Source organism: Lysinibacillus sp. GW821-FHT14F06, from assembly GCF_058803665.1.
Genome location: NZ_JBXAPF010000030.1, coordinates 1 through 57,671, shown reverse-complemented (window position 1 = coordinate 57,671; position 57,671 = coordinate 1). Strand labels below are relative to the sequence as shown.

61 protein-coding genes (1 of these 61 running past the window's edge) are annotated in these 57,671 nt (G+C 34.9%); 42 read left to right on the top strand and 19 right to left on the bottom strand.

Annotated features, from left to right (window positions below; genetic code table 11):
* The 11 genes from AC1RNS_RS20780 to AC1RNS_RS20730 form a co-directional block, all read left to right on the top strand.
* Positions 1-109: the final stretch of an S-layer homology domain-containing protein gene (locus AC1RNS_RS20780; RefSeq protein ID WP_492995445.1), read on the top strand. The gene continues 806 nt to the left of window position 1, outside the view; 109 of the gene's 915 nt are visible here — the last part of the coding sequence; its start codon lies beyond the left edge, outside the window; it ends in the stop codon at positions 107-109.
* Between the two features lie 288 nt (positions 110-397).
* Positions 398-1,216, top strand: a complete 819-nt coding sequence (locus AC1RNS_RS20775; RefSeq protein ID WP_492995443.1) for a histidine racemase CntK family protein — start codon at positions 398-400, stop codon at positions 1,214-1,216.
* A 24-nt stretch (positions 1,217-1,240) separates the two neighbouring features.
* Complete coding sequence (locus AC1RNS_RS20770; protein WP_492995442.1) at positions 1,241-2,041, top strand: SAM-dependent methyltransferase; 801 nt, start codon at positions 1,241-1,243, stop codon at positions 2,039-2,041.
* A gap of 17 nt (positions 2,042-2,058) precedes the next feature.
* Positions 2,059-3,348 carry an opine metallophore biosynthesis dehydrogenase gene (locus AC1RNS_RS20765; RefSeq protein ID WP_492995440.1) on the top strand — a complete coding sequence of 430 codons (1,290 nt, stop codon included), beginning with the start codon at positions 2,059-2,061 and terminating at the stop codon, positions 3,346-3,348.
* Positions 3,349-3,395: 47 nt separating this feature from the next.
* Complete coding sequence (gene cntA / locus AC1RNS_RS20760; protein ID WP_492995438.1) at positions 3,396-4,985, top strand: staphylopine-dependent metal ABC transporter substrate-binding lipoprotein; 1,590 nt, start codon at positions 3,396-3,398, stop codon at positions 4,983-4,985.
* 48 nt (positions 4,986-5,033) lie between these two features.
* Positions 5,034-5,972, top strand: coding sequence for a nickel/cobalt ABC transporter permease (gene opp1B, locus AC1RNS_RS20755; protein ID WP_492995437.1), 939 nt, complete (start codon positions 5,034-5,036; stop codon positions 5,970-5,972).
* Positions 5,969-6,856, top strand: coding sequence for a staphylopine uptake ABC transporter permease subunit CntC (gene cntC, locus AC1RNS_RS20750; protein WP_492995436.1), 888 nt, complete (start codon positions 5,969-5,971; stop codon positions 6,854-6,856). Before opp1B ends, cntC begins: the two co-directional genes overlap by 4 nt.
* A gap of 3 nt (positions 6,857-6,859) precedes the next feature.
* Positions 6,860-7,681 (top strand): staphylopine uptake ABC transporter ATP-binding protein CntD, encoded by an 822-nt coding sequence (gene cntD / locus AC1RNS_RS20745; protein ID WP_492995435.1) that lies wholly within the window; start codon positions 6,860-6,862, stop codon positions 7,679-7,681.
* Positions 7,665-8,414: an ABC transporter ATP-binding protein gene (locus AC1RNS_RS20740; RefSeq protein WP_492995434.1), complete on the top strand. Its 750-nt coding sequence runs from the start codon at positions 7,665-7,667 to the stop codon at positions 8,412-8,414. The genes cntD and AC1RNS_RS20740 overlap by 17 nt, the downstream gene beginning before the upstream one ends.
* Positions 8,415-8,446: 32 nt before the next feature.
* Positions 8,447-9,616: a staphylopine family metallophore export MFS transporter CntE gene (gene cntE, locus AC1RNS_RS20735; RefSeq protein WP_492995453.1), complete on the top strand. Its 1,170-nt coding sequence runs from the start codon at positions 8,447-8,449 to the stop codon at positions 9,614-9,616.
* 240 nt (positions 9,617-9,856) lie between these two features.
* Positions 9,857-10,492: a 50S ribosomal protein L25/general stress protein Ctc gene (locus AC1RNS_RS20730; protein ID WP_492995432.1), complete on the top strand. Its 636-nt coding sequence runs from the start codon at positions 9,857-9,859 to the stop codon at positions 10,490-10,492.
* Between the two features lie 46 nt (positions 10,493-10,538).
* On the opposite strand, the gene AC1RNS_RS20725 is transcribed toward AC1RNS_RS20730, so the two are convergent.
* From AC1RNS_RS20725 to AC1RNS_RS20715, 3 genes are all read right to left on the bottom strand, one after another.
* Positions 10,539-11,135 (bottom strand): DUF2812 domain-containing protein, encoded by a 597-nt coding sequence (locus AC1RNS_RS20725; protein ID WP_492995430.1) that lies wholly within the window; start codon positions 11,133-11,135, stop codon positions 10,539-10,541.
* A gap of 8 nt (positions 11,136-11,143) precedes the next feature.
* Positions 11,144-11,431 carry a PadR family transcriptional regulator gene (locus AC1RNS_RS20720; RefSeq protein ID WP_492995452.1) on the bottom strand — a complete coding sequence of 96 codons (288 nt, stop codon included), beginning with the start codon at positions 11,429-11,431 and terminating at the stop codon, positions 11,144-11,146.
* A gap of 145 nt (positions 11,432-11,576) precedes the next feature.
* Positions 11,577-12,203 carry a YczE/YyaS/YitT family protein gene (locus AC1RNS_RS20715; RefSeq protein WP_492995428.1) on the bottom strand — a complete coding sequence of 209 codons (627 nt, stop codon included), beginning with the start codon at positions 12,201-12,203 and terminating at the stop codon, positions 11,577-11,579.
* Between the two features lie 164 nt (positions 12,204-12,367).
* On the opposite strand from AC1RNS_RS20715, the gene AC1RNS_RS20710 reads away from it, so the two are divergent.
* Complete coding sequence (locus tag AC1RNS_RS20710) at positions 12,368-12,793, top strand: pyridoxamine 5'-phosphate oxidase family protein (protein ID WP_492995427.1); 426 nt, start codon at positions 12,368-12,370, stop codon at positions 12,791-12,793.
* A gap of 234 nt (positions 12,794-13,027) precedes the next feature.
* Positions 13,028-14,491, top strand: coding sequence for an alpha/beta hydrolase family protein (locus AC1RNS_RS20705; protein WP_492995425.1), 1,464 nt, complete (start codon positions 13,028-13,030; stop codon positions 14,489-14,491).
* Positions 14,492-14,703: 212 nt separating this feature from the next.
* Here AC1RNS_RS20705 and AC1RNS_RS20700 read toward each other — a convergent pair whose 3' ends face one another.
* The gene (locus tag AC1RNS_RS20700) at positions 14,704-15,255 is read right to left on the bottom strand and encodes a flavodoxin family protein (protein WP_492995424.1); all 552 of its coding nucleotides are present in this window, start codon (positions 15,253-15,255) and stop codon (positions 14,704-14,706) included.
* A 116-nt stretch (positions 15,256-15,371) separates the two neighbouring features.
* Between AC1RNS_RS20700 and AC1RNS_RS20695 the strand changes: the two genes are divergently transcribed.
* Positions 15,372-16,256 carry a LysR family transcriptional regulator gene (locus AC1RNS_RS20695; protein WP_492995423.1) on the top strand — a complete coding sequence of 295 codons (885 nt, stop codon included), beginning with the start codon at positions 15,372-15,374 and terminating at the stop codon, positions 16,254-16,256.
* Between the two features lie 89 nt (positions 16,257-16,345).
* On the opposite strand, the gene AC1RNS_RS20690 is transcribed toward AC1RNS_RS20695, so the two are convergent.
* Positions 16,346-17,371, bottom strand: coding sequence for an S-layer homology domain-containing protein (locus tag AC1RNS_RS20690; RefSeq protein WP_492995422.1), 1,026 nt, complete (start codon positions 17,369-17,371; stop codon positions 16,346-16,348).
* A gap of 141 nt (positions 17,372-17,512) precedes the next feature.
* Between AC1RNS_RS20690 and AC1RNS_RS20685 the strand changes: the two genes are divergently transcribed.
* Complete coding sequence (locus AC1RNS_RS20685) at positions 17,513-18,460, top strand: bile acid:sodium symporter family protein (RefSeq protein ID WP_492995420.1); 948 nt, start codon at positions 17,513-17,515, stop codon at positions 18,458-18,460.
* Positions 18,461-18,512: 52 nt separating this feature from the next.
* On the opposite strand, the gene AC1RNS_RS20680 is transcribed toward AC1RNS_RS20685, so the two are convergent.
* Complete coding sequence (locus AC1RNS_RS20680) at positions 18,513-19,250, bottom strand: SDR family NAD(P)-dependent oxidoreductase (protein WP_492995418.1); 738 nt, start codon at positions 19,248-19,250, stop codon at positions 18,513-18,515.
* Between the two features lie 158 nt (positions 19,251-19,408).
* On the opposite strand from AC1RNS_RS20680, the gene AC1RNS_RS20675 reads away from it, so the two are divergent.
* From AC1RNS_RS20675 to AC1RNS_RS20650, 6 genes are all read left to right on the top strand, one after another.
* The gene (locus AC1RNS_RS20675) at positions 19,409-20,011 is read left to right on the top strand and encodes a TetR family transcriptional regulator (protein ID WP_492995417.1); all 603 of its coding nucleotides are present in this window, start codon (positions 19,409-19,411) and stop codon (positions 20,009-20,011) included.
* 919 nt (positions 20,012-20,930) lie between these two features.
* Positions 20,931-21,848, top strand: coding sequence for a metal ABC transporter solute-binding protein, Zn/Mn family (locus tag AC1RNS_RS20670; protein WP_492995416.1), 918 nt, complete (start codon positions 20,931-20,933; stop codon positions 21,846-21,848).
* 9 nt (positions 21,849-21,857) lie between these two features.
* Positions 21,858-22,586 carry a metal ABC transporter ATP-binding protein gene (locus AC1RNS_RS20665; protein ID WP_492995414.1) on the top strand — a complete coding sequence of 243 codons (729 nt, stop codon included), beginning with the start codon at positions 21,858-21,860 and terminating at the stop codon, positions 22,584-22,586.
* Positions 22,587-22,598: 12 nt separating this feature from the next.
* The gene (locus tag AC1RNS_RS20660; protein WP_492995413.1) at positions 22,599-23,471 is read left to right on the top strand and encodes a metal ABC transporter permease; all 873 of its coding nucleotides are present in this window, start codon (positions 22,599-22,601) and stop codon (positions 23,469-23,471) included.
* On the top strand, positions 23,468-24,334 hold the full coding sequence (locus AC1RNS_RS20655; protein ID WP_492995411.1) for a metal ABC transporter permease: 867 nt from the start codon (positions 23,468-23,470) through the stop codon (positions 24,332-24,334). Before AC1RNS_RS20660 ends, AC1RNS_RS20655 begins: the two co-directional genes overlap by 4 nt.
* A gap of 280 nt (positions 24,335-24,614) precedes the next feature.
* A complete protein-coding gene (locus tag AC1RNS_RS20650; protein ID WP_492995409.1) occupies positions 24,615-25,802 on the top strand; it encodes an MFS transporter in 1,188 nt (395 codons plus the stop codon).
* Positions 25,803-25,880: 78 nt separating this feature from the next.
* Here the strand turns inward: AC1RNS_RS20650 and AC1RNS_RS20645 are convergent, their stop codons facing one another.
* On the bottom strand, positions 25,881-26,648 hold the full coding sequence (locus tag AC1RNS_RS20645) for a GNAT family N-acetyltransferase (protein WP_492995407.1): 768 nt from the start codon (positions 26,646-26,648) through the stop codon (positions 25,881-25,883).
* Positions 26,649-26,900: 252 nt separating this feature from the next.
* On the opposite strand from AC1RNS_RS20645, the gene AC1RNS_RS20640 reads away from it, so the two are divergent.
* Entirely contained in the window at positions 26,901-27,548 is a 648-nt protein-coding gene (locus AC1RNS_RS20640) for an ArsR/SmtB family transcription factor (protein WP_492995451.1), read from the top strand.
* A 363-nt stretch (positions 27,549-27,911) separates the two neighbouring features.
* On the top strand, positions 27,912-29,096 hold the full coding sequence (locus AC1RNS_RS20635) for an MFS transporter (protein WP_492995449.1): 1,185 nt from the start codon (positions 27,912-27,914) through the stop codon (positions 29,094-29,096).
* 204 nt (positions 29,097-29,300) lie between these two features.
* On the opposite strand, the gene AC1RNS_RS20630 is transcribed toward AC1RNS_RS20635, so the two are convergent.
* The 3 genes from AC1RNS_RS20630 to AC1RNS_RS20620 all read right to left on the bottom strand — a co-directional run bounded on the left by AC1RNS_RS20630 (position 29,301) and on the right by AC1RNS_RS20620 (position 31,667).
* Positions 29,301-30,605 carry an alpha/beta hydrolase family protein gene (locus AC1RNS_RS20630; RefSeq protein ID WP_492995406.1) on the bottom strand — a complete coding sequence of 435 codons (1,305 nt, stop codon included), beginning with the start codon at positions 30,603-30,605 and terminating at the stop codon, positions 29,301-29,303.
* A gap of 177 nt (positions 30,606-30,782) precedes the next feature.
* On the bottom strand, positions 30,783-31,217 hold the full coding sequence (locus AC1RNS_RS20625) for a DUF3021 family protein (RefSeq protein ID WP_492995405.1): 435 nt from the start codon (positions 31,215-31,217) through the stop codon (positions 30,783-30,785).
* A gap of 12 nt (positions 31,218-31,229) precedes the next feature.
* Positions 31,230-31,667, bottom strand: coding sequence for a LytTR family DNA-binding domain-containing protein (locus AC1RNS_RS20620; RefSeq protein WP_492995404.1), 438 nt, complete (start codon positions 31,665-31,667; stop codon positions 31,230-31,232).
* Between the two features lie 424 nt (positions 31,668-32,091).
* Between AC1RNS_RS20620 and AC1RNS_RS20615 the strand changes: the two genes are divergently transcribed.
* Together AC1RNS_RS20615 and AC1RNS_RS20610 are read left to right on the top strand one after the other, a co-directional pair.
* Complete coding sequence (locus AC1RNS_RS20615) at positions 32,092-32,907, top strand: hypothetical protein (protein WP_492995402.1); 816 nt, start codon at positions 32,092-32,094, stop codon at positions 32,905-32,907.
* Positions 32,908-33,462: 555 nt separating this feature from the next.
* Positions 33,463-34,941: an Lsa family ABC-F type ribosomal protection protein gene (locus tag AC1RNS_RS20610; RefSeq protein ID WP_492995400.1), complete on the top strand. Its 1,479-nt coding sequence runs from the start codon at positions 33,463-33,465 to the stop codon at positions 34,939-34,941.
* A gap of 207 nt (positions 34,942-35,148) precedes the next feature.
* Here AC1RNS_RS20610 and AC1RNS_RS20605 read toward each other — a convergent pair whose 3' ends face one another.
* Both AC1RNS_RS20605 and AC1RNS_RS20600 read right to left on the bottom strand, forming a co-directional pair.
* On the bottom strand, positions 35,149-36,825 hold the full coding sequence (locus tag AC1RNS_RS20605; protein WP_492995398.1) for a methyl-accepting chemotaxis protein: 1,677 nt from the start codon (positions 36,823-36,825) through the stop codon (positions 35,149-35,151).
* Between the two features lie 14 nt (positions 36,826-36,839).
* Positions 36,840-37,817 carry a BMP family lipoprotein gene (locus AC1RNS_RS20600; RefSeq protein ID WP_492995396.1) on the bottom strand — a complete coding sequence of 326 codons (978 nt, stop codon included), beginning with the start codon at positions 37,815-37,817 and terminating at the stop codon, positions 36,840-36,842.
* A 665-nt stretch (positions 37,818-38,482) separates the two neighbouring features.
* On the opposite strand from AC1RNS_RS20600, the gene AC1RNS_RS20595 reads away from it, so the two are divergent.
* The 3 genes from AC1RNS_RS20595 (at position 38,483) to AC1RNS_RS20585 (ending at position 41,067) form a co-directional block, all read left to right on the top strand.
* Positions 38,483-39,367, top strand: a complete 885-nt coding sequence (locus AC1RNS_RS20595; RefSeq protein ID WP_492995394.1) for a GNAT family N-acetyltransferase — start codon at positions 38,483-38,485, stop codon at positions 39,365-39,367.
* Positions 39,368-39,398: 31 nt separating this feature from the next.
* Positions 39,399-39,701 (top strand): hypothetical protein, encoded by a 303-nt coding sequence (locus tag AC1RNS_RS20590; RefSeq protein ID WP_492995392.1) that lies wholly within the window; start codon positions 39,399-39,401, stop codon positions 39,699-39,701.
* A gap of 271 nt (positions 39,702-39,972) precedes the next feature.
* Complete coding sequence (locus tag AC1RNS_RS20585) at positions 39,973-41,067, top strand: DUF418 domain-containing protein (protein ID WP_492995391.1); 1,095 nt, start codon at positions 39,973-39,975, stop codon at positions 41,065-41,067.
* 144 nt (positions 41,068-41,211) lie between these two features.
* Here AC1RNS_RS20585 and AC1RNS_RS20580 read toward each other — a convergent pair whose 3' ends face one another.
* Complete coding sequence (locus tag AC1RNS_RS20580) at positions 41,212-42,222, bottom strand: alpha/beta fold hydrolase (protein WP_492995390.1); 1,011 nt, start codon at positions 42,220-42,222, stop codon at positions 41,212-41,214.
* A gap of 131 nt (positions 42,223-42,353) precedes the next feature.
* On the opposite strand from AC1RNS_RS20580, the gene AC1RNS_RS20575 reads away from it, so the two are divergent.
* The 6 genes from AC1RNS_RS20575 (at position 42,354) to AC1RNS_RS20550 (ending at position 48,037) form a co-directional block, all read left to right on the top strand.
* Positions 42,354-43,238, top strand: coding sequence for a LysR family transcriptional regulator (locus AC1RNS_RS20575; RefSeq protein ID WP_492995388.1), 885 nt, complete (start codon positions 42,354-42,356; stop codon positions 43,236-43,238).
* Positions 43,239-43,811: 573 nt separating this feature from the next.
* Positions 43,812-44,198 carry an Rrf2 family transcriptional regulator gene (locus tag AC1RNS_RS20570; protein WP_427543530.1) on the top strand — a complete coding sequence of 129 codons (387 nt, stop codon included), beginning with the start codon at positions 43,812-43,814 and terminating at the stop codon, positions 44,196-44,198.
* Positions 44,199-44,458: 260 nt separating this feature from the next.
* Complete coding sequence (locus tag AC1RNS_RS20565) at positions 44,459-45,355, top strand: NAD(P)/FAD-dependent oxidoreductase (protein ID WP_492995448.1); 897 nt, start codon at positions 44,459-44,461, stop codon at positions 45,353-45,355.
* A gap of 131 nt (positions 45,356-45,486) precedes the next feature.
* The gene (locus AC1RNS_RS20560) at positions 45,487-45,801 is read left to right on the top strand and encodes a thioredoxin family protein (RefSeq protein WP_492995386.1); all 315 of its coding nucleotides are present in this window, start codon (positions 45,487-45,489) and stop codon (positions 45,799-45,801) included.
* A 27-nt stretch (positions 45,802-45,828) separates the two neighbouring features.
* Positions 45,829-46,725: an NAD(P)/FAD-dependent oxidoreductase gene (locus AC1RNS_RS20555; protein WP_492995385.1), complete on the top strand. Its 897-nt coding sequence runs from the start codon at positions 45,829-45,831 to the stop codon at positions 46,723-46,725.
* A 280-nt stretch (positions 46,726-47,005) separates the two neighbouring features.
* Positions 47,006-48,037 carry a hypothetical protein gene (locus AC1RNS_RS20550; protein WP_492995383.1) on the top strand — a complete coding sequence of 344 codons (1,032 nt, stop codon included), beginning with the start codon at positions 47,006-47,008 and terminating at the stop codon, positions 48,035-48,037.
* Positions 48,038-48,469: 432 nt separating this feature from the next.
* Here AC1RNS_RS20550 and AC1RNS_RS20545 read toward each other — a convergent pair whose 3' ends face one another.
* Entirely contained in the window at positions 48,470-48,610 is a 141-nt protein-coding gene (locus tag AC1RNS_RS20545) for a YjcZ family sporulation protein (protein WP_492995381.1), read from the bottom strand.
* A gap of 506 nt (positions 48,611-49,116) precedes the next feature.
* Entirely contained in the window at positions 49,117-50,034 is a 918-nt protein-coding gene (locus AC1RNS_RS20540) for a cation diffusion facilitator family transporter (RefSeq protein WP_492995379.1), read from the bottom strand.
* A gap of 561 nt (positions 50,035-50,595) precedes the next feature.
* Between AC1RNS_RS20540 and AC1RNS_RS20535 the strand changes: the two genes are divergently transcribed.
* Positions 50,596-51,177: a TetR/AcrR family transcriptional regulator gene (locus tag AC1RNS_RS20535; protein WP_492995377.1), complete on the top strand. Its 582-nt coding sequence runs from the start codon at positions 50,596-50,598 to the stop codon at positions 51,175-51,177.
* Positions 51,178-51,231: 54 nt separating this feature from the next.
* Positions 51,232-52,353 (top strand): DHA2 family efflux MFS transporter permease subunit, encoded by a 1,122-nt coding sequence (locus AC1RNS_RS20530; protein ID WP_492995375.1) that lies wholly within the window; start codon positions 51,232-51,234, stop codon positions 52,351-52,353.
* 94 nt (positions 52,354-52,447) lie between these two features.
* On the opposite strand, the gene AC1RNS_RS20525 is transcribed toward AC1RNS_RS20530, so the two are convergent.
* Genes AC1RNS_RS20525 through AC1RNS_RS20515 form a run of 3 tightly spaced genes read right to left on the bottom strand, consistent with a single transcriptional unit; the run spans position 52,448 to position 54,569 of the window.
* Entirely contained in the window at positions 52,448-53,635 is a 1,188-nt protein-coding gene (locus tag AC1RNS_RS20525; RefSeq protein ID WP_492995373.1) for a site-specific integrase, read from the bottom strand.
* Positions 53,636-53,678: 43 nt separating this feature from the next.
* On the bottom strand, positions 53,679-54,119 hold the full coding sequence (locus tag AC1RNS_RS20520; RefSeq protein ID WP_492995371.1) for an ImmA/IrrE family metallo-endopeptidase: 441 nt from the start codon (positions 54,117-54,119) through the stop codon (positions 53,679-53,681).
* A 21-nt stretch (positions 54,120-54,140) separates the two neighbouring features.
* Positions 54,141-54,569 (bottom strand): helix-turn-helix domain-containing protein, encoded by a 429-nt coding sequence (locus AC1RNS_RS20515; protein WP_492995369.1) that lies wholly within the window; start codon positions 54,567-54,569, stop codon positions 54,141-54,143.
* Positions 54,570-54,741: 172 nt separating this feature from the next.
* Between AC1RNS_RS20515 and AC1RNS_RS20510 the strand changes: the two genes are divergently transcribed.
* The gene (locus AC1RNS_RS20510; RefSeq protein WP_492995368.1) at positions 54,742-54,981 is read left to right on the top strand and encodes a helix-turn-helix domain-containing protein; all 240 of its coding nucleotides are present in this window, start codon (positions 54,742-54,744) and stop codon (positions 54,979-54,981) included.
* Between the two features lie 51 nt (positions 54,982-55,032).
* Here the strand turns inward: AC1RNS_RS20510 and AC1RNS_RS20505 are convergent, their stop codons facing one another.
* Positions 55,033-55,335 (bottom strand): helix-turn-helix domain-containing protein, encoded by a 303-nt coding sequence (locus AC1RNS_RS20505; RefSeq protein ID WP_492995367.1) that lies wholly within the window; start codon positions 55,333-55,335, stop codon positions 55,033-55,035.
* Between the two features lie 153 nt (positions 55,336-55,488).
* On the opposite strand from AC1RNS_RS20505, the gene AC1RNS_RS20500 reads away from it, so the two are divergent.
* The 5 genes from AC1RNS_RS20500 (at position 55,489) to AC1RNS_RS20480 (ending at position 57,574) form a co-directional block, all read left to right on the top strand.
* Entirely contained in the window at positions 55,489-55,725 is a 237-nt protein-coding gene (locus AC1RNS_RS20500; protein WP_492995365.1) for a helix-turn-helix domain-containing protein, read from the top strand.
* A gap of 42 nt (positions 55,726-55,767) precedes the next feature.
* Positions 55,768-56,565: a Rha family transcriptional regulator gene (locus AC1RNS_RS20495; protein ID WP_492995364.1), complete on the top strand. Its 798-nt coding sequence runs from the start codon at positions 55,768-55,770 to the stop codon at positions 56,563-56,565.
* A gap of 2 nt (positions 56,566-56,567) precedes the next feature.
* Positions 56,568-56,864 (top strand): hypothetical protein, encoded by a 297-nt coding sequence (locus AC1RNS_RS20490; protein WP_492995362.1) that lies wholly within the window; start codon positions 56,568-56,570, stop codon positions 56,862-56,864.
* A gap of 189 nt (positions 56,865-57,053) precedes the next feature.
* Complete coding sequence (locus tag AC1RNS_RS20485) at positions 57,054-57,350, top strand: helix-turn-helix domain-containing protein (RefSeq protein ID WP_492995360.1); 297 nt, start codon at positions 57,054-57,056, stop codon at positions 57,348-57,350.
* On the top strand, positions 57,338-57,574 hold the full coding sequence (locus AC1RNS_RS20480) for a hypothetical protein (protein ID WP_492995358.1): 237 nt from the start codon (positions 57,338-57,340) through the stop codon (positions 57,572-57,574). Before AC1RNS_RS20485 ends, AC1RNS_RS20480 begins: the two co-directional genes overlap by 13 nt.
* The last annotated feature ends 97 nt before the right edge of the window (positions 57,575-57,671 follow it).

The following is a 57,671-nucleotide window of genomic DNA, read 5'->3' as shown; positions in this document are numbered from 1 at the left end:
AATTGGAGCGTTAAACGACCATATGAATTTATTACCAAATCAAACGATTACACGAGGAGAATTTGCTAAAATGCTAGCGGTATCATTAGAAGCTGCTGGAAGAATGTAATAGTAACAGTAAGTCGAGGACATTATGTCTCTCGACTTTTTTTATTTGCTTTTATCAATAAATGTGATTAATTGCTCTGCAAAAAGCACAGAATCAATTTGAATTTGCTCCTATGCGGTTGAAGTATATGCTGATTGCTTTTCAAAGATAAGTTTTTCAAAATTTGTTATTTCATCTATTGACAACCATAAAAAATATGGTAAATTAAAAAACATGAATGATAATAGTAATCATTACGATTAATGTTGTTTTTCTAAATATGGGTGAAATATTGAGAAGGAGTTTATTATGTTACAGGAAGTTGAATTTATAAAAATGAACCCTACAGAAAATATGACTGTATTAATAAAAACACCTCATGCTATTGCAGATTACACAAAAATTGCGACCAAAATAATGTCTTATAGCAATGTCCATGCTGAACAGGTTGGCTTTATATGTGAATCAGCACATGATGATGTACATGCAAGGCTCTGCATGTCAGGTGGGGAGTTTTGTGGAAATGCTTGTATGGCACTAGCTTGTTTACTCGCATCAGAGCAGCCAAGTATAAAAAATGTTGTACTGGAGTCCTCCGGGATGGAGGATTTAGTTATTTGTACTGTTGAAAAAAATGCTCAGCAATTTGAATGCCAAGTAACTATGCCTGTGCCTGATAAAATTTGGAGCAGAAAGCTTCCTTTTGGAGAAATCAATCTGGAAACAATTTTTATTAAATATAACTGCTTTCTTCACATTATTGTCAAAGTAATTGCCTTTGATAATGCTGTAAAGGAAAATGCAGAGAGTCTAGCTAAATTATTGGGCAGCGCAATGGATGAACAACTAATCGGTATATTATTGTACAAAGAAGAAACTGCCGAATTAAAGCCTCTCATTTTTGTACCAGCTTTAGATAGCATGGTTTGGGAAAGTGGATGTGGCTCAGGAACAGCATCTATCGGTTATTTTTTAGCATGGAAAAACAGGGCTAAGATTATGACCAATGTGAAGCAGCCAGGAGGCATTATTCAAGTTTTTGCTAATTACACAGAGACATCAAAGTATGCACATATTAAGGGTGTTGTTGAAATAGTAGCAAAGGGAACAGCATATATTGAACTTTAATTCCAAAGCATAGGAGTGAAGTATGTGAAGGTTGCACAATCTTTTTTAGGAAAACTACATGACTTTGATAATAAATTTCAGCTCTTGATTAATCAAAGCAATCAGCATCAAGCGGAGAATAATATAGAGCTACGAGAAATAATCGATGACTATTCTTCGTTTATTACGAATCCTGATCATGAAAAATATTGGCTTCATTTAGATTCATCAACTGAAATAGTAACGTTAATCGAGAAACTAAGAGCAAACTCCTCTGTTTGTGTGAAACTTATGGAAAAATATCGTGCTTTAAAATTATTGCATGAAAATGAGGAAATCGCTGACTATTTTCGTAATATTGAAGACAGTATTGAAAAGGAATTTGGCGGCTTTCAAATTACCAATCAATCCAAAGTGTTATTAGTGGGGTCTGGCGCTTTTCCTATGACCTTATTATTGATTGCAGAACGAACAGGTGCCGAAGTCTTTGGCATTGATATTGATGATGAAGCCATTCAATTGGGTAGACAGGTAGTACATAAATTAGGAAAGCATTTACCGATTCAAATTGACAATAAGCCTGTAGAGGACCTCGCAGCTATTCAACAAATTAGCCATATTATATTTAGCTCAACCGTTAGCTGCAAATATGACATATTAGAACAATTATATGATGTCACAAAACAGGATGTAATCGTTGCTATGCGATATGGAGATGGATTAAAGTCTCTTTTTAATTATCCAATGAGAACGGTAGACGCAACAAAATGGCAATTAGTAGAGCAAATTATGCACCCTCAAAGTGTATTCGATATTGCTTTGTATCAAAAAGCTCAATCAATTTGATAGATAGGGAGAAGGGTATGACTTATTTTAAAAGGGTTTTACTGTTAGGAACAGGGCCGACAGCTATTCAATTAGCTGTCAATCTTAAGAATTATTTAAATAGTAAAGTAGCTATAGCTGGCCGAGAGTCTTTACGCTCCAATATGTTCTATGAGGCTGTAATCCAACAGCAGCTTGCAATTAAAGTACATATACAAAATCCACAGCATCAATCTGTCGCGGGAGAATGTATGCTCGATGATCTTTTTAAGGGATATCATACAATTTCAGGGGATTGGGATACGGTTGTCCTAAGTGTCACTACTGATGCTTATATGGACGTATTATCACAAATTGATAGCCAAGTATTGAAGAAGGTCAAATGCTTTCTTTTAATTTCACCAACATTTGGCTCTAATCATTTAATTAGGAATTATTTAAAGCAAATTTCTTCTTGTGCTGAGGTGATTAGCTTTTCAACCTATTATGGGGATACAAGATGGCTACAGGATGTACCTTCAAATGAGGTGATAACAACAGGGGTAAAGAAAACCATTTACATTGGCTCCGATGGGGCGAAAATGGATCGCTTGGCAAAGCTAAGTGAACTATTTTATCAGCTAGGTATTGAATTAAAAGTTTTAGCAACACCGTTAGAGGCAGAAACAAGAAATATCTCTTTATATGTACATCCTGCCTTGTTTATGAATGATTTTTCATTAAAGGCTATATTTGACGAACAAACAATAACGAAGTATGTTTATAAGCTTTATCCTGAGGGGCCTATTACATATACAATGATTCGCCATTTATTAAATTATTGGAAAGAAATGATGGAGATTGTGAAGCAGGTCAATATTCAACCTCTGAATCTATTAAAGTTCATGGTAGACGATAACTATCCATTACAATCTGCTAGTATTGCTCGACAAGATATAGAAAATTTCAGCAAGCTTGAGTCTATTCATCAAGAGTATCTGCTCTATATTCGATATGCTTCTTTATTAATAGATCCATTTTCTAAACCCACTCAAGAGGGAAAATATTTTGATTTTTCAGCAGTTCCTCTTAGAAGGATTTTTATGAATCATCAGGGTGAATGGGATATTCCTAGAATGCCCAAAGAAGATTACTACCGTGTGAAAATTATTCAGGGAATTGCTAAGGCACTAAGGCTGGAAAGTCCAACAATTGATTTATTCATACAGACTTATGAAGAAAAACTGCAACAAATGGTCGCTTCATCTCAGAACAGATCATACTCAGAGGCCTTTCAAGTAAAATCTTTTTCACAAGATATCGAGATGATATGCAAGGAATTAACATAAAAAGTTAATAAAATACAAATTGAATGCACTATAAGGAGCGAACGGCATTGGTTAAAAGAATACAAACAATTATAGCAATGATTTTTACACTATTCATACTAGTGGCATGTTCAACAACTACAGAAAAAAGTGAGTTGAAAAAAGATGAGCTTGTGTATGCCACTGTAAAGGACATTAATGACATGAACCCTCATTTATACCCTGGCTCCATGTCAGCCCAGGGCATGGTTTATGAATCGTTAGTAGAAAATACGGAGGACGGCATTAAACCATTGCTTGCTGAATCCTGGGATATTTCGAAGGATGGGACAATCTATATCTTCCATTTAAGAAAAGATGTTGTCTTTCATGATGGAGAGCCGTTTAATGCGGATGCTGTCAAACAAAATATTGAGGCCGTTCAGCGAAATAAGGAAAAGCATGCATGGATTAAATTATCAACAAAAATTTTGAATGTAGAGGCTGTTGATGAATGGACTGTACGTTTAACGCTTTCTGAGGCATATTATCCAACATTAGTGGAATTATCCATGACACGTCCATATGTGTTCCTCTCGCCAAAAGATTTTAAAAATGGGGAAACAAAAGATGGTGTACAAGGTTTTCATGGCACAGGACCTTATCAGCTAATGGAGCATAAGGTAGATCAATATGCTGTGTTTGAGGCAAATGAAAAATATTGGGCGGGATCACCGAAGTTAAAAAAAATTACAGCGAAAGTTTTGCCTGCGGGAGAAACAACACTACTAGCCCTGCAAAAAGGGGAAGTGAATTTTGCCTTTACGGATGATCGAGGTGCGGACAGTATTCATATTGAAGGCATGAACAAGCTAGTACAGACAGGTGATTATCAACTTGTTAGAAGTAAACAAATGAATACAAAAATGATTGTGGCTAACAGCAGTAAAATGGATAATCCCGTTAGTGATAAGAGTGTTCGGGAGGCTATTTGGTACGCCATTGATCGCGAAACAATTAGCCGTGATATTTTCGAAGAGGCAGAAACACCAGCAAATTCACTTTTTTCCACAAATATTAATTATGCAGGTATTCCATTACAACAACGAAATTATGATGCTGTAAAAGCGAATGATTTATTAGAAAAAGCCGGATGGACAAGGAGTACTGAGGGAGCAGTACGAGAGAAAAATGGCAAGAAATTAATGATACAACTTTTTTACGATAGTAATTCATCGTCTCAAAAGGCACAGGGAGAGTATATGCAACACGCATTGAAAGGCATTGGCATCGATTTAGAATTAATTGGGGAGGAATCCACTTCCATCGCCAATCGAAGAACAACAGGAGAGTATGATTTATTATTCAATCAAACATGGGGCTTAGCCTATGATCCGCAAAGTACTGTGGCTGCTTTTACGGCTTCTTATAAACATGCAACACAGGGAATTGCAAATGCCAATCAATTCTATCAAAAAATTGAGGATGTTTTAGTTTCAAGAGAGGAAGACCAGCGCAGGGCATTATACAAGGATATTTTGACAACTGTACATGAGGAAGCAATCTTCATTCCTCTTACGAATGGCAATGTAACGGTAGTTGCTCCTAAGCAATTACAGGGTATTTCGTTTAAGCAGACGCAATACGAATTACCATTTGAACAAATGTATTTTCAATAGTTTAGCAAATGAAATTAGACCATTTGCTAAATTTACAGGAGGTTTTTGATGGGAGCTTATATTTTTAAGAGGATGCTTATCACGATTCCCATGCTTATTGCTGTATCATTTATAACCTTTCTATTAGTTAGTTTTTCTCCCATAGAGCCTGCTGAGATTGTGTTACAGGCTCAAGAGGTTCCTGTCATCACGGAGGAATTACTGCATCAAACGAATGAAGAGCTTGGATTTAATAAGCCATTTCTTACGCAATACTTAAATTGGCTGAAGGAAAGTCTGCGTTTTGATTTTGGTGATTCCTATGTGAAAAATGAATCAGTTATGAACCTTATCCAGCCCGCTTTTAGTAATACATTAAAATTGACGATTGCCTCCTCAATTTTTATTGTGATTTTTTCTATAGTATTCGGCGTAATTTGCGCCCTCCATGAAAGACAGGTTGTTGATCGAACATTAAGTGCGATTTTGATGTTATTGACGGCTATACCATCCTATGGGTTAGGTGCTTTATTTATTATACTGTTTTCCGTCAAACTCAATCTTCTACCAACTAGTGGAATGGAGGATGGACTCAAAAGCTATGTTTTACCTGTTATCGTATTAGCTTTAGGCTATATTGGCATTTATTTCAGAACAATTCGTAGTGCGATGCTTAATCAAATACAGGAGGATTATGTACTTTATGATCGCGCATGTGGTCTTTCAGAGGGAAAAATTACTTGGCATATTTTACGTAATTCACTACAGGTAGCGGTATCGATATTTTGTATGGCGATTCCGTTAATTTTAGGAGGAACAGTAGTGATTGAAAATATTTTTGCCTGGCCTGGATTGGGGAGCTTAAGTTTAAATGCCATTCTAAGCAGAGATTATCCAGTAATCCAAGCATACGTTTTGATTGTAACTGCTACATTTGTTGTTTTTAACATGCTTGCAGATATGATAAATGTCACGTTGAATCCTCGTCTAAGGAGTGGTGATAAGTGATAACTATAAAAAGTTTAAGCAAAGATAAAGTCGGTTTATGTTCCTTGTTTTTTATAGTGCTTGTCATGCTAGTCGGTTTGTTAGCACCAATGTTAGCACCACATGATCCATTGGCTGTTAGGATGGAGCTTCGTTATGCACCACCTTCCTGGGAGTACTTATTTGGAAACGATCATTTAGGTAGAGATATTTTTTCAAGAATTCTATATGGAATACGACCAAGTGTATTGTGGGTATTTGTTGCTTTAATTATTTCTACTTCATTAGGGGCATTGCTTGGCTTTTTATCGGGTTATTTTAGAGGGAATGTAGATGCATTGGTGATGAGGATCTGTGATGTGATGCTGTCCTTTCCTACATATGTTATTACCATAGCTATTGTAGCTATTTTAGGTGTGGGTTTAGAAAATATTCTGATTGCTTTTATCATCATTAAATGGGCATGGTTTACTCGTATTATCAGAACGTCTGTATTGCAGTATGTGGAGATGGATTATGTAAAATATGCCCGTACTATTGGCATGTCCCCATTCTATATCATCTATAAACATATTCTACCATTAAGTTTTTCAGATATAGCAGTTGTAGCAAGCAGCTCAATGAGTTCAATGATGCTGCAAATATCCGGCCTATCTTTTTTAGGATTAGGTATGAAGGCCCCACATGCAGAGTGGGGGATGATGTTAAGTGAAGCAAGGGAGGTTATGTTTACCCGTCCAGAATTAATGATTGCTCCTGGTGTTGCCATAGTAAGTGTAGTGTTAGCCTTTAATTTTTTAGCAGATTCTTTACAGGTTGCACTTAATCCAAAACTTCGACAACCTGAAAAACGAAAAAGAAATAAATTACAAATTATGCTACTTAAAAGAGAGGTGGCGAAATAGGCAATGGTTGTATTAGAGGTAAAGCAGTTAAGAGTATGGGATGAATACACAGGGCATGTCATTGTTCATAACACCTCTTTTAAGCTAGAAAGTGGGAAATGCCTTGCCATTGTTGGCGAGAGTGGAAGTGGCAAATCCCTTACTTGTCGAGCTATTATGCGACTTACTAAAAAATCATTCCGACAATCAGGTGAAATATATTTAACTGATGTTGCATTACATGAGTTATCTGAGCAAAACATGCGGAAAAAAAGAGGAAAACATTTATATATGATCCTTCAAAATGGGATGACAGCATTTGATCCTTCTAGCAAGATAAAGGTACAGTTAATGGAAATATTAAAAACTCATTTTGATTGGAATGAGCAGGTAATGGAGCAAAAGTTGACGCAAGCTATGGAGAGTGTCAATTTGAAAAATGCCAAAAAAAGTTTAAATTGTTACCCACATCAGCTATCAGGTGGAATGCTTCAGCGAATAATGATTGCCTTAGCATTAGTGCTAGAGCCAGATGTCATCATTGCAGATGAACCTACTACTGCATTAGATACAATTTCACAGTTTGAGGTAATAAATCAACTATTACAGCTTCGCCAATCAATGAAAAGTGCTATTATTTTTGTTTCCCATGATCTAGGAATCGTTCGCAAAATTGCTGATGAGGTGATTGTGATGAAGGACGGAGAGGTTGTCGAACAGGGGAGTGTAGAGAGGATTTTTACGAATCCATCCCATGACTACACGAAATTCTTGATGTCCACTCGGGAGGTCTTAAGTACCAAATTTAAAGAAATCATGGAGAAGAGCGATGCAGTTAAACGTTGAAGATGTCTACAAGTCATACGGGGCAAAGGGTTTTTTCAAAGGTAGCCGCCAACAAACCATACTTGAAAATATTAATCTAACATGTAGGCAGGGAGAATGCCTAGGGATTATTGGGGAGAGTGGGAGTGGCAAATCAACACTTGGGCGATTATTAACGGGTATTGAAAAGCCTGATAGCGGTACTATTACAATCGCTGGAAAAGATATTTTTAATAGGCAACAGCGTTTTGGCAATATTAGTGTTGTTTTTCAGGATTACCGTTCCTCCATCAATCCATTTTTTTCTGTAGAAGCAGCTATTTTAGAGCCTTTAAAAGCAACTGAAAAGAAAGGAAATCTGGATATCTTTATAGATGAATTACTTGTAAAGGTTGGACTGTCGCCACAATACAGAAGTAAATACCCTCATGAATTATCAGGTGGTGAGGTTCAACGAGTATGTATAGCAAGAGCAATTTCTACTGAACCCAGTTATATTTTATTAGACGAAGCTGTTAGTTCATTGGATGTCACAATACAACTACAAATTCTAGATTTACTAATAGCGTTAAAAGATAATTATGGTATGGGCTATATCTTTATTACACATGATCTCCAAGTGGCAGCCTATATTTGTGATCGAATGATGATTTTTAAGGATGGGCAAATACAAGAAACACTCGATACAGAAGACTTATCTCAGGTAAAATCCATTTATGCTAAAAAGCTATTACAACATCATATATCCTTTTAAGGAAATTCTAATAATAAGGGGGGAGGAGGATGTTGAAGGGTGCTATGTCATGGCCTTTTATACGACTGTATGTACTCGTAGTACTTTATTTTAGTGCTAACTCTATTTTAAATGTATTTATTCCATTACAGGGTGAGGCACTTGGCGCTAGCAATACGACAATAGGTGTTGTGATGGGTGCCTATTTATTTACAACAATGCTTTTTCGACCCTGGGCAGGGCAATTAATTGATCAATATGGTCCAATAAAGGTTTTACATATTATTTTACTAGTCAATGGCTTAGCTTTAATTCTGTATACAGTGACAGGTTTAGGCGGATATCTGATAGCTCGCATTTTGCAGGGGATATCAACAGCCTTCTTTTCAATGGCTTTACAAATTGGTATTATTGATGCTTTACCTGAGAAAGATCGATCCCAGGGAATTTCATTATATTCATTATTTTCATATATTCCGGGTATCATCGGGCCTCTGTTAGCGTTGGGAATTTGGCAACAAGGAATGAATACATTTACGATCGTTATGGTGACAATTGCTATTGTCACAGGAATCGTTGGTTTTAGCTCTAAAATAGAAGGAAAAGAAGTACTCACATCAAAAGAAAATATAAGAAAGATAAGTGTTTTTCATTCATTTAAAGAATTAGTGAATAATCGAATTTTCTTGAAATGTAGCATCATTATGCTTGTGTCTTCCATTGTCTTTGGGGCAGTTACGACATTTATTCCTTTATATGCACAGCAAATTAACAATGGTAGTGCGGGAATTTATTTGATGCTGCAGGCAACAGTAGTGGTACTGGCACGCTTAACCTTGAAAAAATATATTCCTTCAGATGGAAAATGGCATAATTCTTTTATGATACTTGCTATGATTATTTTAGCTTGTGCTGCAGGGGCTGTAAGTTTTGCTATAGAGGGCGGGGTTCTTTTCTTTTATGTAGGCTCAATTTTAATGGGTCTAGCACAGGCCATTGTCTATCCAACACTGACTACCTATTTAAGCTTTGTTTTAGACAAAGATAATCGGAATATGCTATTAGGTTTATTTATTGCCATGGCAGATTTAGGTGTTTCGCTCGGTAGTGTGATGATGGGACCAATTGCAGATGCTTTATCGTTTTCCTATATGTATGGTATATGTGCATGTTTAGGTTTACTCATGATATTGATTTCATTTGAAAAGAGAGCAACTTATTGAAAATAGTAATGAGCACTATTTTCATAGATTGTTTTTTCCTATTTGGCGGGCGTTTGTACGCTTCAAAATAAAACCCCAGAGGCTGTCTATGGATTTTTGGAGAGCGGAGCTTTTCGAGCGAGCTCAAAAAAATCTGGACGTAATACGCTGAGGCATAATTGATATGTCTAAAGGTATAAAAATCATAACAACAGGTAAACCTTTTATGAGACTAGTTTCCATGAAAGGGGAAATTGACGTATGACTACAGTTTTAACAGCAATTAAACGTGAAAAAGGGCATCGCTCATCATTAACGCAGCTTAGACAGAACGGTGCTATTCCAGGTGTTGTCTATGGCTATCAGATGGAGTCAACAGCCATCTCAGTGGATGCTAGAGCATTTGCCAAAATACTAGCTACGTTCGGAAATAAAAGTGTCTTTCAATTAGATATGGATGGCAGGCAGATCAATGCAGTATTAACAGAAGTGCAACGTTGTGCGCTTAAGGGCAATGTAAAGCATGTGGATTTTAAATCCATCAATATGTCTGAGGAGCTAGAGGTAGATATTCCAGTGACAGTGGTTGGTCATGCAGTAGGAGTTGCAGATGGAGGATTCCTTTTACAGTCTAATCGTGAGGTACGTATAAAGGTGAAGCCGACAGAAATTCCTGAATCAATAGAGGTAGATGTCACTAGTTTAGCTATTGGGACTTCCCTCTATGTCGGAGATATCCGTCAGCAGTTTTCCTTTGATATCTTACAGGAGGATGATTATACATTAGTGACAATCACACCACCTGCTGCTGAAAATGTACAGGAAGATGATACAGTGGACGACACACCTGAAGTGATAGAAGCAACTGGCCAAAATACTGCTGAGCCAAAAGAATAGAGCAAGAGAGGAGCCATCTTACATGTAGTAAGTGGCTCCTTGCTGTTTATTGTATAAACTGCTGTATAGATTTACGATAACCGAAATACATGACTAGGTACATAGCGAAAGCTGCTAAAAATAGCCATGGTGGGATAAAACGCATGAGGGCAAAGGGTGTTTCAAATAAAAAAGCAAAAAGGAAAGCAGAACCTTCTTTATCCCATAAACCTGGGGTAAAATAAGCATCTTTTATATGGAGAAACTTGGAGAAATTGTCGTTATTATAAAAAATCATAAACCATATAAAAGAGAGGATCGCCCAATTGCTGGAATGCTTCATTAATCGTTTATATTTAGCAATTTGGGAATCATTATCAGAAAATAATTGGTCATTGCCATCTTTTCTTTTTAACCAGTAATAAGTACCATCGTATGATTTTTCTTTTAATGCTTGCCAGCCAAAATCCTCATATAACTGCTTATAGTTAGTTTGGTCTTCTTTCCGAAGATCCTGTTGACAATCAATGCGGATAACTTGTTCAAGATCAGCTGTACTTTTAAATGTATAAAAACCAACAGAATTGATTTTTGTACAAACCCATCCTTTGGACAGCATATGATTTAACCATTGCTCTTCCTTATCGATATCAAAAAAGATCAAAAAAGATTTTAAACTTTTTCAAATCCATCAGCTCCCTCATATAAAGATAAAATTCGCTGCAATCTTTGTTGCTCGGCTGCTAATATTTTTAGTCCCTCAGCCGTTGTTTGGTAAACCTTGCGTCTTGTGTCCTGAGTCTCAACGGGCGAAATCCAATGATATTTCAATAAATTTTCAATTGCTCCGTACATAGTGCCAGCAGCAATTCTTACACTACCAGCACTCATTTCCTCGATTTTTTGCATCATTGCATAGCCATGTAACGGTTCCCGTAAGGCGAGTAGAATATAATGCATGGTTTCAGATAAAGGCAGTAATTTATGTTTTTTCACTAGTTCACCTCATATACAGTTCGACTATATAGTTTGATTATATATAGTCGAACTGTATATTGCAACTGAATAAAAAAAGACAATGCACTTTTTGCATTGTCTTGAAAGCTTATACTACGGCGCTTTTCACGCCAGTCCATCTCATAAATAATTTTTCATTAAAAGTTAAAGCAAATTGTACGATTGGTCCGAGTCCAAAAGCCATCAGCATAGTACCTATACCGATAGGACCACCCAGTAAAAAGCCAATCACAGCAACCGTTACTTCCATAGTTGTTCGGGAGCGTGTGACACTCCAGCCTAGTTTATGAACCATAAGTAACATTAGTGTATCTCGCGGGCCAATGCCTAAATTTGCTACCATATACATACCGCAGCCCCAGCCCAATAAGACTAATCCTGTTAGGTAGGAAACGAGCTGCATCCAAAAACCATCAATGTCAGGCAGCCAGTAATTAAAAACATCAATAAAAATACCTGCTAAAAACATATCGATAAAAGTCCCTGGTAATGGGAATTTTTTCGTGATAACCATATCAAAGGCTAAAATTGCAAGTCCCAATAAGATGGACCAAGTGCCAATCGTTAATCCAATTGATTTCGTTAAGCCGATATGCAGTACATCCCATGAGCCTACACCAAAGAGTTGGCCTTTAATGGTTAATGTAATACCAAAAGAAAGTACAATAATGCCTGTTATGAAAAACAAACATCGCGTAAAAAAAGCTTGTTTCATTTTTTAACCCTCATTCATCCGGAAATTCCTGTTGTCTATCAAATTATTATAGCAATGGATTTTCAATATGTCCGAAGATTGTCATTTCACATTTTTCAAAAAAAACGGTTTAGCTTTATTATGAGAGGGCAAAATAGATAATGTAGATGAAAGGATGGGATGAAATGATTTCTGTACGCGATGAAATTTTAGAAGTTTTGAATCGTGAAAAAATAGGAACGATGGCAACAGTAGAAAATGGTAAACCCTACTCACGTTACATGACGTTCCAACATGAAGATTTTGTGTTATATACGGTGACAAATAAACATTCTGAGAAAATGGAAGAGCTTCGCAAAAATCCATATACCCATATATTATATGGCTACGAAAATGGAGGCTTTGGTGATACGTATGTTGAAATAGAGGGTAAACTCACAGAAGTACACGAGGAAGGCATTAAAAATAAAATAGCAGAGTTTTTTACGAGTATTTTTGTAGGCAATCAGGACGAAATGGTATCACTTAAAATTGAACCTATTCGTATGCGCTTAATGAATAAAAAGGGGCAACCTCCAAAAGAGTTAGAATTTACAAACGACCATGAGTAAATGGTCGTTTTTATGAGCATAAAAATAGCAAAAGCAATAAAATTTATGAATCCAACCGTTGAGTGAACGAAAGATAAAATATAAGTGGAAAAGGGAATATGACTTACACACAAATACCATCTGAAAGGAAAAAATAATCCATTCATAAACAATTTTACAAAAAGATACTTGTAAATAATAGTTAAGTGTAGTTAACTTAACTAAAGGAATATTTTAAAATAGGAGTTGAGAGTATTGAGGTTGTTTGAAGGGATTTTAATTGTTGTTCATATTTTTTGGCTTTTTTCTTTTTTGTTTAGATTCGATGCAAAAGTTAAAACAATGATTAATGTTATCGCACTAATTCTTTTGGTTATTCATCTTGGGTTTGAGGGTTACAGATGGCAAATGGGATTAACCTATATATTATTTATTCTTTTAACTGCTTTCACAATAAAGCCATTTAGACAAAGGAACGTAGAAAGAGCCGCGCTTGGAAGCGTAAAAAATAAACGGAAGGTCAAAAAGCTTTTATACATATTATTTATTGTTATTTATACGTTCAGCAGCTTTGGTTTAGTCACTATTATGCCTGTATTTCAACTTCCAAAGCCTACAGGTCCTTTTGAGGTAGGTATGAATTCAAGGCATTTGATAGATGAATCCAGATATGACTCGCACCAAAATGCTAGGGAATTAATGATACAAATATGGTATCCAGCTGAGTTGAAAGATGATTCGAGAGAAATTCATTATGAATCCTTTCCTTACGAAGAATGGGCAGGAACGCTGGAATTTATTTTTTCAGTTCCGCGCTATTTATTTGAGTATTTGAAGTATGGACAAACTAACAGCATAAAAGATGTAGCAGTATCTAATCAAGAAGATAAATATCCCGTTCTTTTATTTTCTCACGGATTTGGCAGTACTAGAATGCAAAGTATTTCCCAAATGGAGGAATTGGCTAGTCATGGATACATTGTTGTCAGCGTTGACCATACGAATGATGCAGCCTATACGAAATTCCCAGATGGACGGGAAATTATGAATCAAACAGACGCATATTCTTATTCATATAATATTGAAGATGAGAAAGATGTTAAAACGAGATCAAAAGATATGAGCTATGTGCTCAATCAATTAACAATAATAAATGGTAAGGACCCTCAAAGCTTGTTTACTGGAAAGATGGACATAAACAAAATCGGAATATTTGGCCATTCATATGGAGGTTCAACAGCTGCCCAAGCATTGTTAGATGATAGCAGGATTTCTGCAGGAATCAACATAGATGGGCCATTGCATGAACCAGTGGCTAGCTCAGGATTTGAACAACCATTTATGTTTATTTTAGATGAAGATTATCTCTACTTATCAGACGAAGAAATTCAATACACGAAAATCACCCCAGAGGAATTTCAAAAGTATCATGATAAAATAACAGAACTTGCAGATTTTCACTATAAAGAGTGGATAAAGGGAGATACTTTTATGCTTACTTTTATAGCAGGAGATCATTATACTTTTACAGATTTCCCTTATCTCTCTCCATTGTTGTCGTGGAATATTGACGTACATCAATTCCATCAAGTAATGAATCGGTATATTTTGGCTTTCTTTGATCATTATGTGAAAGATGAAGAGCCTAGTCCATTGCTTAGAAAAGAGGAAAAAGAAGACAAGTTCTACTATTTTAAAACGAATCTTAAAAATCATTGACAGAATAAAATAATAAACTAATCAGATTAATATATATGGAATAAAGATTATCTTTAGAGTATAAAATGGAGAACACTGTAGGCCTAAATCATTTCAATTTACTAGTTGACGAGGCTATTTAATGAAGCGTCCTTCAAGCATATTCCAGTAGTAGAAGCATAAATAAGGAAAAACGACCTAAAAGTAAGGGAGCTTTTGGGTCGTTTTTTATATTATAAAGCACGAGTTTTTAACTTCTCGTTCAATATTTTTGCTTGGGCTAAAGCCTGTGCATCGTTTGTGATTTCTCCAGGCTTGTTGCCATTTCCGATAATATAGGAGGAAAAGGGCATTTTTAGGAAGTCGAAAATATATTGGAATTGCTGAATCATTGGAAGCCCTTTAATATAAGGCTCGTCGCCACCGACGGCAAGGACGATTGCCTCTGTTGTCTGAAGCTTTTCCTTGAGCTGTGGGAAACGCTCGTCACGAATGGCATGGCTTAAGCGATCTATCATATTTTTCATGATGCCTGACATGCTGTACCAATAAATTGGTGTTGCGAAAATCACAATATCACTTGTAAGAAATGCTTGAATAATTTGATTATAGTCATCATCTACAAACTGAAAGCCGTTGTCGTCATGACGTAAATCGTGAATTGGCTGTATCATTATATTTTTTAAAACTATTTTTTGATGCGGAATATCTGCTAATACATAATCAGCTAGCTGTTCGCTATTACTCGCGGTTCTGGAGCTACCGATAAAAGCAGTAATGTTCATATGAATCCTCCTCTACCTTTCAGGTTATAACTAGTGTAAACTTAATTTTATTATCGATAAAGCTGAATGTTTCGATGAAATATATCGGAAAAAACGATTTATGGGGGATGTTAATAATGGATTTAAAACAGTTACAAACGTTTTTAACGGCTGCAGAAACATTGAGCTTTACACAGACTGCACAGTTGCTTGATTATGCACAGTCCAGTATTACAGCACAAATTAAATCACTTGAAGAAGAGCTCGGGGTTATTCTTTTTGAGAGGCTTGGAAAGCGTGTCATTCTTACGGATGAGGGCAAGCGATTACAACAGTATGCCCAAAAAATGCTGGAGTTAGATAGCGAAATGAAAAAAGCAGTGTCCAATGAACAAGCACAAGTGGTGCTGAAAATTGGCGCACAAGAAAGTCAATGTGTTTACCGTCTACCAAGTATTTTGCAGCAATATCAGAAAGCTTATCCACAAGTAAAAATCATTTTTAAGCCCGTCCATACAACTGAAATTGCCAAAGATCTATTACAGTCTGGAATTCTTGATGTAGCCTTTATTTCGGATGTATATAAGGAAACGCCTATGTTGTATCGCGAGAGACTTATACAGGAACAATTAATCTTTGTAAGTGCACCAACTAGTATAAAAGGCCCTTTCTTATCAGTGCATCAATTATCAACAGAGACAATGCTTCTGACTGAAAATGGGTGCTCTTATCGCAATCAATTAGAAGCGCAGCTACAGCAAGAGGGGGTCATGTCATTACAAATGATTGAATTTGCAAGTATTGAAGCTATTAAACAATGTGTAATGGCAGGCTTAGGTATTACATTTTTACCTAAAATGGTGGTGGAAAGAGAAATAGCGAAAGGACAGCTAATTGAATTACAGTCTTCATTCAATGTAAAGCCTATTTATACGGATATTGCTTGGCATAAAGATAAGCATATCCAGCCGTATCTTAGTGATTTTATAGAGATCGCAAGGGATTGGTATCGAGCACTATAAAAGCAAAGGTGCCTGTATGAATTAGGCACCTCAATCGAAAATGTTGCTTATAATTATGTGGTTAGAGCTTTGTTGCTGGTTGTTTCATTTTACTGCTTTTTTAAAGTTCCAGAAAAATTAGTATCTTCATCATGTGCAGCCCGACAATCCACTTCGGTTATTTTTAAAGCATTAGTAAGTCTCTCAAATTCGATAACACAGCGATTACCAGTAGAGGATTTGTTCATTACTGCTTTATTGCTTGTAGTAATTGTCGCGGTTCCATCAACACTTCCGGCAGCGGTTCCATCATTCGCAGTGATGAAAATGTTAAAGCTGTTGCTTGTTGCATTAGAAATAATGGCTTCACGGCGGTTAAAATCAGTCGCACCTTTTCCCCATTTATAGCTATAGAAATAGGTACCTTCCCAGGCGCTTTTCGTAGGTGTTGTAAGCCGCATTGTTGGATCAAGCTGATTTTGACCGTTTTTAGCACGTACATTTAATGAAGCATTACTAGTATTTTCATGAATAGCTTGTGCATCCTGAGAAATTTCATAAAAATTTCTTTCATCCATTCGATGAAGTATTGTCACAACTTGAGCACGTGTCATTTTATTTGTCACGCCGAAAAACTTTTGTAAATTACGATTTTCATACTGTGGATTTTGACCAGTAGAAATGTAATAATCAAGTAAAAACTGGATGGATTGATCTAATCCACTTTTGCCTTTAGCTAAATGTGTAATTGCTTGAGCAACCACGCCACGCTTGATGGAAGCCGCCCGAATATTATTATCTAAATAGCCGTTTAATGGCACACCATAGCTTGCCAGACGGTTGTAATATTCATCTGACCAGTTGGCAGCAGGGGTTTGTTTTTTTAATTCATCATAGGGTGTTTCCAGTTCATAAAAATTAGACAATAATTTTGCGAATTGTTGCTCAGTAATCGTTTCATTAGGCTTAAAAGTGCCATCTGAATAGCCATTTACAATATCGTATTCCTCAGCCCATAAAATAGCATCATAGGCAAAATGATCCTCAGGCACATCTTTAAAACCTGCAGCCTGTACCTTGTCCCCACTTGCAATAACAAGAAGTGAAAATAGTAAGGTATACACTAATTTTTTCATTAGTCTTATTCATCCCTTCTAGCTAGTTATACTAATAGTTTGCAGGAAATGGATAAAAACTGCAAATATTTCTAGTCTCAAATTCAAAGTACAAACGGCTAACAGTCACAGGGATTTCAATAGGAGAGGGGAAGCTTTTAAATGCTATATAGATTTAATCAATACCTACAAAAATGGATGCCTATTTTAACGCCACTTAGCTTAATCATAGGCGTGCTATTTGAAAATATCGGGCATCAGCTGTTATTTTTAGTGCCATGGATATTTGCCTTTATGACATTTGCGGGTAGCTTAAGTATGAATATAGAAGGGATGAAAAGCTTAAAAAAATATCCAACAGTCATTGTTATAGCCATTGTATTTCTACACATACTCATGCCAATTTGGGCTTACATTGTATCTACAAACATCTTTCATGAGCATTTCCTAACAATTGGCTTTGTCTTAGCGGTTGCGATTCCAACAGGGGTTACAAGCTTTATTTGGGTGAGCATGTGTAGAGGGCATCTTGCATTATGTCTTGCTATTATTTTAATTGATACAGTTCTATCACCAATCATCATTCCTGCATTATTACATCTCGTTGTGGGGCAATCAATTGAAATAGATACAGCTGGATTGATGTTAGATTTGCTTTGGATGATTGTTGTACCATCCCTTGCTGGTGTTGTGTGTAATGAGTTAACGAAAGGGAAAATTGCTGTGACACTAGGGAAAAAATTAGCTCCTTTTTCGAAACTGTGCTTATTCAGCATTGTTATGATTAATAGTAGTGTGATTGCACCTTATATGAAAACAATTAGTTGGGAGCTTTTTAGTATCATTTTGGTCGTTTTTCTACTGGCTGTTTCAGGGTATGTCCTATGTTTGCTGCTGGGGCATTATCTTTGGAAAGATAGTAGTATAATCACGATGTTTGTTTTCACAGGAGGGATGCGCAATATTGCTGTTGGGGTTGTTATTGCTACCACCTATTTTCCAGCTAAAACGGTTATGCCTGTTGTATTTGGTATGCTCTTCCAACAAGTGTTAGCTTCATTCTTTAGTCGTATTATGGAAAGATATCAATTAAAATACGGGGGAGCTTAAGGCAAAAAATATTCGCTATCCCAAGAAGGGTAGCGAATATTGATGCTGTGGCTTATTGAGCAGTATAACCACCATCGACTGTTAACGTATTACCTGTCATAAATGTAGAGTCATCACAAGCCATAAACAGGACAGCTTTCGCCATTTCCTCTGGTTGACCTAATCGTTGCATAGGTGTTATTTGACGTAATGGCTCCTTACTTTCCTCAGGAATAATCGGTGTATCGATGAAACCTGGGCATAGCGCATTAATACGGATACCACGAGTCGCAAATTCAAGTGCTAATGAGCGTGTCAAGTTTATGACTCCACCTTTTGCCGCATTATAGGCAGCTGAGCCGGGTGAGCCAACCCAGCCATACATGGAAGCTGTATTAACGATTGTTCCACCATGTGCTTTTAACATTTCTTTAATAGCTGCCTGAGCCATTAGAAATACACCGTCTAAATCTACGTTTACAGTATTGCGCCATTCACTGTAGGCTAGTTCCTCTGTTGGAGTGACACGACCAATTCCTGCATTATTGAATAGGACATTCACTTGTCCAAAAGTATCAATTGTTGTTTGATAAATTTTCGCAACTTCTTCCTCATTCGTCACATTTGCCTTTACGAAAATAGCATCTGCACCTGTAGCCTGTAATTGTGCTACAAATTCGTTTCCTTTTTCCTCATTTAGATCTACGAGTACGACTTTTGCTCCTTCTGCTACAAACAATTTAGCAGTTGCTGCACCAATACCAGATGCTCCGCCAGTAATGATGGCTACTTTATCTTGTAATTTTCCCATAGTAAACACCCCTAATAAATAATTTCTTACACACTTTGCAAATCGCTGTGTACTTTTATTGTAAAACGCTACAATAAGGAAACAATCATTAAAGTAACTACAACTGTCTAGCTAGTAGACAAAATAGAGAGAAGTGTCTAAAAAAAGGAGACGATATTTTGACAAAATGGACACAAAGACAGGAACGAACACGACGTCATTTTTATGAGGCTTTGATTGAATTAATTCAAAAACATGGCTTTCAATCTATAACTGTAAAAGATATTGTTGAGCGTGCTGGCTATAATCGTAGTACGTTTTATATACATTTTCAGGATAAATTTGAGCTGGCTGACAATTTATTAGAAATGATGCTTGATGGACTTGAGGTAGCAGTTGGCAAACCCTATCTATTTGGAGAAAAAGTTTATACAACTAAGCTTAAGGCACCTTCTTTTAATATTATTCATTATATCTATCAAAATCGTAAATTTTTTGAATTATTAACCCTAGATGATACAGTTCCAAGTTTGCATACAAGAATGCCTCTAACTATTACAAAAATTTATATGGAACAATTTAAATTTGAAACAATTAATAATCAACCAGTTAATATGGATATGTTTAAGCACTATACGTCCTATGGATTTTATGGATTGATGCTGCAATGGATTACAAGTGGCTTTGAAAAATCAGAAGAGGCACTTATTCGAGATATTATCGAGCTAACCAAAACGCATATTTATGCATATGAGTTTATCGGCAAACCCAAAATAGAGTGAGTATGCTTAGAATAAAGGTTGTTGTATAAAAAAGAGTAGTTTCATTTCAATATCCAAAATCATCAAATACAAATCGTAAATTATTTCCTAAAATAGGGCTTTTATTTTGTCAAATACATAACAAAATCTTTGTTTTTAGAGAGGTTTGCTGAACTGATGAGAAAATGTGCAGGATTGACTAGTTTTTATACAAGATAGAATGCTACTTGTACGGAATAGAATAACTGTCATACTTAAAAGATATAAAATGATGGCTTGAGGAAATGCGTACCATAAGCTGCTTCCTGTACTAAAGAACTATGGCCAAGTGGCAAGATACCTGAGCAAACATTGGCTTCATTTTTGCCACAGAGAAATACTTTGCATGGAATAACTTATTTTCATTGGATAACATAATTTTTCAACAACAAAAACACCACTATTCTTGTGAAAAAATAGTGGTGTTTTTTGTGCTGGGCATTTATCTAATTTTATTTATTTACCATAAGAAAAAATTTTTTTAAAAGAAATTTTCATAAAAGAGTTGAATTTTTTTTATATTAAGCATATATTTTTCCTAAGGGAAACAAAATATCGTTCGAGAAAGAAGAGTGACTGAATGAAAGAGTTAGATGATTTAAAGCTGACGATCCTTCCGTTGAGCATTTTACTAATTCTTACACTTTTATGGGAACTAACAGAATCTGTTGGAGCGGGAATAATGATAATTGTTTTCTGGATAGGCTGGCGCCGGCTTATAAGAAAATTATTATAAAAAAGGCATCGATGATACTACTATATGACAGCAGCTGCTTGAGCGGACATGACATGACGATTTAATTCTAAAAATAAAGTAGTGTAAGCATGTTAATGTCCGCGTCAAATAATCTATAGCAAGGATCATCATGTCTGAATATAAAGAAAGAAGAGGTATTTATACATGAAACGTTTTTTGGGTGTAGTTGCTTTTTCACTCTCACTTTTACTTTTCGGTTGTTCTGCTGATACAACTAAAGAGGAAAGGGAAGGGGTTGTTGTCGCAACAACTGGGCAAATTGCGGATGCCATTAAAGCAATCAGTGGGGATCACTTACAGGTTTCAGCATTAATGGGACCGGGTGTTGATCCACATTTATACAAAGCAACGCAAAGTGATTTATCGAAACTGGATAAGGCAGAAGTTATTTTTTATAATGGCCTACATTTAGAGGGACAAATGCTGGATATTTTTGAGCAGATGTCAAAAAGCAAATCCGTACTTGCCGTTGGAGAAACATTAAATAAGCAGGATTTATTAGCAAGTGATGATGATGCCATGTTACATGATCCGCATATTTGGTTTGATATCGAGCTTTGGAAGGGAGTCGTTCAGGCGATCGGTACTAAGCTTCAGGAGGAGTATCCAGAATTTAAAGATGATTTTGTAGCAAACGAGAAAGAATATTTAAAACAGCTCGATGAATTACAAACATATGCAAAGGATAGAGTAAATGAAATTCCAGAAAAGCAACGTATTTTAGTAACAGCTCATGACGCTTTTAATTATTTTGGGAGAAGTCAGGGATTCGATGTGCGCGGTTTACAGGGGCTAAGTACTGATTCTGAATATGGTGTAAAAGATGTGCAGCAAATGGTTGATTTTTTAGTAGCCAACAAAATTAAAGCCATTTTTATCGAATCTAGTGTCTCCGATAAAGCGATGAAAGCAGTTATTGAAGGGGCAAAGGAAAAAGGACATGATATTGTTATTGGTGGAGAATTGTTCTCGGATGCAATGGGAGCAGAAGGAACAAAGGAAGGTACATATATCGGTATGTATCAACATAACATCGACACAATTGTCGATGCATTAAAGTAGGTGAAGAATATGTATGCATTAACAGTAGAAAATCTTTCAGTAGCTTATGATAAAAAAACAGTTTTAGAAAATGCTTGTGTTTCAGTTCCAACTGGTCATCTATCTGCAATTATTGGTCCGAATGGAGCGGGAAAGTCAACTTTTTTAAAGGCAATTTTAAATCAACTACCCAATAAGGTAGGGAAAGTTGAGATACTTGGCAAGATTTTTGAGCCGAAAAGCTTAGTGGTTGGCTATGTTCCTCAGCGCAATGCTGTAGATTGGGATTTCCCTACAAATGCACTGGATATTGTATTGATGGGACGTTATGGTCATACGGGATTATTTAGAAGACCGTCTAGAAAGGATAAAATTTTGGCACAGCAAGCTCTTGCAAGTGTAGGGATGGAGGACTTCGCTGATCGTTCCATTGGTCAACTTTCTGGTGGACAGCAGCAACGGGTATTTTTAGCACGAGCACTTGCCCAAAACGCAGATATCTATTTTTTAGATGAGCCATTTGCTGGAGTGGATGCTGCTACGGAAAAAACGATTATTGATATTTTAAAAGATTTAAAGGCACAGGGTAAAAGTATTTTTGTCGTCCATCATGACTTACAAACAGTAAAAGACTATTTTGATTATACGATTCTATTAAATAAAACAATTTTAGCATCAGGTGCAACAGAAGATGTTTTTACACCAGAGCAATTACAAAAAACATATGGTGGTAAACTTTTCATGATGCAGAATGTGTAAGGAGGGGACAATATGTTAAGTGGTAACTTATTGTGGGTACTTAGTGGAACTATGCTACTTGGAATAGCAGCTGGCATAACAGGCACTTTTTCCTTCTTACAAAAACAAAGCTTAGTTGGTGATGCTGCAGCTCATGCAGCTTTACCAGGTATTGCACTCGCTTTTTTGCTAACGGGACAAAAGGAATTACCAATATTAATGCTTGGTGCAGGGATCACATCTGCATTGTCCGTGTATTGTATACAATGGATTGTTTCTTTTTCAAAATTGAAGGCAGATGCAGCAATTGGCTTAATATTAACTGTATTTTTTGGGATTGGTGTTGTTTTTTTAACGGTAGTTAATCGAAGCCCTTTAGGGAATCAAAGTGGACTGAACAATTTTATTTTTGGTAAGGCAGCTACGATGACAAAGGCAGATTTAATGTGGCTGTTTATCAGTGCAACAATTATTATTGTAGTCAGTCTTCTGCTTTATAAAGAATGGAAGCTACTTATCTTTGACCCAGTATATGCCAAAGGAATTGGTTTACCCATTGAAGCACTAAAGGCAACACTTACCGTTTTAATTGTTATGACTATCGTAACAGGTATACAGGCAGTGGGTGTTATTCTTATGTCAGCATTATTAATTATTCCAGCTGCAAGTGCAAAATTATGGACGAAAAAATTGAGTTCCATGCTTGTACTAAGTGCCATTATTGGTGGAATATCTGGCATTACGGGAACCTTTATTAGTGCTATGCGTACTGGCTTATCTACAGGTCCAATTATTGTATTAGTAGCGGCTGCTATTTTCTTTATCTCTTATTTTATCAGTCCATCTGGACAAATTAGTAAATATCGTAGGAAAATGCAGTTTCGAAAGCAAGGTGAGCTAGGATGATAGAATTTTGGGTTGTTTTAACTGGCATTTTAGTCGGTATTACCTGTGGGATTGCAGGGGTTTTTCTTATTTTGCGTAGAATGTCAATGATTGCAGATGCGATTAGCCATACGGTATTGTTTGGTATTGTAATGGCGTATATTATTACCCAAACATTAAATGGTTTTTGGATGCTCATCGGGGCAGCAACTGCGGGGATTTTAACAGCCTATCTAGTGCAATTGCTACATTCTTCAGGTATACAGGAGGACGCAGCCATTGGTGTGGTCTTTACATCCTTATTTGCGGCTGGTGTGCTCCTCATTACTTTATTTGCGGGTAATGTCCATTTAGATGTGGAGCACGTATTGATGGGAGAAATTGCGTTTGTTCCTTGGGATAGATGGACTTTTCTTTCCATCACATTGCCAAAGGCTGTATGGATGCTATTGCTTGTGCTCCTCATTAACATAGGGTTCCTTCTATTATTCTTTAAGGAAATGAAGCTAACTACCTTTGACCCTGTTTATGCTGCCTCCATTGGTGTTCCTGTACTCTTTCTGCATTATGGGTTTATGACATCAATCTCCTTTACAACGGTAGCAGCTTTTGATAGTGTTGGTGCTATTTTAGTTGTTGCTATGCTAATAGGTCCAGCAGCCACTTCTTATCTAATAAGTAAATCCATCAAGCAAATGTTTTTATATAGCATGGCTTTTGGAGCCGCCGCCGCAGTAATAGGTTATTATTTGGCAAAGTTTTGGGATACGTCCATTGCAGGGATGATGGCGACTATAGTAGGTGTTCTATTTGTGATGACATTAATCAGTCAAAAAATTATCGATCAACGTAGAAAAGCGCTTGTAAGTAAATTAGAAGTATAAAAGAATCATTTAAAAGGAATCGAGCAATATTTCTCGATTCCTTTTACTATTTTTAGAAAAGTTCATTTTTCCTATATTCTCTAAATAAAATCAGCCTACATCCAGTTGGAAACTGCATGAGGCGTGATCCATTTCATAATATCACTACTTATCAATTTTAGTTAGTCTCGATTTTTAGAAATAAAATACTTAAAAATTTATATATTTCTATATACGAACTATTTTCATTTTGTTACGATGAGTGATATTAATTGAAATGGAACAACAGGGGAGATACAGCATGTGGCACAATCGGAATGTTTGGATTATTTTATTAGGTGAATTTGTTGTAGGTCTTGGCTTGTGGGCTGGGATTATAGGAAATCTTGCTTTTATGCAAGAGGTTGTACCTTCTGATTTTCACAAATCTTTAATTATTTCTTGTGGTATATTAGCAGGTTTAGTAGTTGGTCCGTTAGCTGGACGCATTATTGATCAATCGAGGAAGAAAACCGTTGTACAGCAGGCAAGTGTCGCACGAATCATTAGTGTCCTTTTTATGTTTATGGCACTCTATACAAATTCGGTAATTTGGATGATTCTTTTTTTAATTACTTTGCAAATTGCGGCTGCCTTTTATATGCCTGCCCTTCAATCAATTATTCCGATGATCGTTAAGGATAATGATTTAATGGCCTTAAATGCATGGCAAATGAATGCGCGGACAATTTCAAGGATTATTGGTACTGCCGCCGCAGGATTTATGCTAAGCTTCTTTGAGCTGAAATGGTTGTACATTATTTCATTTATCGTTTATATGATTATGTTTTTTATTACAAGTTTCCTACAGTTGGATGAAACGGAGAATTCATCTTTAACAAATAAGGAGAAGGGTAACTTCAAAGAGGTGCTACCAATGGTAAAGGAGCATCCTATTGTCTTGATGACTCTTGTCCTAATGCTTATTCCAACATTATTTTTAGGCTCCTTTAATTTAGTCATTATGAAGATTTCCGAAATTCATCAGTCAACGACTATCTCAGGATTATTATATACGGTTGAAGGCATCGGTTTCATGCTGGGAGCAGCTGGCTTGAAAATGATAGCAGAGCGAGTGAAAATAGGGACCTTGCTTTTCACCTTAGCATTTATTATTGGTTCAATGGAGCTAATGCTCTTATTATCAGATATAAAATTCTTTGCACTCCTAACATTTGGCGTTTTTGGATTTTCAGTAGGATGCTTTTTCCCAACTACTATGGTCATTTTTCAAAAGCAAGTACCTAAAGATTTCCACGGTCGATTTTTCTCCTTCCGCAATATGATTGATTCTGTCATCTTTCAAGTTGTTTTATTATCAACAGGGATGATGCTTGATTTAATTGGACTAAGTGGAATGGGGCTTGTTTTTGGGATTATTAGCTTAAGCCTAACGATTTCTTTTTTACTTTATTCAAAGAAAAAGAATGTTGTGATGCAAGTACAATAATGAAAAATAGGAAGAGTCCATTTTGAGTTTGTGTCAAAATGGACTCTATTTTATAGGCAAAGTGAGCCTACTTAATGCTTATTCAAAGACAATCATTTCACCGACTTCTATAAATCCGAAGCGTTTATAAATATTTTTTCCATCCTCTGATGCCTGTAAGACTACTGGCTTTTGTTTATCGATTGTTTGACTGAGTAGGAACTGAAACATCTCACTGCCATAGCCCTTTCCCCTAAACATATCTTTTGTCATTACATCATAAATACCGTAGCAATCATTACTGTCGATTAATAATCCTGTAGCTACAGGCATTTCCTTTATACAACCAATAAACATTCGAGCTTTGGTTGCTAATTTTTCCTGAGAGAATTTCTGAAAATAAATTTCTAGCGCATCTCTTTCGGGTGTTCCTTCAAATAAACTTAGAAAAACCTCTTGATACTGTAGTAGCCCTTGCTTGTTGCTTACTTGTGTAATATTAAGATGATTGGAAATTCGTTGACTGGTATGAAGTGTATGGTCAAGCTTCATCATAATATTTCGTTCAGCTTCCTTTAAGTTATATTCCTTTATTAGTTGTAGCCAATCATCGCTTAGAATATTGGCATCCACCCATGTACTGAAAGGATGTTCTTTTACAATAAAATGATTAATTCCTTGTTTTATATGATTTTCGTTATGAATCGTAGGGGATTTTACCAATAACATATTAAATGTATCAGTAGGAATCTCTGTGTTGGCTATTACAAAGTCAGCTTCCTTTATCAATTCTCCAGAAACTGCATGAGTAAATAATTTTAGTTTTTCCTCTAAATTACTTATCACTAATTGTTGATTTGATTTCATATTTTTTCAACCTTCCACTATTAGTAGTGCGCACTATATTTCATTATAAAGTCAATGAAAGATAAAAAATACAGAGTTCACTGTTTTTATATCCTCCCATAATTTTCTGAAAATATGTTTAATAATTGTTCCTTTCATTTATTAATTTAAGTCAACTGAACCCCTTCCTTGTTTGACAAAAGGTTGTGTTAAGCTTAAAATTCAACTATTCAATAAATTAATTGAATAGTTGAAGGGTGGTTTGTTTGTATGGTGGACGAACGAAATTTAAAGGACTTATTATATCAAGAATTTGCAAGGATAGGGAAATGCTTATCAAGTCCAAAACGATTAGAAATTCTTGATATTTTATCTCAAGGCCCTAAATCTGTGGAGGCATTAGCTAAAAATACGGATATGTCAGTAGCCAATGTATCACAGCATTTGAAAGTACTATTTAATGCAAGATTAGTCATATTTAAAAAAGAAGGAAATTTTGTTTTTTATGAACTAGCCAATGAAATCATAGCCGATTTTTTAACCACATTCCATGCATTATCGGAAAAACAACTTAGCCAGGTTCAACAAATAAGGGAAGAGTTTTTAAATAATCAACTTGGATTAGATGGAATCACCCTAACAGATCTTGCTAGCCGTATGGATAAAGGGGAGGTATTGTTACTTGATGTAAGACCTAAGGAGGAATATGAAAAAGCCCATATTCCAGGAGCGGTTTCGATCCCTATTGCGGAATTAGAAGCGCACCTAGCATCGTTACCAACCAATTGTGATGTTGTTGCTTATTGTAGAGGACCTTACTGTTTAATGTCTGCCGAAGCGGTAAAAATTCTGAAGGCAAGTGGAATTAATGCTTTTCGATTAGAAGAGGGCTTTAGAAAATGGCAGCAATTAGCAAAATAATCATATGAAATTAGGTATTATTATAGAGACAAAAGAACAAGAGAAGGTGTACGAATGCTGCATGAATAAAAAAGGAAAAATATCTTTATACGAGAAGCTGTAGAATGAAAAAAATTGACCATCCAAGTTTTAATGTGAAAGTGCTAATGAATAAATTTATAGAATTGGCTTGTGGAACACGCTTAAAGTCGAGATAACTAGTAAAAACCTCTTCTTATCGAATGGGCTGACAAAATGGTCACATTTTAACAACTAATAAAAATAGAAAGTAGGTGTTGAGAAGTGTTTAGTAAATCACAAAATTCCGTTGAACATTATATAGAATCACCCGAAAAGCTACAAAGTCTGTATAGGCGTGTGTTAATGGTTGTTAGTCTATCTCAAATATTCGGTGGAGCAGGACTTGCTGCAGGTATTACGGTAGGGGCTCTTTTAGCTCAACAAATGCTAGGAACGGATGCTTATGCTGGAGTACCTTCCGCTTTATTTACGTTAGGGTCGGCAGGTGCCGCTTTAATTGTGGGAAGACTATCACAGCGTTATGGGCGTCGTACGGGTTTATCAACAGGGTTTATTGTAGGAGGTCTAGGTGCTATAGGAGTAGTGATTGCTGCTATGTTGAATAGTGTCATTTTATTATTTGCTTCACTTCTAATCTATGGAGCAGGCACTGCAACCAATTTACAAGCCCGCTATGCTGGAACCGATTTAGCAAATAATAAACAACGAGCAAAAGCCATTAGCACAACCATGGTGATGACTACATTTGGGGCGGTTGCAGGTCCGAATTTAGTAGAAGTCATGGGAAAGTTTGCATTATCCATTGGTATTCCTGCACTAGCTGGTCCATTTCTCTTATCAGCAACAGCATTTATTTTAGCAGGTCTAGTCCTATTTATTATGTTGCGACCTGATCCATTAGAAATTGCGCAAAGGATAGAAGCACATAAACAAAAGTCTGCATCTGAAAATAACACGCAATCCATCCAACCAACAACCAATAAAAGAGGTCTAACAGTCGGTGCAACAGTTATGGTACTTACTCAGATTGTAATGGTTGCTATCATGACGATGACACCAGTACATATGAAGCATCATGGACATGGTCTGACGGAAGTAGGCATTGTTATAGGATTTCATGTAGGCTCCATGTATCTTCCTTCTCTTGTGACAGGAATACTTGTTGATAAAATCGGACGCACAGCTATGAGTATTGCTTCCGGGATTACATTGTTATTCGCAGGTTTATTAGCAGCATTTGCACCGAGTGATTCGATGGTGCTATTAATCATTGCACTTTCTTTACTAGGATTGGGCTGGAACTTTGGCTTAATTAGTGGTACTGCTCAAATAGTAGATTCGACAGAGCCCTCTACTCGTGCAAAAACGCAGGGAAAAATGGATGTTTTAGTGGCACTCGCAGGAGCTTCAGGTGGTGCTCTTTCAGGCATGGTAGTGGCAAATGCAAGTTATGCGATACTTTCTTTAGCAGGGGGGCTTTTATCCCTATTACTTATCCCAGTTGTGATTTGGTCTAGAAGAGTTTGAGAAAGATAGTAATTCACTAAAAGACATTAAAGTTGTACTTTTAATTATGGTTACTAATTTCATTTAGCATAGTAATTGATGAATAAAATCTATAATTCTAGTAGTTTAAAAGAGGAGTCCAATATTCAGTTTAATGGACTTCCTCTATTAAAATTTATTCAATTATTTGCACCGTTCCTGGATATGGTGACAAGATTTTTATGTTCAATATGTCTCTTTGGGAGTGAACTGGCCGATTCCCTTTAATTCAAAGTCGAAAAATTCCAGTATTAGTTCATTTTCAGTTTCAATACAATATAATTTATCAATATCAGCTTTTCCGCGTTGTACAATATTTGCCAGTATAGGAGAGAAAAGCGGTAAATCGGTCAAGCTTAAATGTTTTGCCCCTTGGAAATGAACCGTATATGCTTCTTTGAAGTGTTCATTATTGGGTTTGTTTGCTATATAAATGGGACTACTTTCGAGCTGTCTCCAAACATCATCAGAATAAATGTTAAGGAGTGGGGTCGTAAAGTCTTTGCTACTTGCTATAAAATCATCCAGTTCTTTCTTATAAATAAGTTCACTAAAGAAAGGGGCATCGATATTTACTACTGCACTTATATCATCACGCTCTCTGTCTAGCCAAACACTTGCTGCACCGCCCATTGAGTGACCAAATACACCAATTTTCTCTGTATTGATATGTGAATAAATAGGACTACTGTCTCTATTGGCTTTTTTTAGAATTGTGTCAATGACAAAATTCATATCGTCCGTTCGTAATTTCATCCATTTTTGAATGATTTTGTAGAGTTCTTCCTTTGTGTAAATACCTTCTTTATTAGAATTGGTGATTTCATCATAATAATCTTTATTGATCATGGTCACACTTCCATCCTCTGAACGAGTATAGAAGGAGTGATAGGGATGATCGATGGAAACGACTACATAACCATGGCTTGCCAGCTCAGTAAATGTAGAGGCGTTACTTTCCTTGATACCATATGCTCCATGTGAGAATACCAAAAGAGGATATGTTCCATCTGCCTTTTTTGGATACCAAAATTCCACATTCACGAATCTGTTTTGTTTCGTGTCTGCAAATTCCTCGATGCGCTCTTCATCGTAAAATGTTTCAGTAGCGGTTGCGACTTCATATTCTCCTGTCACTTTTGGAGATGGATACTGTGGAAAAATAATGACAGGTGAAAATACAAATACAAATGTCAATATCATCATAATGGACTTCCACACAATGCTAGAAGTTTTGTATGGTTTGTTATTTGTTTTCTTAAGGATAAGAGTTACTGTCCCATTTAGAGCTAATAAGAAAAGTAGTATAGCAAGCATTACCCAGCTAAAATTCCAGACAAGCACTGATGAAACAGTAAGTAACACAAATACTATAAATACAGCAATCCTAATCCAATTCTTTATTTTGTTATGGTTTTGCTTAGTCGCTATGCAGTAGATTGCAAAAGCAATCTCGAAAATCACAGCCATTAGTAATAGTAAAATTCCCATTGTTGTTCCTCCACCTCATAATTTTATGAAATCATCATAATAAACAGATGGAAGGATGTATATGGAAAAACAGTAAGTTGTATTCACAAGCCAATAAGATGCAAAAAAACGGTAAGCTCTAATGCTTACCGTTAAATAATTTGTTATCAGATAACTACTGCTTATTGAATTTCTTGACTATTCACCAAAGTCTTTCTTCATTAATTTTAGTTTTTCATTGATTTTTTTTGCATCTTTTTTATCATTTTGCCATGAAAGTAGACGAACAATGATATAGATTACCGCGATTTGCAGTGCTAGAAAGATTACACCTGATGCATCATTAACAATATTAATAGCGCTGCCTAGGACAATCAATAAAATCTCCAAAGTGAAGAAATGAATAATTATTCTTATACGCATTTTGTTCTCACTGAGATCATGAGGAGAATAAAAAATAAATCCTGTTAATGCACTTAAAAATGAAGATGCCATAATGATATAAATCGATTTCAAATCAAAGGCCATGTCAGGATAAAACACTTGTCGCAACAAAGTAATCATCAAGATTATGGATGCGAAGATGATAAAGAAATCCTTAATTATCTTTTGTACAAATTTTAAAAAATTCATATGTATCCCTCTTTACAAACCAAGCATATTTTTAAGGACAGGCACATACTGTCTTGATATAACAGCACGTTCTCCGTTATCTAGCACCGCTTCGAATCGACCACTTATCGTTGGATAAACAGATGAAATTTTCGTGATGTTCAAAATGGTTGATTTCGATGCGCGAAAGCAGTTTTTTCCTTTGCATAATTCCTCTAGCTCGTATAGTTTTTGTTTTACCTCAAAAACGTTGTCTCTGCAGTAAATAAAAACTTTACCCTCAACTGCCTCGAAATAATAGATATCATTAAGCTTAATGCGGTGAATATGATCATTTTGATATCCGAGTAAAATAAGGTTTTCCTTTTTCAGCTTATTTATGATGTCATCTATCTCCTCATCAGCCTTATGACACCTAATAACAATCTCTTCCTCTAAATCTTGGCTAATTTCTACTATTGAAATTTTCATATTATCACCCACGAAAATTCAAGTTATTTCATTCGTTTAGAATGCTATTAACTTGAATACTCCTCCAGACAATCCTTTTTTTCATTTTAACAGATTAAAGTTTGGGATAGTAGTTAGAATCTGGCAAACAAAGTGGGGAGAGAAAAGGCGAGTTCCTATTCGTTATTTCTTTTATCCTTTTTATTAATAGGAATATTTTTAGAACTACTACAAACCAAGGGAAATCAATTTCAAAATTGGATTTTCTACATGAAACATTACAGTTCTTTATTCATTTTTATAAAGTATTAATACAAAGTTTTGAAATGCTGTTCTCCTGACATTCAGCTGACACAATTCACTGATAAAGTGAAGGCTAAGCTTAGTTCAACTCTAAGCTTAGAGGTAAAAGCCTCGTCTACACTAATTCAAGGAGTGAATAACAATGAAAAGACAAAGTAAGATTGTAACTTATGCTATGACAGGAGCTTTATCACTAGGGATAATTGGAGGTACAATTATTCCAACTTATGCTGCTACAGTTCAAAAAGAGACAGTAAATGTAGAAGAATACAAAAAGTTGGATGCTGAAACACAACAAAAAGTTAATGAAATTTTAAATAATCTGAGGAAAGGCCTAGCTGAATTAGGGATATCATTTCCTACAGGAAAAGGCGATAAATTCACAAATTTAGATGATGAAACGCGCACGAAGGTACAAGCCATTATGAACCAATTGAAGGACGGTTTCTTAACGCAAGAGGATGCTGATACACAACTTAAAGAACTGGGAGTGTCTCTTCCTGATCATAATTACATGAGAAAAGGCGATAAATTCTCAAATTTAGATGATGAAACGAAGACAAAGGTACAAGCCATTATGAACCAATTGAAGGACGGTTCCTTAACGCAAGAGGAGGCCGATACACAACTTAAAGAACTGGGAGTGTCTCTTCCTGATCATAATTTCATGAGAAAAGGGGATAAATTAGCAAACTTAGATGAAGAAACGCGCACGAAGGTACAAGCCATTATGAAACAAGTGGAAGATGGTTCCTTAACGCAAGAGGAGACCGATACACAACTTAAAGAATTGGGAGAATCTCTTCCTGATCATAAATTCATGAGAAAAGGCGATAAATTCTCAAATTTAGATGAAGAAACGAAAAAAGAAGTTACAAAATTAATTGAAAAAGCAAAAGTTCAAATGGAAGAACTAGGAGTGGATTTGCCTACAAAGTTCAATCAATTAATTGATTAAGCAAAGAAGACTATCTAACAATATTTTTCTATAAAATAAGATAATGGTAAGATGCTACTTTCGCCTGGAATTTATCAAAAGAGTAACAATTTTTAGATGAAGATGATGCTGAATTGAATTCTTATAAAAAATTTGTTAATATAAATATACAATTATGAGAGGACTGATGGATGAACAATGATGAACTAATCTATATTTTATGTTGAAATCAATAACTTCAAACTACAAAATATAGGATTAGTCTGTCCATTTTTATCAATCAATCAGTTTAAACTTTATTTGTCATGATTTCTATGGCAAAAAAGTCCTTATTCAATACCAGTGAAAGACTAATCCTTCCAATGACAAATTGGGAGGATTTTTTATTCTCTCATAAATAATTGAATCAATAAAGGGGAGAGAGAAATGGGCGATTCAGATACTATTGTTACGCATGTATTACTCCGTACAAGTCGTTAATATCCATCAAACTTATACGGAGAAATTTTAGAATGGATGGATATACCGACTTTGTATAAAAAGTAAAAAGTGTTGATATACAAAGGAGGAATTATCATGTCAATGATACAAGTTCAAAATTTAACTTTTTCTTATCCAAGCAGCTTTGACAATATTTTTGAAAATGTAAGCTTTCAAATAGATACGGATTGGAAACTTGGATTTATCGGTAGAAATGGACGAGGAAAAACAACATTCTTTAATTTATTATTAGGGAATTATGAGTATAGTGGAAAAATCAATTCTTCGGTAGAATTTAATTATTTCCCTTATCCAGTTTCGGATAAAAACAAGTATACTCATGAAATTATGGAAGAAATTTGTCCCCAGGCAGAAGATTGGGAAATTCTTCGTGAAATATCCTATTTAGACGTTGATGCCGAGGCTATGTATCGACCTTTTAGAACATTGTCAAATGGAGAACAAACGAAGGTGTTGCTAGCTGCACTCTTTTTGACGGAGGGTCAATTTCTATTAATTGATGAGCCAACCAACCATCTAGACACGGAAGCACGAAAGATGGTCTCTGAATATTTAAGGAAGAAAAAAGGGTTTATTTTAATTTCACATGACCGAAACTTTTTAGATGGCTGTGTTGACCATATCTTATCTATAAATAGGGCAAATATTGAAGTTCAAAGTGGTAACTATTCTTCTTGGAAGTTGAATTTTGATCGACAGCAAGAACATGAAGAGGCGACTAATGAGCGTCTACAAAAAGACATAGGGAGATTAAAACAGTCTTCAAAGCGTACATCAGGTTGGTCTAATCAAGTGGAAGCTTCCAAAAATGGAACAACGAATTCTGGCTCTAAGTTAGACAAAGGTTTTGTAGGACATAAAGCAGCGAAGATGATGAAGAGGGCAAAAAATCTTGAATCCAGGCAACAAAAAGCTATTGAGGAAAAGTCAAAATTACTAAAAAATGTGGAAAAAACCGAGTCATTAAAATTAGAATCATTGGCGTTTCATTCAAATGAATTGATTGTTTTGGCCGATGTGTCTGTTCAATATGATAATCAAATAGTGAATAAGCCAATTAGCTTTAAACTTGAGCAAGGTGACCGAATTGTACTTGATGGAAAGAATGGAAGCGGAAAAAGTAGTATTCTCAAACTCATTCAAGGTGAGCCGATACAGCATACAGGCTCCATGTATACAGGTTCAGGTCTCATTATATCCTATGTCCAACAAGATACTTCTCATTTGAAGGGACTGTTATCGGACTTTATCGAAGAGCATGGGATTGATGAAACGTTATTTAAATCTATCCTCCGTAAGATGGACTTTGACCGAATTCAATTTGAAAAAGATATTTCTTATTATTCGGGTGGACAAAAGAAAAAGCTCCTTATCGCCAAAAGTTTATGTGAAAAAGCGCATATCTATATTTGGGATGAACCGTTAAATTTTATTGATATTTATTCTCGCATGCAGATTGAAGAGCTTATTCAAAGATTTAATCCCACAATGGTTTTTGTTGAACATGATCAGGCATTTCAACAAACTGTTGCAACAAAAACTATAACTATGTAGTTAATACACTATATGATTGTTTAGTTGTGGAACGTAGCTAAAATGAACAAACGATTTTATTTCTGTTAAAGAAGAATCCATTTTGATTAATCTTTTTCAAAATGGATTCTTTCATTTATCAGTAAAAATACAGGATGTTTTGGGTAACTAGAAAGCTATATTGTCTCAGATATTACTGTAAGAACCGCACTTAGCGGGCATTACTAATTAGAGTATTTTAAACTGTTTCACTCTATTATTTAAGTCATCTGATAGCTGACGTAATGCAGTAATTTTCTCGACAACTACTTGAATAGCATATGTTTGTTCATTTGTAGAAGCAGTTATCTCTTCTGTACCTGCCACATTTTCTTCTAGCATGTGATTTACATTTCCTACATGTTCAAGGACTTTCTCACCTAATCCTTTCGAATGTTTCATGCCTCGTGCTACTTCTTGAAGTTCATTCATGATACTACGAACTTCCGTTTCAATACTTTCAAATGCTGATGTCGTTTCATACATGGAGGTTTTTTGTTTATCTGCAATTTCAACACCTAGTCGTACTGAATCAGACATATTTTGCACGCCTGCTTGGATAGCACCAACAATTCCGAAAATTTTCTCTGTAGATTTACTTGTAGCTTCGGATAAATTACGTACTTCTTCTGCTACGACTGCAAAACCTTTGCCATGTTCTCCTGCGCGAGCTGCTTCAATAGAGGCGTTGAGCGCCAGTAAATTTGTTTGCGCTGAAATATCTGCAACAACCCCCGCCATTTCTTCGATACGAGCCGTATGCTCCATAAAGGTATTTGCCACATCGTGAATGACTTTGACCGTGTTAATATTTTCTTCAATCATTTGTTGCTGAGAGGAAATAACCTCTTTTCCTTTATCAATTGCACCAACAGCCAGATTGCCATGATCAACAGAAACCGTTGAGCGATGTACGTTTTGGTTGAAATCGGTATCCATCGTCTCGACAAGCTGCACAGTATGATGGAGTGAATTTGAAACGGATAGGGAATCACTCGAAATTTTTTCTGTAGCGCTTGCCACATGTTCACTGATTTCAGCAAATAATTTGTTTTCACGCTCTAAATCATTCGTAAATGTATCTATGTGTCCACTCACGTTATGAATCGCATCTAATAATTGCTTTAATTGATTCGTCATTGTATTAAATGAACGATTTAACACACCAATTTCATCATTTGTTTTATAATGAATAGGCTCAACCATAAGATTTCCAGACGCAATTTCATTGGCATTATGGGCCAGTTTACGTAGTGGTTTTGTAATATTTCTAATAATTAACACTGTAAAGACGCTACCAAATAAAACTAACAGAATAATTCCTGTTAAAGATATTGTAATAACAAAGGTAATTTGCCGTGCTAAATCTTTTTGTATATCTTGGTAATGTTCATTAGCATACAAGCCTAATACATGTACATCATTTAAAATGCCTGCAATACGTGCTTCTTGTGTACGTACATTCGTTGCATTCTTATCGGTTACCGCCTGGTTGGCTGCAGTTATAAAGGCTTTCACTTTTCCTTGCAAATTAGCAAAGGTTTTTTCACTTTCCTTATTATGTAATAAAGGTTTTATAATTGCTAGTTTATCGCCAATCGTACCTTCTAATTTCTTCAATGATTCTATTTGTTTATCTGTCACACTCTGTGGTTGAGCGACACCTATGGCCGTTGCATAGCTGCTTAGCTCATTTTGTGTATTTTTCAACTCGGATTCAATCACTTGAATATTGATGATTTTTGGTAAAATATCTTGGTTCGATGATTGAATGCGTATCATCGATATTATGACAATAGCAATAAGGGCAATCGAAACTGCGATGAGCGTAAATGAGTTTACTAATATTTTTTTATTTAATGACATTTTTCTAACTCCTCTTATTGGCCAAATTGTTGCTGTGATATTGTATTCAGTTCATCTTCAATCCTCGTTGCATTATCAATCACACGCACGGGTGCAAGTTTCATCGCTTTTTCTTTCATTCCTAAAGCGACACGTTGCTGTCCAGTTGGTTTCTCTTTTGTATAATTTTCTATAAATTCATAAACGGCTACATCGATATTTTTTAACATAGAAGATACGACTGCTTTTTCTGCATATGTATATTGATCTGTATCGACCCCAATCGCTAAAACGCCACTTTCTTGCGCTTGTTGCAATAAACCAACACCTGTATACCCTGCAGCTGCGTAAAGGACATCTGCCCCCTGTGTAATCATGTTAGCAGCCATGGTCTTACCGATCTTATCATCTGAAAATGTATCTGCATATGCCACAATCACTTCAATATTGGAATTGATGGCCTTCGCTCCTTCTGCAAAACCTTTTTCAAACTTTTCGATTACTGGGTCTACCATTCCACCAAGAAAAGCAACTTTTCCCGTTTTTGATGTCTTTGCAGCTAATGCACCTGCTAAATAGCTACCCTCATTTTCTTTAAAGGTAATAGAATGAATATTTTCAATGTCTGACTCTGAATCAATTAAAACAAATTGTTGTTTTGGATTTGCCTTTGCAATCTTTTCTAAATCTGCTTGTAGTGAAAAGCCTACTGCAAAGATTAAATCATTACCCTCCTCCACAAGCTCTTTTATCCCTTTTTCATAGTTCGGCTCATTGCCAAGCTCACGGTAATCAAACACAATCCCAAGATCATCACGTGCCTCGATTAACCCTGCTACTGCTAAATCTGCAAATGACTGATCACCTAGTCCAACGTCTGGCAACATAATACCAACTTTGAATCTATCTTCTACACGCAATTCTGTTAAATCTTCATTTTGCGCCGAGTTGTTCCCACAAGCTGCTAATAATAGTCCCGACGCCACTGTTATGGCATATAAACTCTTTTTCATAATACTTAACCTCATTCACACTTATTTTTGCCTATACATTTATTCTGGAAATTACAAAAATACCTAATTAAGTATATATGAAATTAAATCAAAGTGCTTAATAACTTTTTTTGATTTGTAATGTCATATATGTATTTTTACGTTGAAAATTTTTACTTTCGTTTATAGTTAGCAGCTAATGAGGTAGAAATCTATGTTTCGCACAGTTTGAGTCAAGTCTTTTCCTAAAGGGGGACACCTTGAAGTTTTTACTCCATAGTTAGAAGATTTTACAAAAAGGAGAATGCAAGGTAAAATGACTATAATCCGAAAACAGAAGGGAGATTAGACTTTTATGCTAAAACTTATTATCGCAAATTAAATTCCAATGAATTTAATAATTAGGACTATTCTATAATTTTAAGAAATTATAGGTTTATTAGTTATGTCCTTTTGCGATAATTGAGAGAAGCAAATGTTGTCTAATCCATATAAGCAAATAATAAAGTGTTATATCAGACTAAGATAAAACAAAAGGTTTGATTTTCAACGCTTTAGTTTGCGTATAAAAAGACTTTATGAGTTTATTCTCATAGAGTCTTTTGTTTGTTTTTAGTAGGTGATAATTCCCATAGAATACATGAAATGTAACAAGGTGATTGAAACAAAAATTGGAGGGAATTTAAATGGAAAAATATGAATTAGTAAGTGATTATCGAAATAATGAAAGCTTGAAGGAGAGTTTTAATGCATTAGCAATGAAAACATTCAAAATAGATTTTCGAGGCTGGTATAACAAAGGATATTGGAACGGCACATATATACCATATTCATTTGTTGATGAAGGCAGGATTATCTCAAATGCTTCAATTAATAAAATGTCAATAATTATTAATGGTAAAAAGTATAAAGGTATTCAGATTGGTACAGTAATGACAGATGAAAATTATCGCAATCAAGGCTTGGCGAAGCAATTAATGCAGCATATTCTTAAAGAACATGAAAATACCTGTGATTTTATGTATCTTTTTGCGAATGATACTGTATTGGATTTCTATCCGAAATTTGGCTTTACACGTCTAAATGAAAGTGAGTTTAGCTTAGACCTAGCAAAAAGCCCCATTCAAATGAAATTGGGTGCAAAAGTTAAACAGCTTACTATTGAAAATGATCTTGCATTACTTGAAAAATTTGCGGAAAATCGTCATGTAAACTCAGTGATTTTAGATGTTGAGCATAATGAAAGTTTAATAATGTTTTATTTCACAGTAGTATTTCAGGAAGCCATTTTCTATGTGGAAGATTTAGAAACAATTGTGCTATTGGAGGAAGAGGAAGGTACGCTGCATATTTTCGATATCATTTCGTTAAATGCTCAAAATGTGGAGGCTGTATTAGCAAGTGTTGTAAAGGAAACAACGAAAAAAATGGTATTTTATTTCACACCTGATTTCACAATCGAGGGGATGACAGCAACCATTACGCCAAATGATGATGATGCGTTATTCATTTTAATGAAAAAACCATTGTTAAAGGGTAACTTTATGTTTCCCTTAACATCGCATTGTTAATTAGAGTGCAATTTTTTTACTGGAGTTAGTAATGGCGAACATGGTGTTGTCGAAGAATCGCTCCGGTTCAAAGGAGATCAGCTCAGGTCAGTGGAAGAAACGCTCCGGTCCAAAGGAGATTAGCTCAGGTCAGTGGAAGAAACGCTCTGGTTCAAATGAGATCAGCTCAGGTCAGTGGAAGAAACGCTCCGGTTCAAAGGAGATCAGCTCCGGTCAGTGGAAGAATTGCTCCGGTCCAAGAGAAACCAGCTCCGGTCAGTGGAAGAATCGCTCCGATCTAAGAGGAACCAGCTCCCAGGCCACCTACCTTGCTTTTTCAAATTCGTCTTACTAACGCAGAAATATCCAAGTGAACACGTATCCTAACCTAGATGCCTGTTTACTTGGATATATTTTCTATCTCTACTTATGAGCCTTCGTCTGGAACTTCCCAAAAGAGTAATATAAATTTCTTGATTTTGTTAAAAGAATCAATTAATATTTACTTACCGGTCGGTAAAAACTGAAAATAAGCTTTTACATAGCATTAAAATTTCCGATAAAGCTGGAGTTTAATTTTAAGTTGATTTTAGAAGTTATAAATAGTGTGCTTAGGGGGAACATTTATGAACAAACAGTTACAATCACAACGTATAGAAGGATTAGATTTTGCTAGAGCTTTGGCTATGTTTGGAATGCTTATAGTAAACTTTAAAATTATTATGGGAGCGGTAGGGAATGGGCCGGGTTGGCTTATATGGTTTACTGGACTTTTCGAAGGAAGAGCGTCTGCCACTTTTGTTACGCTGGCAGGTATCGGAGTTGCTTTAATGACAAGAAAAGCTAGAAATGGGGGTTCGCCTACCATTATTAAAGAAAATAGGATGAGTTTAATAAAACGTTCTGCTTTTCTCTTTATTCTAGGTTTACTTTTATATGTGGTAGATTGGACTGGAGATATCCTACATTATTATGGTGTTTATATGCTGATTGCATCATTTCTTATTGCAGCCTCTACAAAGTTCATGATTATCATATCTAGTCTTTTTTTAATAACATCACAAATCCTACAAGTGATGATGAATTATTTAAAAGGATGGCATCCTGAACAACCATTTATGGTATATCTTGATTTTTGGACAATTGAAGGTTTTTTAAGAAATCTTTTGTTTAATGGGTATCATCCAGTATTCCCTTGGATATGTTTCTTTTTACTTGGAATGATTCTTGGTAGACTTGATTTATCGAAGAAAGCTATTAGAGATAAAATGTTGTTTATTTCTTTATTTTTACTCATAACAGTAGAGGTACTTTCAAAGGTGTTAATACAATTATCTCTGTCAGTATTAGATGTAAGCAGTGCAGAGTATTTGTTTCAAACTGGGCCAATTCCACCAAATATCTTATATATCTTATCAAACTCCGCTTCTGCGATAATTGTCATTATTGCTTCCATTTATTACACAGAAAAGTTTGCTGGGCAATGGGTGACAAAATCACTTATTCAAACAGGACAATTAACATTAACCCATTATGTAAGCCATGTATTTATTGGTGTTGGACTATTAGCTTTAGTAAATAGATTAGAGAACCAAACATTAGCATTTTCACTAGTATTCACAATATTATTTTTTGTAGCGAGTATTTTATTCTCTGTTTTATGGCGTATAAAATTTAAGAGAGGGCCTATTGAATGGATTATGAGAAAAATAACAAATTAATAGTTTAGTAGTGGAGTGTTACATATGGGGAGATAAGAAAAGAAAAGCGTTCTTGTAAATGAACGCTTTTCTACAACAGAAGCATGGATAATTGGTTTTGCTTTACCAACTCTTCAGTGGTTTGTTATTACGGAAAAACATTTATCACAACTGCAAAAATTGTTTCAAATGGCTGTCTATCACGAGAGAATCCTGTTCATTTTGACCGATCCCAAAGCAATGTCCCCACTTAGATTCGATTGGTTGAAAAACAGCATTAAGCATATGTTTCACTTCATATTCATTATCCTTTGGAGGGAAAAATAGATCGGTCGAACCTGGCATAACAAGGGCATGGGCGGTAATACGGTTTAATGCCTGTTCAAAATTTCTGTTGTCTAGAGGATTGGCACTAATATCACCGTTAATTCCAGTACGAAGCATGGCAATTAAGTCGTTGGCGTCAAAGGAAAGGAACACTTGATCCCAATAGTCTTCCAGATATGCCTTTAACGTCGAGTATCCTTCTACCCGGTAAAGCTGTTCTAAATAATAAGCTTGAGAAAATCCCCAAGGAGCATAGGCGCGTCCCATCGCGGCAAGTCCTGCTACAGGCTGATGGGTATAGAAACCTTCCTTCCAGTTGGAATCCGCTTGCAATGCTGCGATAAGCCCCTCAAAAACAAGCTGTGCATGTGGTCTCGTCTTTGCTGTTCCGCCAAACGGTGCAATCCGCTCGACCATCTCAGGATAACTTGATCCCCATTGAAAGGTTTGCAGTGCTCCAAGTGACCAGCCAACGACTAGCGCAATCTTCGTAATACCAAATTTCTCAGTAATGAGCCGATGTTGTAGCTGAACATTATCGTAAATCGTAATAAGCGGGAAATTTGCTCTGTCAAAAGGGGCGGGTGTATTGCTTGGGGAGGAAGATAGCCCATTTCCCAACATATTTGGCACAATAATAAAATATTTGTTCGGATCGAGAGCTTTATCAGGCCCAATCAACCACTCATTATCAGTATGCTGACCAGCAAACCAGGTAGGATAGACAATTACGTTTGACTTAGTAGAATTTAAAGTTCCATAGGTTTTATAGGCAAGAAAGGCTTGGGGCAGCTTTTGACCCGATTGTAGCTCGACATCTCCAAGTGAATAAATTTCGTAATCTTTCATAATTCAATTCTCCTTTGTTATACAAAATGTGTTGAAGCTTGATTTTTACTCTACGACACTGTTACCATCAAATCAACAAAACGTTTTTGACTATAACATTCAATTTTTTTGAATTAAGAGGAGCTGTCTCATTGGAAATTCGCCAACTTAAAACATTTTGGACGCTTGCTTCTACGCGTAGTTTTAGCCGTACTGCTGAAGTATTGAACTATGTTCCGTCTACTATAACAATGCAAATCAAGGCTTTAGAGGAAGAATTGGGAGTAAAGCTATTGGATCGCTTGGGCAAGAGTGTTGTTTTAACAGATGCAGGCCATCAGTTGCTGCCCTATGCCAATAAAATTTTAAATGATATAGAGGAGGCTCGGTATGTTTCAAGTCAGAGGGGAGAATTAACTGGTACAGTTACAATTGGTGCAGACGAAGTGCTCTGTACATACCGTCTACCCGCATTACTCCGGGTTTTTCGCGAACGATATCCGCACGTACGTCTTTTGTTTAGACCTTTGTCTAGTCACAATTTGAAACAGAGTCTGAGGGAAGGGAATGTTGATGTGGTCTTTATGCTGGATGAACCTATCGTATCTGCGGATCTACATACTGAGCTTTTAATGGATGAACCTTTTCTTATGGTAGTTTCCCCCAATCATCCATTAGCTGCATGCTCTACATTAAGTATTGAAGATTTTAACAGAGAGCATATTCTATTAAGTGAAAAGGGTTGTTCTTACAGAACTTTCTTCTATCGCACATTATTGAGAAAAGGAGCAGACAGCTTGAACGAACTAGAGTTTAATAGTGTAGAGGCTATTAAACAATGCGCAATGGTTGGACTAGGTATTGCCTTACTTCCTGAAATGTCGCTCAAGGGAGAGTTAGAGCGGGGAGAACTAATCACTTTACCTTGGGATTTATCTGAAATACGATTTGCTACTCAAATGCTGTGGCATCAAGAAAAATGGATTTCACCATCAATCAAGGTATTTATCGAATTGGCAAGAAGTGTATTAAAATAGTGTATAGTGAAGAGCATATTTAATATCCCAGAATGTTAAGGTGCAAATGTATTTCTTAAAGAAACAACATTGAACCAAATATTGCATTTGAAATTCAGAACGATTATTTCACCTACATTTAAACGTGTACTGAAATTACTGAGAATTGGTTAAAAAGGGGCTATAGTTAAATAAATACTTGTAAAAGCCTTGTTACATAAACAGTAGCAAGACTTTTTTATAATGAAACTGGAATAGCTAGTAAAAAATATAAAAGCTTGAGCCTGACACTGTGTCAAGCTATATAATACTATTAATTCGTCCTAGGTTTTTTAAAGATGAGAAAATGCTAAGGCGATAAAATTTAAGGAATGGGACTGCATGATTAAATTTTATGCAGGTATTTACTAACAGAAGAGATAAATAGAATTTAAACTATAGGGGGTTTTAAGTATGCATTTATTTTCAAAAACGCTAACTAACTTTTGGGAGTCACAATTTTTAAATGGAAATATAGAGATATAAAAATTGAAATTGTGAAAATTTAATGCTATTATGGATATGTAAAGTCTCTAATTGAGGTGAATAACAGTTATGAAATATTCTAAAGCTACAAATTACGCACTACACACAATGCTTTTTCTTGCAAAGGAAACACCAAATAAACCAATGGGTGTCCAACAATTAGCTGAGATGCAAAATGTTTCTCCCACATATTTGTCTAAAATCCTCACCAAGTTAGTCAAAGAGGGTATGATTAACTCTGTATCGGGTGCTAACGGTGGATATACACTTCGTCACAATTGGGAAGATATTTCATTTTTAGATATTATACATGCAATTGAAGGCAAATCTTCATTGTTTGATTGTTGTTTATATAACGATCCTAAGTGTGTCATAAAAGAAGTAATGCTATCTGCAGAAGAAAAACTGGAGAATGAGTTAAGAAACAGAAAAATATCGGATTTTGTGAAAAAATAGTCGTGGATTTATAGTCCACCATTATTTTTCGAACAATTATAGATATAAGGAGTCTTTTAAATCTCTGAATGTTTTTATACTCTGAACTTGGATTCTTTTTGGTTGTTGATCTTCTATAAATTTTCAAGCGGTTATATCTTAGAATCATTCTGTTTTTTAACTTTAATTTGAGCTAGAATGCATGTTGTATGCTATAGAAATTTGATATTTTTAACGGAAACAACATGTACTCTAAATAACTTGTGGAGGAGATTTACATGATGAAATTATTTGATTGTGCAGTTATAGGTGCAGGTGGCGCTGGTTTAAACGCAAGTTTGTTTTTAGGGAGGTCCCGCAAAAAAGTCGCTTTATTTGATAATGGAACAAATCGAAATCGTGTGACGCAGGAATCACATGGATTTCTTACACGTGATGGCATTAAACCAGCAGAGTTTAAAGAAATAGCTTTGAAAGATGTGAAGAAATACCCTTCAGTTCTTTTTTATCAAAACACAGTTATGAATATAACAAAACAATCAAACGGATTATTTAAAATTGAGACGTTAGAAGATGTAGAGTATGTTGCTGAGAGAATAATATTGGCAACGGGTGTTCAAGAGGTATTTCCATCGATACCTGATATTAAAAATTATTATGGAAAAAGTCTATTCAGCTGCCCAACTTGCGATGGATGGGAGTTAAGAGATAAACCTCTAATTATCATTTCAGAGGATGAAGAACAAACCCTTTTTAAAGGAAAGCTTTTATATAACTGGTCAAAAGATTTAGTAATAGCCACAAATGGTCATGAAGTTTCTGCTCCGACATTGAATGAACTACAAAGAAAAGATATAACTGTTATTACTGAGCCTATTCAAAGCTTATATGGTGAGGATGGGTATTTAAACAAAGTAGTGTTTAGTTCTGGAGTTGAAATCAAAAGAGTTGGAGGCTTTATCGTACCTAATTTTGTGCGACCAAATCAATTTGCAGAGCAGCTTGGTTGTCAATTTAATGAAAATGGTAGCATTGTGACAGATGAGGCAGGGCGAACGTCACAGGAAAATATTTATGCAGCGGGGGAGACAGCTAAATTAGGTCAGTCTTCATTAATAGTTGCTGCTGCTGAAGGTTATAAAACTGCAATGGCAGTTGTTTTCGATAGTACAATTTAAAAATTTTATTTTAATTATGGATATTAAAGGTCTCTAATGTTTGTTGAGAGGGGGGATTGTAGGTTCAAGCAAATAACAATTAAAGCATATTATATCTTTAAAATTTTAATTTTCATGAAGGAGGAAAAATTATGTCAATTGCTCATGTAACAACAAAGCAAGAATTAGGAGAACACCTAAAAACTAAAAAAATTGTAATTATAAATTTTTGGGCGGAGTGGTGTAGCCCATGTAAAATGTTCGGGATGGTTCTTAATCAACTTAATGAAGGGTACAGTGATAAGGTGAAAATTTTAAGGGTGAATGTTGACAAAAGTCCAGAGATTGCAGCGGAATATCAGGTTCTTGGGATCCCTCATTCACGTTTGATTATTCATAATAAATTACATGAACCAATTGTTGGATATATTCCTTTAGAAAACCTAAAGCAAATTATTGGAGTTTGATTCGTCGTAAAAACAGGAGGAAAAAAGATGGGAATTTTTGAATGTGCAATTATTGGTGGAGGACCAGCAGGATTAAATGCAGCATTATTGTTAGGTAGAGCGAATCGCTCAGTCGCATTGTTCGATACAAAGAATGAACACCTTGCATTCGAGCTGCAAGAGAGTATTTCAAGAAATGGAAATGCGGCCATTGAATTCATGCAAGCAGCAAAAGAAAAATTAAATCAATATCCAACTATTCAATCAATCGTCAGTCAAAATGTTAGGGCTATTAAACAATCTGACAATAAGCTTTTTAAAATTTATACAGAAGATGGCCAGAGCTTTTTTGCTGAGAAACTCCTTTTGACAGATGGTACTGAAATACAGACAGATATCCCTAATATTAAGCAATATTATAATAAGAGTATTTTCACTTCACCATATGGCTATGGATGGGAATTAAAGGATAAAAAATTGATTTATATAAATGAAACTGGTGATGTTGCACGAACAGCTAAAATAATTTTTAACTTATCAAATGATTTAGTCGTGGCAACAAACGGTCATGAAATAAAGGAAAATGAAAAGAGAGAACTGGAAAATAAAGGGATAGATGTGATTGTCGATAAGATTAAAAAAATAAAAGGGCATAATGGGATATTATGTAGTGTCGCCTTTCAAAATGGGTTAGAAATTGAGCGAGAAGCAGGCTTTATTACCCCATCTACTTATACAACAAATACCATTGGTCAAGGATTTTCTTGTGATTTAGATGAACATGGGTTAATCGTTGTTGATCATTTCGGAAGAACATCAGAAAAAAATGTATATGCAGCGGGTGATGCTGCTCAGCCTGCTCCAACAGAAATTGTTCTTTCAGAAGCAACGGGAATTCAAGTAGCAATAACAATTAATGCAGATATTTCAATTGAAAAATTTTAAATCTTAAAGGATAGCTTCACTTAGAATGGTTGGACGTGATCAAGTTACCAATGGTGCGAACAATCACAATTATTTTTCGCCATAAGCGAGACAAATGCTTCAATAGGAAAGTTACCAAAGCTATAAAAGGTACCTCGAAGTGAAAAAATCATTACCAGCATATAAAATGTCTGCTTTTCGTTATAGGCAGACATTTTTATATGGAAAATCTAGAGAAAACGATGCTAGCATTTATGGTAATATTAAGAACGCGATAAGTTATACATGAGGAGGATTGATTTTGTTGTTAGAACCTCTTTCACAAGAAGAAAGAAATTTTTTATTATCTTTTGTTACAGAAGAACAGAGAAATTTTTTAGTACAAAAATTAAAACGGGGTAGGGAAACAATTTTCGAAAATTTTATGCTATCTGAAAAGGTTAGTGCAATCAAATCGACAGATGAAATTGTTTTATTAGAGGATGAGCAAAATGCTGCTGATTGGAAGATTATTAAATACCATGACTACGGATTCAGAAATCAAGTGGGGAAATGTGCATGCGGTCGTTCTTTGAGATACGAATTTACTGTGCAACATTCTAAGACTTTAAAAACTATTACATATGGGAAGGTTCATCTTGTGGACTTTCTAAACTTACAGGTAAGAGATATAAATGAAGTTGTGTATGGATTAATGGTAATTGATTATGAACTAGATGAAATATTAAGAAAAATAAGAATTAAAGACTACGGATATCAAATTTTAGATGAACTTTCTAACAAAATCAATATACCATCGGACATACAGGAACATATAGATTATAAGGTACCTTTATTAAATAGACAGCTTAGGTGGCTTTTGAAAATAATTCGAGATCAGGAAAAGAGCAGACCGAAAGCATCGTTAAACGTAGATCATCTGAAAATTTATGAGAAGGTGAGCCTGCTAATTGATGAGCGACTTCAACAAGAAAAAAATGAACAACAAAATAGGGAACAAAGGTTAGTGGAAATTGTGAATAATCAGCTTCCTATCCATCCAACATTAAAAGAAATTGCTTATTGTCTAGTAAAGAATGGGGTCACGAGTTCTACTGAAATTAGTCATCTAATTAGAACCTATTATGATGAGGATAAGCGAATTTCTAGAGGTAGATTGCAAAGACCTTATATTTATATGGATGTTGTTTTGGCTTGTATGGAATATGTAAAACAAGGATTTCTTATTTTTGATGAAGAATCTTCAACGATAGATGACTGCATTTTTTATATAGATACTCAAGAAGTCCTAATTAGTCATGAACAAGAAGAAATACAAATCACTCTTTTTTAACTACCAACTTACTATTTAACTGGCTGGATGTTTATCACTCTGACTTAGGTTTATTTTTTTGCATAATTTTATGAATTTACTTTTTATCCAGTGAAAAAATGGTCCATTTAGTGTGATGGTCGATAATATTCAAGACGTTATTGAGTATTATTAATAAGCTCTTACGAAACTAGTACCAACAATAATTAACTTCCCTCTTTTCAATTTAATAAGAATGCTTGTTAAAATGAACCACTACAATGATCTACTTACTAAATATATTTATAAAAATTAATAGCTTAGTTATATATCAAGAGGTTTAATGAAAAAAGGTCACTCATGTAAAAGTGACCTTGTCGTGAGGTGGTGTAAAGCTTGATAAGCTTTTACACATTATTTAATTCTAGCAACGGAGACTTTTTAGATAAAATACATCATAAAAGGCTTTTTAGATTAATACATGAAAGATGCGCCGACAATAATTAGAAGAATAAATAAAACAACAATTAGGACGAATGTTGAGCCGTTATAACCGCTGTTGCCGTCATAATAGCAGTTGTTATTTATGCCTCCTACATTACCATAGTATCCCATAAAGTATCCCTCCTTTTTATGATCTATAATATGTAAAGTTGTAGAAAATTTAAGAGGTATTCATCCAATTAAAAAACATTTAGGAATAAAACAGGGCACTGAAAAAGTCGATTTGCCACAAAAATTGTGATGCAAATCGACTTTTTTAAGTTTTCAAATCCAACAAAAGACAAAATTCTAATATAAAAAAGTGAATTTTTTTAGTTTTTCAGTGCCCTCGAATAAAACAGGGTTGTTCTTTTTGTTATGTGGGGCGACTTGAAAAAGATGATAAAAAATAATGGGCTTTTTCCTCTATCTAAAGGTCATATCCACTCGGGTTTGGCTTTGTATTATGGGACAGCAATGTATAAAAAAAGACAATGGGCGAGGTGAGAGTTTACTACTTCAGGCCCATTGGATGTAAGTATAAATTACTGTAATTGTGGAGAGGATGGTAATTAGAAAATACATTCACATATTTAGATTACACCAATCCAAGGTTTTATTTTAGGCGAGTCATTAATTTAGTTTATTCTTTCATTTTCAGGCTCTAAATGAATAAGAATATTGGCATTCTGAAAGATATTTTTAATCCTTTCTTCTATACGATCGCATAGATTATGAACTTTTTCTATGCTATTTTGCGATTCTACTACTAAATGAAAATCGATATATTCTTCAGCACCTGATCGTCTTGTTCTGAAATCATGATACTCAATATATTCATCTTTAAATGTTTCAATAATTTGTATAATTTCTCTTTCCTCTTCATTTGACAATCTAGCATCCAATAACGGAGGGAATGCTTCTTTCATCATTTTAATAGCCTCTATCATAATAAAACATGCTAAAACTATACCAATAATAGGATCTAAAATATACCACCCAGTTAAATGGACAATTAATAAGCTCAAGGCAACTCCTAATGAAGTATAGACATCTGTCAGTAAATGAAGTGCATTTGATTTCATTGCGACAGAATTAGTGTTTTTAGCAGTTCTATACACAATTCTTGATACAAAAATATTAATTATGGCGCCTAATACCATGACGAGTATACCTAATATTGGAAGTTTTATTGGGGTAGGTGCAATAATTTTATGAATACATTCATAAATAATCCAAATTCCTGCAACAAAAATTAAAAGAGTTTCAATCGTTCCAGAAATATTTTCAACCTTACCATGACCGTATGGGTGCTCTTTATCTGCTGGTTTATTGGAGATTCTGACAGAGAAAAAGGCAATTAAAGAAGCAAGCAAATCTAGAAATGAATGGATTGCCTCTGATAAAATTGCCACTGATCCTGTGAACAAACCAACAATAATTTTTAAAATAACAATAGCAGAATTACTAATAACTGATAAAAAGGCGATTTTTGAAGAATTCACATTGAAATACCTCCTAATGAGTATGAATTTATGATAACAGTCATACTCCATGTGGGTCTATAGCAACGTTTTTTCCCAATATCTATTAATTAACGCAAATGAAAAAATGTTGGATTAGACAAAGTTTTTTTGAATAGCCCATAACTCGAAAACCATGTTCTCAAAATAGTAGGAGCGATGAAGGAGGGGTTAATGCTTTAATTGCACAAAATTAAAATGGCTGTAAATGTAATGAAAGTTGATTAAAATTGACTAACAGGGATTACAAAAAAGAGGCTACTTTAAGCGTCCAAAATGGTTTGAATTTAATGATATTGAACACTTATGTTACAAAGAATGAACCAGACGGTATTCTCTTGGAAATATTGGTTGTTGAAAACGTTCAACGATGGAAACAAATCTTAATCTCAGCGTTTAGCCCAAATATTAGGTTATGTTTAATGAAAAGCTTTGAAGCATGAATGGACATAATTAATTCTTTCTATCCCATCCAAACGTCGAAATATCTATCGAAGGGACAATCAATCATTTACGCTATTGGCCACTCTATTGACATCCATACCGTAACTTTATATATTGTTAGTGATGACTAACATTATTAGGGAGGATGAGATGACGAGGCTTACCAAACAAAGGATTTTACAAGCAGCCTGTGAAATGATGTCTGCTAAAGGCTATCAAAATATCACAGTGAAAGAAATTGCAGACAAGGCTGGCTGTAGTGAAATGACTGTCTTTAGAAAATTCAATACAAAGTTTGAGATTTTACAAGAAATTGTGAAAGAATATTCGTATGTACCATATTTTGAGAACTTCTTTACTAGTGAGTTAATGGGAGATATTGAAGAGGATTTGAAGAAAATTTCTGAAGTTTATTTGCATTTTATGAATAAAAATAAGCCATTGTTTTTAATTGCTGTGCAAGAAAGAGGAACGCTGCCTCAATTGATGGATGAGATTTCTAAACAGAATACTCAAAAATTGCAAAATTTACTAGCGAATTATTTTGAAAATCAAATCAATAGTGGGAAGCTAAGACCATTTGATACTCAGCAGCAAGCAATTACTTTTTTAACATCATTATTTGGTTTTTTTGTTTCGATTGCTTTATGGGACGATCATTTTTTGCAAAATCAAGAAGCAATATATATTAAAAATGTAGTAGACACATTTTTAAATGGGGTACAAAACTAACCCTATTTTTTTTAGTTAAAAATGTTAGTCGTGACTAACAAAAAGGAGGACGTAATGAATATATCCACGTATAAGCATAAATGGATCGTTGCCATTTTATTATCAGCGGCATTTATATCAATATTGAATCAAACCTTATTAATGATTGCTATGCCTCCTATAATGGCTGATTTTCAAATTGATGCCAATCAAGCTCAATGGTTAACAACTATCTATTTGTTAACAAATGGTATTTTAATACCGATTACTGCCTATCTCATTGGTAGATTTTCCAATCGAATGTTATTAATAACAGGGCTTGTTTTATTTAGTGTGGGGACATTAATTGGTGGTTTCGCACCTAATTTTATAACTTTGCTTCTTGCCCGTGTCATACAAGCAGGTGGTGCAGGTATTATTATGCCAATGATGCAAACAATTATTATAACAATTTATCCAAAAGAAAAACGTGGCACCATCATGGGGATAGCAGGACTGGTAACAGGTTTTGCGCCTGCAGTAGGACCGACACTTGCAGGTTGGCTTATCGAACATTTCTCCTGGCGGTATTTATTTTATACGATGTTTCCGATATCAATAATCATTATTTTAATTGTAATTTTCTTTATGCGAAATGTTACTGAGAAACAACAAGGTCAATTGGATGTATTATCTGTTGTCTATTCCTCATTTGGCTGGGGGGGATTACTTTATGCGTTTAGTATTGCTGGATCTAAGGGCCTTGATAATCTCAAGGTATGGATTTCTCTAGGTATTGGTACTATTTCACTTTGGCAATTTATACAAAGACAATTAAAGCTAGATAAACCAATTCTAGAATTTAGAGTTTTTCAATCCAAGATTTTTACCTTATCAACAATTTTATCATTTCTGGTTTATTCGTTAATGGTTGGTTCACAAATACTACTCACATTCTATATACAGAATGTTCGTGAGTTAACAGCATTAGAAACAGGGTTGATGCTACTGCCAGGAGCACTAGTCATGGGCATTTTCTCTCCAATTGCAGGGAAAATTTTTGATAGATTAGGTGGAAGATTATTAGCAATAGCAGGGTTTAGTCTTATTTTAGGTGGAAATATAGCCTTTATTTTTCTTTCTTATCATTCTACTATCTTGTACATTTCTACTATATTTAGTTTCGTTTCACTTGGTATTACGATGGTTATGATGTAACAAATCTTTAAAACCCTAGTAATATTAATGTTTTATACATGTAATTCACCTGAATGATGCCAAAATGATGCCGAGAATTTTAAAAATGGATTTTTTAAAGCTTTCTCATCAATTCACCAAATTTTTGTGAAGCTTCTTTTTTCCTTTCCTTAGTAATGTGTAAATACACTTTTGTAGTTGTTTTATCTGTTTCATGACCTAATCGTTCCATAATTAATTCTAAAGGAACATTTACTTCAGCTAAAAGTGATGTATGAGTGTGTCTGAATGAATGAGGAGTTAAATGTTTTATTATTTTAGTATGTTTCAATATAGCTTGCATTCGAATATTTACTAACTTTAAATAATATGGGTATCCTAAATTAGGTGATTTAATTTTAGCAATGACAAAATCAAAATCGTTATATTTTGTACCAAAAGAAAGTTTAATTTGTTTTTGTAATAGGTGATGACTCTTCAATAACTCAATTAATTCTGGTTCAATATCAATAGTTCTTATAGATCCGTTTGTTTTTGGTGTTGTTAATTCAAATGCCAATAAATTGTTATTAGCATTATACAATGTCTTTGTAATTGAAATAGTTCGATTCTTAAAGTCAACATCACTCCATTTTAAAGCTAATAATTCTCCTAATCTCATACCAGTCCATGCTAACATATTAAAGATAATATAATCATCCTTATTGCCATGTTTTTTTGCTGCATCTAAGTATTCCTTTAACTCCTGTTTTTCAAAATACACATCATTAATGTTGTCGTTTTCAATCTCCTCAACGGTTTTAATTTTTTTTGGCATTTTTGCAAATTCAGTAGGGTCAGTATGTATGACACCCAATTCTTTAGCATACTTAAAAATCATTCTAGCAGTTCCGTGAATGCCAGAAAGGGTATTGATGGTAAATTCTTTATTTAATTCGTTTAAAAAACGTTGGTATTGAACTTGACTTATCTCTTTTACTTTAATATTTGAAAAACTTTCTAGTAATTTATCGCATTCATAGATACGTATTCGGATTGTATTTTTTTTCACACCTGAAGTTTTGTAATACTTTAACCATTCATCAATAAGCTCTTTAAAAGTCAATTTAGTCTTTAAATCCAAATTCCACTTTTCTATTTCATATTCCATGTCTCTAGCAGCTTTTATAGCCTCTTTTTCTTTTAAAAATCCTCGTTTTACAATTCTTTCTCTTTTTCCAGTAATCGGATTTGTACCATTTTCGATTACATACATCCAACGGTCTTTGCCATCTTTTAATTTATATTTTTGGATTGAAGCCATGTAATCTCCTCCTGAATAAGAATGTATGTTCTTTTGTTTGGTTTTAAAATAGCCCCTTAAATTTCAGTTCCGCTAGTTTTATTGGAACATTATATAAGGAAGCTATATCATAAAGTGTCATGCTATCATATGATTCAAACAAATTTTCATCCGGAATCAATAGGTATGCTGCAAATGTATTTGCTTGTATTTCAATCTTATCAATAGAGAACAGAGTATTGGCTCTCATAAAAGGAGTATTTAATTTAGTATGTAAAATTGCATGACCAAGTTCATGAGCGCAAACAACGAGTTGTTCTTCAACACTTAACTTACTATTAATAAAAATAAAACGATTACGTTTTTCATATTGATAGAACCCTTTTATATCAGGAGGTAAATCCCAATAAAAAATTTCTATTTTTAAACATTTCGCTAATGTAAATGGATTTCTAGTATTATATTTCTCATATAAATACTCAACTTTCTTTTTGATCCATCCCATCCGCAACCCCTCGAATCATATTTATTCTTCTTCGTTATTACGATATTTCTTTGGTGTAAACTTTTTGTTGTTTTTCTTCGCAAGTCGTACACCAAACTCCATAGCCTCTAATAAAGATTCTCTAGCTTCGTCACTCATAGGTTCTCCCTCGAATAACAAACCTGTAGCAGTTGATAAATCCTCGCGTAATTCGTTCATACGTTTAGCTATATCACGCTCATCTTTTTGTGACAAACCTACTTCGTTGATGCTAAATTTATTCCCAACAAGGTAATCAAGTGATACCTCATACAACTCAGCCATTTCTTTCAACATATTTGTATCAGGATCTCTATAATTCCTCTCATACCCAGATAACGCTCCATTTGTTACACCTAATTTTTTTGCTGCTTCTATTTGAGTAAGCCCTTTGTCATTTCTAGCTTTTTTCAATCTTTCTCCTAAAGCCATTTTCTCTCACCTCTTTGTTTTAATATAGCTTAATTAAACGTATGGTTAAACTAGATTAAACGATAAGTTTAATATTTTTATATTCTGTGTTGACTTTAACGTTTCGTTTAATTTATACTATATTTAAGTTAAACGAAACGTTTAATTTAATAGTTTTAAGGAGGTGCTTTTTATGTCTACTGTTTATTTGAAAATCGAAGAAATTCGTATAAGAAAAGGTGTAACAAAATCTCATATAGCTAGGTCTTGCGGTCATACACCTCAATGGTATTCTAAGGTCTCGAAAGGTGAGACAGTATTAGACGTAAATAAGTTAGAACTTATTGCGAATATCTTAGAAGTTGATGTTATAAATTTTTTTGATAAGAAATTAAGCGATACGCTTAATAAAGGTGTAAAAAAACTTGCTTAGATGAAGTCATACTCTGCCAACAAATAAAACCTGTCAGCAGAGAAAGCTTTTTCACTCTTTCAACGACTTAATAGCAGAAATTAGAGACAGGCGTTGGTCATCAGTTAGGTCTTTCCCGATTTCAAGCCACTGTATCAACTCTGGTTCAAGATCAGTATCTGTCTTGAAAAAGTCCGACATACTAATATTCATTGTTTCACAGAGCTTGTATAAGTTTTCAATAGATACTTTTTTAGTTCCTTTTTCAATAGCTGAAATAAAACTAGGTGAAACATCTAAAGATATGGCTAATTCTTTAGCACTTATGGACTTTGCTAATCTTATTTCTTTTATTCGATTACCTATATCTATCATTTTTCATCACCTATCTATCAACATTATTAACCTATACGTTAATGATAGCATGGATAGAAAACCTTTTTTAAAAAAAAAATTAACCTTATGGTGAAAAATAGTTTGACAATAGTTAACTTATAGGTTTATTATTTAAACAAGGAGGTGAACCTCATGCTTCATAAACTGATTAAGCAAATAAAAGCTACACGTATTTCTAAGGGTATTACCCTTGATGAACTATCTGAAAAAAGTGGTGTTAGTAAAAAACATATTTCGAACATTGAGAATTTAAAATCTAATCCAACTATTGAAACTCTAGTTAAACTTACAAAACCTCTTGGATTAGAAATTAGCGTTGGCTTACTTGCTACAGAACTAATTGACAGCGAAGCAAAAAGTGCTGTGTAAAATCCTTAAACCAAATAATTTTAAAACACAGGAGGTTTTATCATGAATCAATTATCAAGAAATATTTCAAGTATAGAAGTTGCTGAAATGGTTGGGCGTGAACATTATGAAGTGCTAAAAGATATTCGTCGAATCATTGGTCATTTAGGAGAAGGGAAAAATCCCTCGTCCTCAGGAGACGTTAAAAATTACGAGTCCTATTTTATCGAATCAACTTACACAAATAGCCAAAACAAACAGCAACCTTGCTTCTTATTAACTAAAAAGGGTTGCGAATTATATGGCACTCGCATGACTGGCGAAAAGGGAACTCAATTTGCTGTTAAATACATTGAAAGATTTAACGAAATGGAAGAACAGCAGAAAGAAAATTTCATAATGCCGCAACCTACCCAAGCTGAAATCATCGCCATGATTGCTCAACAAGGTGTGGAACAAGAACGTCGTTTAAATGCTGTAGAACAACGTACAACTTACTTAGAAGCTCAACAAGAAAATATTACTCAAATTGTTTCACTCAATCCAAATGAATGGAAGGACAAAGCTAATGTCATTCTGAACAAAATTGCTTTAGCTCGTGGTGGTGGTGAACAGTATCGCCTGGTCCGAAATGAAAGTTATGAGTTATTAGAAAAACGAGGTCATTGTCGTTTAAATATTCGATTGGAAAATCGTAAAAGAGAAGCTCTATCTAACGGAATCATTTCAAAAGCAAAGATTGAAAAATTTAAAAAGATTGATGTTATTGCTGATGACCCTAAGTTAGTCGAAATCTACTTAGCTATTGTGAAAGAGATGGCTATTACTCACAAAATTAAAGTAGAAGGGTTAGGTGCATAGTTATGTTCCATCCAGATTATGAAATGGAGTTACTAGAAAAAATCCGAATGGTTGTTAGGGAAGAAAACGAACAATTCTGGAAAACTCATGTTCAAGAGTATCCAGAAATCTTAACTAATGATGATTTATGTAAAATATTTCAATGTAAAATAGCAAAGATTTATGATTTGGTGAAAATAGGTACATTTCCGATTTTCCCCCATATTCAAGCACATTATCCAAGAGATTTAGTTTTTAAATGGATACGCGAAAATTCAACAATAGCACAAGCGATAAATCCTAAATTAAGGGCAATATAGGAGAGGCCAGGGCAAATGGCCTCAACAAACTACCAATCTAGTAAAAATCGAGAGGTAGGGGCAACTACCTCTTAATTTAAGCAATTTAAATTGCTTATGAACTTATTTTATCCAATTATTTAATAAAATGACAATCCATCATCGACTATAGTCCAAAATGGACTACGAATTATGCAGGAGGAAATAAATATGAAATTGTTCCCATCTATTGACTACGGGAAATTACTACAAAAATTCCGTAAGGATGCTGATATGACACAGGAGGAGGTTGCGGACCAGTTAGAAATGACCCAATCACATATCAGTAAATACGAACTGGGTCGAAAAGTGGTTGATATAGAAACTTTTATGAGGTGGGTTCAAGTAACGAACTCAGAGGCACAGGCTGCATTTATATTATTCGGAGTTGATTTAGTAAATACGGCATCTCAAATGATGACGACTGTCCCGATGTTTATAGGAGGTATGTACACATGGATCCTTTAAAACAAATCGAAACTCAAATCACTAAAGAAAAATTGTGTGTGGATGACTTAGTAAAAGAAGTTGCACTCCATACAAAAGTTGGACGTTATCAACTAGCTGCTGATCGTGGTCATGACATGCAAAACTCGATTATTCGTATCCAGCAACTTGAGCGACAAAAAGAATTGTACTTATATGCTGTGGATTTAGTGAGTAAAAATGGTCGTGAGGTTATCAATTTATAGGAGTGGAGAGCATGAACATTAAAGCCGGAGATTGGTTACACCTAAACAAAAAGATTCGTAGTTTGATGCTAGAAAAGCATGCTAACGCGAAGTTTTT

Excerpts from the sequence above, each read along its gene's own strand:
- AC1RNS_RS20775 (WP_492995443.1), top strand. The coding sequence starts at position 398 with ATGTTACAGGAAGTTGAATTTATAAAAATGAACCCTACAGAAAATATG.
- AC1RNS_RS20765 (WP_492995440.1), top strand. The coding sequence starts at position 2,059 with ATGACTTATTTTAAAAGGGTTTTACTGTTAGGAACAGGGCCGACAGCT.
- opp1B (WP_492995437.1), top strand. The coding sequence starts at position 5,034 with ATGGGAGCTTATATTTTTAAGAGGATGCTTATCACGATTCCCATGCTT.
- cntD (WP_492995435.1), top strand. The coding sequence starts at position 6,860 with ATGGTTGTATTAGAGGTAAAGCAGTTAAGAGTATGGGATGAATACACA.
- AC1RNS_RS20740 (WP_492995434.1), top strand. The coding sequence starts at position 7,665 with ATGCAGTTAAACGTTGAAGATGTCTACAAGTCATACGGGGCAAAGGGT.
- AC1RNS_RS20730 (WP_492995432.1), top strand. The coding sequence starts at position 9,857 with ATGACTACAGTTTTAACAGCAATTAAACGTGAAAAAGGGCATCGCTCA.
- AC1RNS_RS20720 (WP_492995452.1), bottom strand. The coding sequence starts at position 11,431 with ATGCATTATATTCTACTCGCCTTACGGGAACCGTTACATGGCTATGCA.
- AC1RNS_RS20715 (WP_492995428.1), bottom strand. The coding sequence starts at position 12,203 with ATGAAACAAGCTTTTTTTACGCGATGTTTGTTTTTCATAACAGGCATT.
- AC1RNS_RS20710 (WP_492995427.1), top strand. The coding sequence starts at position 12,368 with ATGATTTCTGTACGCGATGAAATTTTAGAAGTTTTGAATCGTGAAAAA.
- AC1RNS_RS20700 (WP_492995424.1), bottom strand. The coding sequence starts at position 15,255 with ATGAACATTACTGCTTTTATCGGTAGCTCCAGAACCGCGAGTAATAGC.
- AC1RNS_RS20695 (WP_492995423.1), top strand. The coding sequence starts at position 15,372 with ATGGATTTAAAACAGTTACAAACGTTTTTAACGGCTGCAGAAACATTG.
- AC1RNS_RS20690 (WP_492995422.1), bottom strand. The coding sequence starts at position 17,371 with ATGAAAAAATTAGTGTATACCTTACTATTTTCACTTCTTGTTATTGCA.
- AC1RNS_RS20685 (WP_492995420.1), top strand. The coding sequence starts at position 17,513 with ATGCTATATAGATTTAATCAATACCTACAAAAATGGATGCCTATTTTA.
- AC1RNS_RS20680 (WP_492995418.1), bottom strand. The coding sequence starts at position 19,250 with ATGGGAAAATTACAAGATAAAGTAGCCATCATTACTGGCGGAGCATCT.
- AC1RNS_RS20670 (WP_492995416.1), top strand. The coding sequence starts at position 20,931 with ATGAAACGTTTTTTGGGTGTAGTTGCTTTTTCACTCTCACTTTTACTT.
- AC1RNS_RS20665 (WP_492995414.1), top strand. The coding sequence starts at position 21,858 with ATGTATGCATTAACAGTAGAAAATCTTTCAGTAGCTTATGATAAAAAA.
- AC1RNS_RS20660 (WP_492995413.1), top strand. The coding sequence starts at position 22,599 with ATGTTAAGTGGTAACTTATTGTGGGTACTTAGTGGAACTATGCTACTT.
- AC1RNS_RS20655 (WP_492995411.1), top strand. The coding sequence starts at position 23,468 with ATGATAGAATTTTGGGTTGTTTTAACTGGCATTTTAGTCGGTATTACC.
- AC1RNS_RS20650 (WP_492995409.1), top strand. The coding sequence starts at position 24,615 with ATGTGGCACAATCGGAATGTTTGGATTATTTTATTAGGTGAATTTGTT.
- AC1RNS_RS20645 (WP_492995407.1), bottom strand. The coding sequence starts at position 26,648 with ATGAAATCAAATCAACAATTAGTGATAAGTAATTTAGAGGAAAAACTA.
- AC1RNS_RS20635 (WP_492995449.1), top strand. The coding sequence starts at position 27,912 with ATGGTTGTTAGTCTATCTCAAATATTCGGTGGAGCAGGACTTGCTGCA.
- AC1RNS_RS20630 (WP_492995406.1), bottom strand. The coding sequence starts at position 30,605 with ATGGGAATTTTACTATTACTAATGGCTGTGATTTTCGAGATTGCTTTT.
- AC1RNS_RS20625 (WP_492995405.1), bottom strand. The coding sequence starts at position 31,217 with ATGAATTTTTTAAAATTTGTACAAAAGATAATTAAGGATTTCTTTATC.
- AC1RNS_RS20620 (WP_492995404.1), bottom strand. The coding sequence starts at position 31,667 with ATGAAAATTTCAATAGTAGAAATTAGCCAAGATTTAGAGGAAGAGATT.
- AC1RNS_RS20615 (WP_492995402.1), top strand. The coding sequence starts at position 32,092 with ATGAAAAGACAAAGTAAGATTGTAACTTATGCTATGACAGGAGCTTTA.
- AC1RNS_RS20610 (WP_492995400.1), top strand. The coding sequence starts at position 33,463 with ATGTCAATGATACAAGTTCAAAATTTAACTTTTTCTTATCCAAGCAGC.
- AC1RNS_RS20605 (WP_492995398.1), bottom strand. The coding sequence starts at position 36,825 with ATGTCATTAAATAAAAAAATATTAGTAAACTCATTTACGCTCATCGCA.
- AC1RNS_RS20600 (WP_492995396.1), bottom strand. The coding sequence starts at position 37,817 with ATGAAAAAGAGTTTATATGCCATAACAGTGGCGTCGGGACTATTATTA.
- AC1RNS_RS20595 (WP_492995394.1), top strand. The coding sequence starts at position 38,483 with ATGGAAAAATATGAATTAGTAAGTGATTATCGAAATAATGAAAGCTTG.
- AC1RNS_RS20590 (WP_492995392.1), top strand. The coding sequence starts at position 39,399 with ATGGCGAACATGGTGTTGTCGAAGAATCGCTCCGGTTCAAAGGAGATC.
- AC1RNS_RS20585 (WP_492995391.1), top strand. The coding sequence starts at position 39,973 with ATGAACAAACAGTTACAATCACAACGTATAGAAGGATTAGATTTTGCT.
- AC1RNS_RS20580 (WP_492995390.1), bottom strand. The coding sequence starts at position 42,222 with ATGAAAGATTACGAAATTTATTCACTTGGAGATGTCGAGCTACAATCG.
- AC1RNS_RS20570 (WP_427543530.1), top strand. The coding sequence starts at position 43,812 with ATGAAATATTCTAAAGCTACAAATTACGCACTACACACAATGCTTTTT.
- AC1RNS_RS20565 (WP_492995448.1), top strand. The coding sequence starts at position 44,459 with ATGAAATTATTTGATTGTGCAGTTATAGGTGCAGGTGGCGCTGGTTTA.
- AC1RNS_RS20560 (WP_492995386.1), top strand. The coding sequence starts at position 45,487 with ATGTCAATTGCTCATGTAACAACAAAGCAAGAATTAGGAGAACACCTA.
- AC1RNS_RS20555 (WP_492995385.1), top strand. The coding sequence starts at position 45,829 with ATGGGAATTTTTGAATGTGCAATTATTGGTGGAGGACCAGCAGGATTA.
- AC1RNS_RS20545 (WP_492995381.1), bottom strand. The coding sequence starts at position 48,610 with ATGGGATACTATGGTAATGTAGGAGGCATAAATAACAACTGCTATTAT.
- AC1RNS_RS20540 (WP_492995379.1), bottom strand. The coding sequence starts at position 50,034 with ATGGAGTATGACTGTTATCATAAATTCATACTCATTAGGAGGTATTTC.
- AC1RNS_RS20535 (WP_492995377.1), top strand. The coding sequence starts at position 50,596 with ATGACGAGGCTTACCAAACAAAGGATTTTACAAGCAGCCTGTGAAATG.
- AC1RNS_RS20530 (WP_492995375.1), top strand. The coding sequence starts at position 51,232 with ATGAATATATCCACGTATAAGCATAAATGGATCGTTGCCATTTTATTA.
- AC1RNS_RS20525 (WP_492995373.1), bottom strand. The coding sequence starts at position 53,635 with ATGGCTTCAATCCAAAAATATAAATTAAAAGATGGCAAAGACCGTTGG.
- AC1RNS_RS20520 (WP_492995371.1), bottom strand. The coding sequence starts at position 54,119 with ATGGGATGGATCAAAAAGAAAGTTGAGTATTTATATGAGAAATATAAT.
- AC1RNS_RS20515 (WP_492995369.1), bottom strand. The coding sequence starts at position 54,569 with ATGGCTTTAGGAGAAAGATTGAAAAAAGCTAGAAATGACAAAGGGCTT.
- AC1RNS_RS20510 (WP_492995368.1), top strand. The coding sequence starts at position 54,742 with ATGTCTACTGTTTATTTGAAAATCGAAGAAATTCGTATAAGAAAAGGT.
- AC1RNS_RS20505 (WP_492995367.1), bottom strand. The coding sequence starts at position 55,335 with ATGATAGATATAGGTAATCGAATAAAAGAAATAAGATTAGCAAAGTCC.
- AC1RNS_RS20500 (WP_492995365.1), top strand. The coding sequence starts at position 55,489 with ATGCTTCATAAACTGATTAAGCAAATAAAAGCTACACGTATTTCTAAG.
- AC1RNS_RS20495 (WP_492995364.1), top strand. The coding sequence starts at position 55,768 with ATGAATCAATTATCAAGAAATATTTCAAGTATAGAAGTTGCTGAAATG.
- AC1RNS_RS20490 (WP_492995362.1), top strand. The coding sequence starts at position 56,568 with ATGTTCCATCCAGATTATGAAATGGAGTTACTAGAAAAAATCCGAATG.
- AC1RNS_RS20485 (WP_492995360.1), top strand. The coding sequence starts at position 57,054 with ATGAAATTGTTCCCATCTATTGACTACGGGAAATTACTACAAAAATTC.
- AC1RNS_RS20480 (WP_492995358.1), top strand. The coding sequence starts at position 57,338 with ATGGATCCTTTAAAACAAATCGAAACTCAAATCACTAAAGAAAAATTG.